Raw genomic sequence first — 57,207 nt, forward strand, 5'->3', positions numbered from 1 at the left:
GAGTCGGCGTGGCGGCCACGATGGCCCCGCTGGTCGTCCTCACCCCGTCGGCGCAGCGGCCGGTACCGGCGCCGCTGCTGGACGTCGCCTGGCTGCCCGCGACCGGGACCGCCGCCGTACTGCTGCTGCTCGCCCTCGCGCTGAGCGGGCTGACCGCCGCCACCATGCGGCAACGGCTGGCCGCGGCCCAGCTGCGGATCGGGGAGGACCGGTGAACGCGGGAACCGTGGAGGGGCAGGACGCTGTGCGGGGTGGATCGGTGCCGAGGCGGTCCGGGGCTCGACTGCCGGGGCCGTTGCGCCGGGCCCGGATCTTCGCCGGCTACCTGGGGCTGCTCGGCGTACTCGGGCTGGTGGCCGCGCTGCTGGTCACCGGGGCGCCCCGGCTGGCGAACGAGTTCGCCGACGACGGGATGCGGCATGACGTACGCGGACTGCCGTACCAGGTCCGCGACCTCACCTACACGGCCAACCAGGACGCGATCCAGAGCCCGGACGCCCACCTGGCCGCCGCCCAACTCGACCGGTACCGGCAGAAGCTGCCCGGGCCGCTGCCGTCACTGGTCGGCCAGCAGTGGTTCGCCGGCCGGATCGGCCCGAAGGACCTGGGCGTGGCGGGCGACGCGCCGTCGCTGCGCGGAAGCTGCCGGCCGGAGCTGCAACTGCGCGGCCAGGCCGACGTCGAACGGGAGCTGCGGGTCGTCGAGGGTCGCTGGCCGGCGTCCCGGGACGGGGTCGAGGCGGCGCTGTCCCGGGAGGCGGCCGGCATCCTCGGGCTGCGGGTCGGCACCACCGTCGTGCTCAGCGGCAAGGGGTTCGCCCAGGGCTCCGTCCCGGTCCGGATCGTCGGGCTGTACGACCCGATCGACCCGGCCGCACCCGCCTGGGACGGGATCCGGATCGCCGAGGTGCCCTGCCCGGACCCGACCGCCGGCACCACCCACCGGGCCGCCCTGCTGACCGACCTGTCCGGGATGACCGCCGCCGGTGGACGGCTCGGGCTCACCTACGAGTGGCGCTACCGGGTCGACGAGGAGCGGATGACCACAGGGGACATTCCGGAGGTGCTGACCGCGATCGCGGCGACCCGGCGTACCCCGCCGGAGCGTGGGCTGGTGCTGGCCACCGGCCTGGACAGCGGCCTGACCCGGTTCGACGGCCAGCTCCGCGCGGTGCAGGCACTGCTCGCCGTGGTGCAGGCCGGCATCCTGGCCACCCTGCTCGGGCTGGTCGCCCTCGCCGCCGGGCTGGCGGTGCAGCGCCGCCGGGAGGAGTTCACCCTGCTCCGGGCCAGAGGGGCGGCGGCGGTGGCGATCGGTGCCCGTACCCTGCGGGAGACCGTCGGCGTGCTGCCGGTCGCGGTACTCGCCGGCTGGCTGCTCGGCCGGCTGGCGCCGGGTCGCCCGGCCGGGGCCGAGCCGCTCGGGGTCGCGCTGGTGGCCGTCGGCACCACCCTGGCGATTCCGCTGCTGGCGATGCTGAGCCAGCGCCGGGCGAGCTTCGTGGGCCGGCGCCGGGACCTGGTGCGCCACCGCCCGTCGGTACGCCGGCTGACCGCCGAACTCTTCGTGCTGCTGCTCGCGGTGCTCGGCGTGGTACTGCTGCAACGGCGCGGGCTGAGCCAGGACAGCGGGGTCGACCCGTACCTGGTCTCGGTGCCGGTGCTGCTGGCCGTGGCCGCCGCTCTGGTGGCGCTGCGGTTGGTGCCGTGGCCGCTGCGCCAGGTGGGCCGGATCGCCGCCCGGGCCCGTACGGTGGTGCCGTTCGTCGGGCTGGCCCGGGCCGGCCGGGGCGCGCCGGTGACCGTCGGGCCGCTGGCCGTGCTCGTCGTCGCGATCGCCACCGGCGTCTTCACCAGCGTGGTGACCAGCACCGTCGCCGAGGCCCGGGACCGGGTCACCGACCAGGAGATCGGCGCCGACGCCCGGGTTATCGGCTCCTACTCCGACCAGGCCACCGCCGACCGGCTCGCCGCGCTGCCCGGAGTGAGTGCGGTCAGCCCGCTGGCGGTCGAGGTGGGCCAGCCGTTGCGCTCACCCACCCCGAACCTGCTCGGCGGCCGCGACCTCGGCCAGACCCAGGTACTGGTGGTGGACGGCCCGTCGCTGGCCCGGGTGCTGGCGGCGAGCGGCGTCGACGTCACCGTGCCGGCCGGGTTGGCCGCGCCGGGGCGGATCGACGGTCCGGTGCCGGCGCTGGTCTCGCCGGAGGTGGCCGAGGCGGTCGGTGCCGGTGCGGTGACCGAGGTGCAGGGCCGGCGGTACGAGTTCCGGGTCGACCGGGTGGCGTCCGGCTTCCCGGGGCTGGCGGCCGACGTCCGCCGGTTCGTCGTACTTCCCTGGCAGGCGCTGCCGGTGCCGCAGTTCCAGCCGATCCGGTCCAACCAGTTCCTGGTGGCCGGCGACGGCTTCGCCACCGCCGAGCTGACCGCGACGGTCGACACCGCCCAGCGGGAGTACCTGGCGAAGGTGCTGGCACAGCCGGTCGAGCAGGTACGCCCGCAGACGCCGGTCAGTGTCGCCACCTGGTCGGCACACCGGCAGGCGTTGGAACGCGGCGGCGTGAACCGGCTGCTCAGCTTCACCTTCGGCACCGGGGTGGCCGGAGCGACCGCGTTGGCGCTGCTGGCGGTCGGTTTCGCCGTACTCGCCGAGGCGCCGGGGCGGGGCCGGATGCTGTCCCGGCTGCGCACCATGGGGCTCTCCGGTCGGCAGGGCCGGGGGCTGCTCGTCTACGAGTTGGTGCCGCTGCTCGGCGTCGCGGTGCTGGCCGGTGGGCTGGTCGGGGTGGCCCTGCCCCGGCTGCTCGGGCCGGCGCTGGGGCTGTCCGGGTTCACCGGCGGCCTGCCGGCCCGGATCCACCTGGATCCGCTGCTGGTGGTCGGCGTACTGCTGCTGGTGGTGGCGGCGCTGGTCGCCGCCCTCGGTGTCGAGAATCTGATCAACCGCCGGATGCGCCTCGGCGAGGTGCTCCGGCTCGGAGAGGAGAACTGATGGCTCGGAGAGGGGACGAGGACTGATGGCGAGTCCGACGACTGCCGCTGCGGTGCCCGATCTCGCCGTACTCCAGCGCAGGGCCGCGGAGCGGGCGGCGGCCCGGGCCGGCGGCGAGGACCGGCTGCGGGGACACATCGTCTGCGACGGGCTGGTCCGGATCTTCAAGACCGAGGGCGTGGAGGTGGTCGCGCTGCAGGGGCTTGACCTGGTGGTCGACCGGGGCGAGCTGCTCGCCATCGTCGGCGCCTCCGGCTCGGGCAAGTCGACGGTGCTCAACATCCTCTCGGGGCTGGACGTGCCGACCGCCGGTATCGCCCGGGTGGCCGACTTCGACCTGCTGACGATGTCGCCGAAGCGCCGGCTGCGGTACCGCCGGCACACCGTCGGCTTCGTCTGGCAGCAGACCGCCCGCAACCTGCTGCCGTACCTGACCGCCCGGGAGAACGTGGAACTGCCGATGCGGCTGGCCCGGGGGCTGCGCGGCCGGGCGGCCCGCGAACGCGCGACCGAGCTGCTGGAGATGGTCGGCGTCGGCTACTGCGCCGACCGGCGGCCGGACCAGATGAGCGGCGGCGAGCAGCAGCGCTGTGCGGTGGCGGTCGCGGTGGCCAACGACCCGGAGGTGCTCTTCGCCGACGAGCCCACCGGTGAGCTGGACGAGGCGACCGCGGCCGACGTCTTCGGCGCGCTGCGCACCATCAACGCCGAACTCGGCGTCACCATCGTGGTGGTCACGCACGACCACGCCGTCTCGTCCCAGGTCCGCCGGACGGTCGCGATCCGCGACGGGCGGACCGCCTCCGAGGTACGCCGCTCCACCCGGCTCGGCGCCGACGGGGTGGAAGAGCTGGTCACCGAGGAGTACGCGCTGCTGGACCGGTCGGGCCGGATGCAGTTGCCGGCCGCCTTCGTGGACGCGCTGAGCCTGCGCGACCGGGTCCGGCTCAACCTGGAGCCGGACCACGTGCAGGTCCGGCCGGGCGGGGACGGTGCGCGGCCGTGACCGGCGCAGTGCAGCGGCACCGGGAAGCGGAAGTGGACGGAGACGGCGGGAGAGGACTCGGGATGGCGGAGGAACTGGTCCGGGTCGAGGGGGTCGGCCGGGACTACGCCGCCGGGGACCGGGTGGTGCACGCGGTCCGGGACGTCTCGTTCAGCGCCGCCCGGGGCGAACTGGTGGCGATCCGGGGCCGGTCCGGCGCGGGCAAGACCACCCTGCTGAACCTGATCGGCGGCTTGGACCGGCCGAGCTACGGGCGGATACACGTCGCCGGGCACGAGATCACCGCCGCCGGGAGCAGCGAACTGCTGGAGCTGCGCCGCTCCACCATCGGCTTCGTCTTCCAGTCCTTCGGGCTGATCCCGATCCTCTCCGCGGCGGAGAACGTCGGGGTGCCGCTACGGCTGGCGAAGCGGCGCCGGGCGGAGCGGGAGGAGCGGGTGACGATGCTGCTCGAACTGGTCGGGCTGGGCGGTCAGGCGGCACAGCGCCCGTACGAGCTCTCCGGCGGCCAGCAGCAGCGGGTCGCGGTGGCCCGGGCACTGGCGAACGATCCGGCGCTGCTGATCGCGGACGAGCCGACCGGCCAGCTCGACTCGGAGACCGGTCGTTCGATCATGGACCTGCTCCGCGCGCTGGTGCACGCCCGAGGGATGACCGCGCTGGTGGCCACGCACGATCCGACCCTGATCGACCTGGCGGACCGGGTCCTGACGCTGCGCGACGGCCGGCTGGTGGACGGGGCGGAGCGGCAAGACGGGGTGCTGACCGGGAGCTGACTCGCCCGGACACGATTCAGGGGTGGGATTCGTACGCTCGTACGAGCCCCACCCCTGTTTCGACGTTCGGTTTCGAGTCTCAGTCGCCCTGCCGCTGCTGGGGGATCTGGCCCTGCAGCAGGGCACGAACCTCCGACTCGCGGTAACGGCGGTGCCCGCCCAGCGTTCTGATCGCGCTGAGCTTCCCCGCCTTAGCCCACCGGGTCACGGTCTTCGGGTCGACACGGAACATCGACGCGACCTCTGCCGGCGTGAGTAGCGGCTCAGGTTCATGCGTACGCGATGCCATCGGTCACTCCTCCACAGGTGCCTATAGACATCGGCCGGGGTCCCGCCGGCCGACGCGTCTCCCATGGTCCGGCTAGTCCCCGATGTCCGACATGGGCCGAACGGCCGAAGGTCCCTGGATGGACGGATGAACAATGACCGATATATGGTCCTTTTTTATGCCAGAAAAAGACTTAACCGGACGGCCGATTGCCCCTCGTGACGTCGATATTACGAGGGGCATTCACCTGTGCGCGCTCCCAATGGGCCCTGAGCCGCATTGTTCGCTAATTGCAACGCTCCAGTAACTGGACCGCCCGCCAGCGCGCCACGAGCTTCTCGTACGCCTCGGTGGCCGCCTCCGCGTCGCCCCGGGACAGCCCGGCCAGCCCGGCCGCGACCAGCTCCGGAGAGTCGTCCGCGGCCAGCGCCTCGTCCGGGAGCAGGTCGACCAGCCCGCCGTAGTCCAGCTCCACCACCGACCGGGGATGGAACTCCTCCAGCCACCGGGCCCCCTCCTCGACGGCCTCGGTGATCGGCGCGTCCCCGACCGACTTGCGCAGCACCGACAGGCCCCGGGAGGCCCGTCGCCGGGCCTTGGAGATCTCGGTGCGGTAGCGCAGCACCCGCCGGTCCGGCCGGGTGGTCAGCTCGCGCTCCTCCGGGTCGACGAAGACGAACCAGCGCAGCGGCACACCCCAGGTGGCGATCTGCTCGTGCAGCCTCGGCACCCCGTGCTCCAGCACCCGGGCCCCGCTGCGCCAGTCCTCCACCACGGCCTTCGCCTGGCCGGCCAACACCGGCGGGACGAACGCGTCGGCCAGCACCGGAGGCACGCCGTCCCGGGCGCTCAGCGCCGCCTCGGCGACCCGCACCCGCAGGTTCCAGGGGCAGACCAGCAGCGTGTCGTCGGCCTCCAGGACGTACGCCTCCTCGGGCAGGTCGGGCAGCCGGGTCCAGCCGGCACCGAGCGCCTCGATCACCGCCGTCCGCTGCCGGACCGGCCCCTCCAAAGGGGCCACCGCCCTGCCCTCCTTGACGTACCGACGCCAGAAGAGCTGCCGGTCCCGATCGAAGGCGGTCAACGGCTCGTACACCCGCAGGTAGGAAGCGAAGAGCGACGGCACGGCGCGATCCTCCCACGAAACGAGAGCGGCGGAGTCTCCAGCATCTCCAATCAGTCTCGGGCGCGCCGGCCGCGATCCACCCTGAGGCCGATCGCGATTAGGCTCGGAGCAGGCCGGCACCATCCCCCGCCGGCATACCGGGAGCCCCCTCCCGCCCGCATCCCACAAGGATGCCCACCTGCGATCAGGAGCCAGACATGGACGTATTCGCCAGTACCGACGGTCCGGAATCCGACGGCCACGAGCAGGTCGTGTTCTGCCAGGACAAGCAGACCGGACTCAAGGCGATCATCGCCATCTACTCGACCGCGCTCGGCCCGGCGCTCGGCGGCACCCGGTTCTACCCGTACGCCACCGAGGCCGAGGCGCTGCACGACGTGCTCGACCTGTCCCGTGGCATGGCGTACAAGAACGCGCTCGCCGGGCTGGACCTGGGCGGCGGCAAGGCGGTCATCTGGGGCGACCCGGAGCGGATCAAGACCGAGCCACTGCTGCGGGCGTACGGCCGCTTCGTGGAGTCGTTGAACGGCCGCTACTACACCGCCTGCGACGTCGGCACCTACGTCGCCGACATGGACCTGGTGGCCCGGGAGACCCGCTTCGTGACCGGCCGCAGCGTCGAGCACGGCGGAGCCGGTGACTCGTCGGTGCTGACCGCCTGGGGCGTCTTCCAGGGGATGCGGGCCGCCGCCGAGCACACCTGGGGCTCGCCGACCCTGGCCGGGCGCCGGGTCGGGGTGTCCGGGCTCGGCAAGGTCGGCAAGCACCTGACCGGCCACCTGATCGACGACGGCGCCTCGGTGGTGGCGACCGACGTGAACGAACAGGCGCTCTCCTGGGTCCGGCAGGCCTACCCGCAGGTCGACGTGGTCGCCGACACCCAGGCCCTGATCACCTCCGACATCGACGTGTACGCCCCGTGCGCCCTCGGCGGCGCCCTGGACGACGACACCGTGCCGGCGCTGCGCGCCTCGGTGGTGGTCGGCGCGGCCAACAACCAGCTCGCGCACCCGGGCATCGAGAAGCTGCTCGCCGACCGGGGCGTGCTGTACGCCCCCGACTACGTGGTGAATGCCGGCGGGGTGATCCAGGTCGCCGACGAGATCGAGGGCTTCAACTTCGAGCGGGCCAAGCTGCGGGCCACCCGGATCTTCGACACCACCCGGGAGATCCTGCGGCTGGCCGACGCCGAGGGAGTGCCGCCGGCGGTCGCCGCGGACCGGCTCGCCGAGCGCCGGATGGCCGAGGTCGGCCGGCTGCGCACCATCCACCTGCGCTGACCGGTCCGCCGTCCGCGAGGGGGTGGGGCCGATGCGGGTACCGGCTCGGTGCCCACCTCCGGACGGACGCCCGGTCGATTGCCGGTTAATCAGGCAGAAAGTACGCTGTACTGGACTGATGGGGCTGGAGGCCCCAAACAAGTCACGGCCAGGCCGGGCCGGCGCTCCTTACTGAGTAGCATGGGACCGCCCGTCGATGTCCCCGCGACGCGCGGGCACGGGCGGTGGTAACCCGAGGTGCCGAACCGGGGCATCCCCATGTACCGTAAGAGCCACGAGAGATGCCTGACGTCATCGGGGCCCGCCTTCGGGCTGCCCCGAATTCTGTGCGAGGGGGTCGAGCCATGGGGCGCGGCCGTGCTAAGGCCAAGCAGACTAAGGTCGCCCGGGAGTTGAAGTACCACTCCCCGAACACCGACCTCGCCGCCTTGCAGCGAGAACTCGGCGGCAGCCGCAAGTCGGACCACGACTTCGACGACGACTACAAAGAGTATGTCGACGACGATGACGAGGATCACGACGCGGACGACGACCCGGGCAACTGGGCGTCAACCCGCTGACCTCCGGTCACATCTGAGCACGCGGTAACACCGCGTGCTCACGCGTGTCCGAGTGCCTGCGGGCCGTACCGCCGATCGGGACGCCAACCGGTAAGGACCTGCCGGGGACGGAGCCTGTCTCCAACCCCTCGGCAGGTCCTTACCGCTGGCCGTGGCCCGTCCTCCCCGACACCGGGAAAGCCCCACCGCCCTCCGCGTACCGTCGTACGCCGCACCACGGGACGTCCGACCCCTCGGCGGACGGAACCGGACGCTCGGGCGGATCGACCGTCCTCGGGCTCAGCGGGGGCGGTTGTTCCAGTTGTAGAACGTCGGGATGTTCTCGAAGTGGTTCCAGGCGCAGACCGCAGCCGCACCGTCCCCGCCGGTCGCCACCTCGGCCCGGAGCCGTCGCGCCTCCGCCGCCTCCCGCAGCAGCGTGGTGAGCCCGGCCCGAGCACCCAGCACCCGGGCGGCCAGCGGATCGTGCGGTCCGGCCTCGACGGGCTCAGGCGGCCGTTGGCTCGTGGTCTCGGGCATGGTCCAACACTCCCTCTAGTAGACGGATCTTGCTGTTGCGGCAGTGGTCGGTCTCCGTACCATCGAAACGCCCGTGCTCGAAGTAGCGGTTGGCGGCGTGCCCACCCCCGCAGAATCCGAAGTACGGGCAGCGGGCGCGGCAGGCCTCCACGCCGGTCAGGAACTCCGTCACCCACGGCGTCTGTGCCGCCGTGGCGAGAATGTCACCCAACGGGGTTTCCAGGACGTTTCCACTGCTGAAGTCGCCGTAGTCCGGGTCGGAGAAGCCGGCCAGCTCCGGGGAGAGCAGCACCACCGAGCCGTCGTACCCGATGGTCGGGATGGGGTCGAGCTGGCGGGGCAGCACGTCGTCCTCGGCCCCGTCGAGGACGGCCGCAGCGTACCGCAGCGACCACTCGATCTCCCGGAGGTGGATCCGGGGATCCCGGCGCCAGGCGGCGACCAGTTCCGCCCAGAAGCCGCTGACCAGTTCGGCCGGATGGGCGTTGCGCCGGGTGTTGACCCCCTCGGTCTCCTCGATGTTGATCCCGAGCACGTCGCAGCCGAGGTCGAGGAAGTAGTCGTACAGCTCGGTGGCGAGCCCCGGCTCAGGCCGGCTCACCACACAGAGCGCCGAGTACGGGATCCCGTGCCGGCGCAGCGCCTCGACGCCCGCCATGATCCGGTCGTACGACGGTTGGCCGCCCCGGCCGACCCGCTCCCGGTTGCGGTCCCGGGGTCCGTCGATGCTGACGCTGACCCGGATCCGGTGCGCGGCGAAGAACTCGCACCAGGCGTCGTCGATCAGCGTCGCGTTGGTCTGCACGTGGTGCTCGACCGAGGAGTCGAAGGGCGCCAGCAGGGCCGCCAGATGCTCCCGTCCGGCGGCGAGCGGCTCACCCCCGTGCCAGACCACCGAGAACCGCCCGTGCCGGGCCCAGTCGTTGACCGGCCCGGCCACCGCGGCCGCCACCGGTACCGTCATCCGGCGGTCCGCCGCCCGCAACGGGAGATAGCAGTACGCACAGTCGAGGTTGCAGAGCGTGGTCGGCTGCATGACCACGTAGCTGGGGACCGCGGCGATCCCCCGCATGCCGGAAAACTCCTGTCCACGGACAGCCATGGCCCTCCTCCCCCGCCTCTGAGGTGCCCCTCAGGCTAGGTGGCGGTAGCCACCCCGGTGAAGTCCTGACCAGGTATGCCGAGAATCACGGGCAAATATCGCGGATGCGGGTTTTGGCGTTTTTGTTGTGCTCGGCCCGGCGTCGTGGCCCGGGTGGCAGGGTCGCGCCCCGGGTGGCCGCCGGCTCGTGCGCCGGGTCAGCCCCGGGTGTGCTGGCCGATCATGTGCACCTCACCGGTGCCCTCGATGATCTCACCCGCCTGCCAGGCCTCGACACCCCGGCCGGTCAGGCAGGCCAGTGCCCGGTCGGCGTCCTCGGCCGACACGATCGCGAACATGCCCACGCCCATGTTGAAGGTGGACTCCATGTCCTGGTCCTCGATCCGGCCCTTGGCCTGGACCAGGTCGAAGATCGGCTGCGGCCGCCAGGTGGCCCGGTTGACCACCGCGTCGACGTTGTCCGGGAGCACCCGGACCAGGTTGCCGGGAATGCCGCCGCCGGTGACGTGCGCCAGGGCGCGTACCTCGGCCTCGGCGATCAGCTTCAGGCAGTCCTGCGCGTAGATCTTGGTCGGGGTCAGCAGCTCCTCACCCAGGGTGCGCTGCCGGCCGAAGTCCTCGATCACGCTGTCCAGCCGCATCCGGCCGGCGCCGAGCAGCACGTGCCGGACCAGGGAGTAGCCGTTGGAGTGCAGGCCGGACGAGCCCATCGCGATCACGACGTCGCCGACCTCGACCCGCTCCGGGCGGAGGATCTCGCTCTCCTCCACCACACCCACGCCGGTGGCCGAGACGTCGTACTCGTCCGGACGGAGCACCCCGGGGTGCTCGGCGGTCTCGCCGCCGAGCAGCGCGCAGCCGGCGTACCGGCAACCGTCGGCGATGCCGGCGCCGATCTCGGCGACCTTGTCCGGGACGACCTCGCCACAGGCGATGTAGTCGAGCAGGAAGAGCGGCTCGGCACCGCAGGCGACCAGGTCGTCCACCACCATCGCCACCAGGTCGATGCCGACCGTGTCGTGGATGTCCATCTGCTGCGCGATGACCAGCTTGGTGCCCACCCCGTCGGTCGACGAGGCGAGGATCGGGTTGCGGTACTTCTGGGTGTCCAGCCGGAACAGGCCGGCGAAACCGCCGATGTCGCCCATCACCTCGGGGCGCCGGGTGCCCTGCACCTTCGGCCGGAGCAGTTCGACCGCGCGCTCACCGGCGTGGATCGAGACGCCGGCGTCCGCGTACGACACGGTGCGCTTGCGGCCGGACCGGCCCATCCCCGCCGTCCAGGGCTGATGGGTGCCGCCCGGGCCGCTTCCTGCACCACTGCGCTCGGTCACGTGCGTCACGGTTCTCCCCTTTGTGGTTCTCGCGGCTGGCCGCGTCGGTAGCGGTCGAGGATCGCTCGACTTTCGTGCTGCCCGGCCGGATGTGTCCGGTCGGGCCGGTCCTGTCGCCGGGCGTCGTGCCCATGAGCCCACCCGGCGTGGTGCCTACGCGTGCGACGACACCTCGCCGCCACTGGAACTGCTCACGAACGGCTGACCGCCCGGACCGCGGGCGGCCCCGTCCGGGACCGCCTCCTCCGCCCCGGCGCCGGCGACCCGGCGGTCAACTCCTTCGAGTACGTGCTTGCCGATCAGGTTCCCCGCCGGCAGCTCGATCGGGTATTCCCCGTCGAAGCAGGCCCGGCAGAGCCGGGTCTTCGGCTGCTCGGTGGACGCGATGAGACCGGCCAGGGAGACGTACCCGAGGCTGTCGGCCCCGATCGACCGCCGGATGCCCTCGTTGTCCAGCCCGTTGGCGAGCAGCTCCGCCCGGGTGGCGAAGTCGATGCCGTAGAAGCAGGGCCAGTTGACCGGCGGCGAGGAGATCCTGACGTGCACCTCCAGGGCACCGGCCTCGCGCAGCATCCGGACGATCGCCCGCTGGGTGTTGCCCCGCACGATCGAGTCGTCCACCACGACCACCCGCTTGCCCCGGACGTTCTCCCGGAGCGGGTTGAGCTTGAGCCGAATGCCGAGCTGACGGAGCGTCTGCGACGGCTGGATGAAGGTGCGCCCGACGTACGGGTTCTTCATCAGGCCGGCGCCGTAGGTGATGCCGGACTCCTCCGCGTAGCCGATCGCGGCCGGAGTGCCGGACTCCGGTACCGGGATCACCAGGTCGGCCTCGACCGGGTGCTCCCGGGCGAGCTGCCGGCCGATGCTGACCCGGGCGGCGTGGATGTTGCGGCCGGCGATCGTGGTGTCCGGCCGGGCGATGTAGACGTATTCGAAGAGACAGCCCTTCGGCTCCGGTGCCGCGAACCGGGCCGACCGCAGGCCGTGCTCGTCGATGGCGATCAGCTCGCCGGGCTCGACCTCGCGGACCACGCTCGCCCCGACGATGTCCAGCGCGGCGGTCTCGCTCGCCACCACCCAGCCGCGCTCCAGCCGGCCGAGCACCAGCGGACGGACCCCGTACGCGTCACGGGCGGCGTAGAGGGTGGTCTCGTCCATGAAGACGAAGCTGAACGCGCCGCGCAGCGTCGGCAGCACCTCCAGCGCGGCGGCCTCGACCGACAGGTCGGGGCGGCTGGCCAGCAGCGTGGTCACCAGGGCGGTGTCGGAGGTCGACCCGTCGGAGTCCATGCCGCGCTCGACCGCGTCCCGGGCGAGCTCGGCGGTGTTGACCAGATTGCCGTTGTGCGCCAACGCGATCGTCGTGCCCGCCGTGTTGGCCCGGATGGTCGGTTGGGCGTTTTCCCAGGTCGACCCGCCGGTCGTGGAGTATCGGGTGTGCCCGATCGCCAGGTGGCCGCGCAGGCTCGCCAGCGTCGGCTCGTCGAAGACCTGGGCGACGAGGCCGAGATCCTTGTAGACCACCACGCCCGACCCGTCGCTGACGGCGATGCCGGCAGCCTCCTGGCCACGGTGCTGGAGTGCGTAGAGACCGAAGTAGGTGAGCTTCGCCACCTCTTCGCCCGGAGCCCAGACTCCGAAAACGCCGCACGCGTCCTGTGGGCCGGGTCGTTGGGGGTCGAGGTCATGGCTCAACCGGCCGTCGCCTCGGGGCACCTGCCGCTCCCTCTTGCTGATCTGCTCGGACTCGCCTGTCACCCGGGTGATTTCGGGTTCCGTCGACTCAGACAGTGTACGCGAACCGCAGCCGACACAGAGAGCCACGTTATGGCCCCCGTAAGTGACGGATGGTGATGGATAAGCATGGCTAGACAGGAAGGAATGGGGAGATATCAGCACGATTGCCACTCGTCTGCACCAGGCCCTCGGCGACCGCCGCCGACCAGGACATCCGCCCGGTCGCCAGCCGGAGCCAGGTCTCCGGTGCCATCTCCACCACATTGGGCGGCGTGCCACGCGTGTGTCGGGGCCCCGCACAACACTGGATCGCCCCATAGGGTGGCACCCGGACCTCTACCGCCCGGCCCGGCGCAGCCCGGGCCAGGTCGCTCAGCAGGGCACGAACGGCGTCCCGCAACGTCGTCCGGTCCGGCGTACGGCCGGCGTCGAGGTCCGCCAGCGCGGCCGCGACCGCTGCGGACTTATTGTGCGGAGAGGACACGTCGGGACGATACGACCCGGCTTCGTGGCATTTTTCGCCGCCCCTGGGTCGCGCTCATCCGGTCAGACAAGGCATAGTTGCCGACGGTGTAGTCGTATGGGTTGATCCCCGGCCGACGACGGGTCGGCGGTGGAGCCCCGGAAGGCGGTGGACGTGACAGCACACCGACGAGCCTGGATCTCCCGGGCCGGTGTGGTCGTAGCGCTGGCAGCCAGCGCTGTATTCGCTCTACCCACCACACCAGCATTGGCTGACCCAGACCTCAGAACCGTTACCGCCTCGCCTAGCTCTGTCGATGTCAACGGCACCACGACGGTCAGGTTCACGCTCGCCTTCAACGGCAGTGGTGACAACGCCGACATCCAGGTTAGTTCCGACAACTCGCGGCTGACTTGCACGGATGGATGCTCCGTGCAAGATGCCGAGGCTGGCAGCTACACGGCCGTCTTCAAACGGACGTCGGCAACGCTTGACTCTAACCAGAGTGCGACGATCACTGTCCGCGCCACGGAGGACGCCCTTATCGGCAACGGCCCCACTGATACAGCCACCGCCCGAGTAACTCTGGTCGGTCGACCCGCGCCGCCGCCGGTGCAGACGGTCGCCGAGGTGTCGGGGCGGGTCACCAACGAGACCACCGGAGACGGGGTTCCCAACGCCAGCGTCCGGCTGACCGACGGGCAGGGTCGTACCCACACGACCAACACGAGCAACAGCGGCAGCTACCGGTTCACTGGTTCGCGGGAACGGCCGATCGCGCCGGGGCGGCTCCAGATCCGGGCCACCAAGGACGGCATCACCGACACCAAGGACGTGAACGGGGCCGCTGGCGCCCGGGTCAACAACCAGGGCATCCAACTCGCCCTGGCCGGTGCGCCGAGCGCGACACCGGAGACCTCGGCGGAGCCGACCGAGGACGCCGCCGAGGAGGAGCCGACCGAGGACGCCGCCGCGGAGGAGAGCCAGGATGCCGGCGCGGCGGACCAGGCCGCCAACGAGGAGTCCGGCGGCGGGCTCGGCTCGTGGGTACTGATCCTGGCCGGCGGCCTGCTGGTCGCGCTCGGTGTCGGCGCGATCGTGCTGCTGCTGATGCGCCGCAAGGAAGACGGCGGCGATGACGACGAGGACGGGCCGGGCGGGCCGGGGCCGCGCTCGGGCGCGGGGGCCGGCCGGGGCGGCTACGACGACGCCACCCGGGTCACCAACCGGGCCGGTGCCGACCCGACGATGGTCAACCGGGGCGGCAACCTGGCCGACGCACCGACCATGATGCACAGTGCCCCACTGGTCGACGAGGAGTTCCCGGATCCGTACGGTGCGCCGCTGCCCGGGCCGCAGACGCCGGGCTACGGCGCCGGACAGCCGGGCTGGGGCGGCAACGCCAACGGCTACGGTGACCGCCCCGGCTCGGGTGCCGGCGCGTACGGCAACGCACCTGGCTCGGGTGCCGGCTACGGCGCTCCCGCCTCCGGGGCCGGCTACGGCAACGCTCCCGGCTCGGGTGCCGGCTACGGTGCGCCCGTCTCCGGCGGTGGATACTCCGCCAACGGTGCCGGTGGCTACGACGACGGGTACGACGAGCCGACCGGGCGCTACACCGGTGGCCGCGGTGGTGCTGACGAGTACGGCCCGGCGGCCGACCCGTACGAGACCAACGCCTACCGCCCGTCCTCGGGTGCCGGCCACGGTGGCTACGAGCCCACCCAGCAGTACGGCCGGGACGACGACGGCTACGACGCCGGGGGCTACGGCGCGGGCCAGGGCGGCTACGGCGACGAGCCGCGTACCGGTGCCGGGTACGACCGCGCCGACGACGGTTACGGCCAGCAGGGCTACGACAACCGGGCCGGCTACGACCAGCAGGGTTACGACGCCGACCGGGCCGGCTACGACCAGCCGACCACCGGTGGCGGCTACGACCAGCCGCGTGGTGGCTACGACGACCAGAACGGTTACGACGACCGGGGTGGCTACGACCAGCAGCAGGCTGGCGGCGGCTACTACGACGATGCGCCACGGGCCGGGCACAGCCGGTCCGCCGCACCGCAGCAGTCGAGCCGTTCGGAGCGCCGGTCGCTCGACTGGTTGGACGACTGACCGAGGCGGCACGCACGAGATAACCCGCAGGGGCCCGGTTCGCGACGGCGAGCCGGGCCCCTGCCGGTTCTCACCACCGCATGGGTCCGTTACCCGGGACGGCGACGGGGAAGATCTGGGTCAGGCCGGCGAGTAGACCCCGTTGCGGAGTACCGGCACCACGTCGGAGACGCCGACCTGGACCGCGATCTCGACGTCCTGGCCGAATCCCCGGGTGACGAGTTCCCGCCCCGACACGCTGCCCCGGACCGCCGCCGATATGTCGGGGAGACTGTTCAGCGCGGCCAGCGCCAGCGCCGCCTCGACGGAGAGCCCGCCGGACACTGTGGAGAGTGCGTCCAGTACGGCAGCCGCGCCGAGGTGGTCCTCGACGGCCGGCCGGAGACTGTCGTCCGGCCAGCGTTCCCCCGCCGCGACGACACCGATCGGTGCCGTGGTCGAGCCGTACCCCTGGGCGAGGAGCCAGCGCCCGACGGCGGTGGCGTTACGCAGGCAGGCCGCCACCACTGGCAGCCCGGTGGCGCTGGCGGCGGCACTGATCGCCGAGCCGTTCGGGGACGGCAGCACCAGGTCCGGTATGACCGGAGCGGTGTACAGGGCCGCCGGGGAGAGCGACCAGGGATGCTCCGGCGTCACCGCGCGTCGGCCGACGGCGGCTACCGCGCCGACCCGGGTGGCGTACTCGGCGGCCTGGGCGCCCCAGGGGAACGGATGCACCCGCATCCCCCGCGCGACCGCCACCTCGACCGACGTGGTGAAGGAGAGCACGTCGACCACCACCAGCACCGCGCAGACCCGGCTCAACTCGGCCGCGCCGGCCAGCCCCCAGTCCAGCCTGGCGCCGGTACCGGGCTGGGCGTAGACCGACTCCGCCGGTCCTGCTGGTTCCGTCACGATGCGGTTCCCTCGCCACCGGAAGATCCGACCGCCGCGCGGTCGGATCAATCCGTCGGGCGATCTCCGGCGTCGGTCCGGGCCGCCGCCTCCTGGTGCCCGTCGGCGGTGCTCGGAGCGGCGTCCACCGGAGCCGAAGCCGCTGGAGCGGCGTCACCGGCAGCGGCGGTGTCGTCCGGAGCGGCAACGGTGGCGGGACCTGCGGCGGCCTCCGGACCGGCGGCCGGCGCCGACGCGGTAGCGCCGGAGTCCACCGGCTCGGTCCCGTCGGCCCCGTCGGCGGCGTCCGGCTCGGCCGGGTCGGTGTCGACGAGCGGCTCGGCGGCGCCCCGGTCGGAGCCGGCTGGCCCGGGGTCCGGGGTGCTCGTGCCGGTCGCGACGGCTTCGGCCAGCGTCGCCGAGCCCTCGCCGAACAGGCTCGGCAGGGTCGCGCTGTGCGCCGCGCGCAGCTCCGGCAGGCCGATCGTGAACTGGTCCCGGATCTCCAGCTCGTTTCCGGCGGTGTCGGTGACCCCGATCAGGGTCCACGGCACGCCCCGCTCGACACAGAGCGCGGTGAACGCCTTCTCGTGCCCGCGCGGCACCGCCACCATCGCCCTGCCAGCCGACTCGCTGAACAGGAAGACGAACGGCATCGAGCCGGCGGTGAAGCCCTCCGGCAGGGCGATCCTGGCGCCGACGCCGTACCGGAGGCTCGACTCGACCAGCGCTTGGGCGAGGCCGCCGTCGGAGAGGTCGTGCGCGGAGCGCAGGTGCCCGACCCGGGCCGCCTCGGCGATCAGCTCGGCGAGCGCCCGCTCGGCCGCCAGGTCGACCTTCGGCGGTACCCCGCCGAGGTGCTCGTGGGTGACCCAGGCCCACTCGGAGCCGGAGAGTTCCAGCCGGGTCTCGCCGAGCACGAAGATCAGGTCGTGGTCGGCCCCGGTGGTCCGGGCGAAGCCCATCGGCACCCGCTGCGCGACGTCGTCCAGCACGCCCAGCACCCCGACGACCGGGGTGGGGTGGATCGCCGCCGCACCCGTCTGGTTGTAGAAGCTGACGTTGCCTCCGGTGACCGGGATGCCCAGCTCGGCGCAGCCGTCGGCGAGCCCGCGTACGGCCTCGGCGAACTGCCACATCACGCCCGGGTCCTCCGGCGAGCCGAAGTTCAGGCAGTCGGTCACCGCGACCGGCTTCGCACCGGTCACCGCCACGTTCCGGTACGCCTCGGCAAGCGCCAGCTTCGCACCGTGGTACGGGTCGAGCCGGGCGTACCGGCCGTTGCCGTCGACCGAGATGGCGACGCCCAGCCCGGACCGCTCGTCGATCCGGATGATCCCGGCGTCCTCCGGCTGCGCCAGCACGGTGTTGCCGAGCACGTACCGGTCGTACTGCTCGGTGACCCAGGTCTTGTCACAGAGGTTCGGCGAGGCGATCATCCGGAGCAGGGTCTCCCGGAGCGCCTCGGCGGTGGCCGGCCGGGGCAGCGTCTCGGCCCGGTCCGCCTGGAGCAGGATCAGGTCGGCCGGCTCCCGCATCGGGCGGGCGTAGACCGGACCGTCGTCCACCAGCGACCCCGGCGGTACGTCGACCACGGTGTGCCCCTGCCAGGTGACCAGCAGCCGGCCCGGACCGGAGCCCTCCGGGGCACCGGTCACCTCACCGATCGCGCTGGCCGGTACGCCCCACTTCTCGGCGATCCGGAGCACCGCGTCGAGCTTCTCCGGGGCGACGATCAGCAGCATCCGCTCCTGCGACTCGCTGGCCAGGATCTCGTGCGGCTGCATGGACGCCTCGCGCAGCGGTACCCGCTCCAGGAAGACCCGCATGCCGGTGCCGGCCGCGGCGGCGGTCTCGGTGAGCGCGCAGGTCAGCCCGGCGCCGCCGAGATCCTGGATGCCGACGACGAGTCCGGCGTCGTACAGCTCCAGGCACGCCTCGATCAGCAGCTTCTCCATGAACGGGTCGCCGACCTGCACCGACGGGCGGCGCTGGGCGCTGCCGTCGTCGAAGGTGGCGCTGGCCAGCACGGAGACCCCGCCGATGCCGTCCCGCCCGGTCTTGGCGCCGAGCAGCACCACGACGTTGCCGGGGCCGGCGGCGGCCTTGTTCTGCAACCGCTGCACGGGTAGCACGCCGAGGCAGAGCGCGTTGACCAGCGGGTTGCCCTGGTAGCAGGCGTCGAAGACGACCTCGCCGCCGATGTTGGGCAGGCCGAGCGAGTTGCCGTAGGTGCCGATCCCGGCGACCACGCCGGGGAGTACCCGGGCGGTGTCGGGGTGGTCGGCGGCACCGAACCGCAGCGGGTCCATCACCGCGACCGGCCGGGCACCCATCGCCAGGATGTCCCGGACGATCCCGCCGACCCCCGTCGCCGCGCCCTGGTGCGGCTCGACGAAGCTCGGGTGGTTGTGCGACTCGACCTTGAAGGTCACCGCGAGCTGGTCGGAGATCTGGATCACTCCGGCGTTCTCGCCGATGCCGGCGAGCAGCCGGTCGCTCGGCGGGGCCTTCTCGCCGAACTGCCGCAGGTGCACCTTGCTCGACTTGTAGGAGCAGTGCTCGCTCCACATGATCGAGTACATCGCCAGTTCGGACTGGGTGGGGCGGCGGCCGAGGATCTGCCGGATCCGGTCGTACTCGTCGTCGCGCAGGCCCAGCTCGGCGTAGGGCTGGAGGTCGCCGGGGGTGGCCGCCGCGTTCGAGACGGTGTCCACGCCGCCGGGGTAGCCGTTCACCGGCAGCTCCGCGGCGACGCTCGCCGGCACCGCCTGGCCCGGCACGGGCTGCTCCGCCGGAGCCGGCTGACCCACCGGGTCGACGGCCGGGCCGGGCCGCGCGGCGGGGCCGGATGCCGAGGGGTGGTCGGCGAGGGCGGGCTCTGGCTGGCCCATGACCTCACTCCGTTCGATCATGCGGGTGCTCCCGCGAGGTGCTTGAGGACCGACGTGAAGAAGCCGAGCCCGTCGAGGGATGGGCCGGTCAGCGCCTCCACGGCGTGCTCCGGATGCGGCATCAGCCCGACCACGTTGCCGGCCTCGTTGCGGATGCCGGCGATGTCCCGCAGCGACCCGTTCGGGTTGCCGCCCAGGTAGCGGGCCACCACCCGGCCGGTCGCCTCCAGCTCGTCGAGGGTGCGCTCGTCGGCGACGTAGCAGCCCTCGCCGTTCTTCACCGGGATCAGGATCTCCTGCCCGGGCTGGAACGCGTTGGTCCAGGCGGTGCCCGCCGACTCGATCCGCAGCACCTGGTCGCGGTTGCGGAAGTGCAGGTGCTGGTTGCGGGTGAGCGCGCCGGGCAGCAGGTGTGCCTCGCAGAGGATCTGGAACCCGTTGCAGATGCCGAGTACCGGCAGGCCGTCCCGGGCTCCGGCGGCGATGGTCTCCATCACCGGGGCGAACCGGGCGATGGCGCCGCACCGCAGGTAGTCGCCGTAGGAGAAGCCGCCGGGCAGCACCACGGCGTCGACGCCGTGCAGGTCGGGGTCGTCGTGCCAGAGCGACACCACCTCGGCGCCGGCGATCCGGGCGGCCCGGGCCGCGTCGCGGTCGTCCAGCGAGCCGGGGAACGTCACCACGCCGATCCGGGCGGTCATGGATTGCTCTCCTCGGCATCCCCGGCCTCGGCCACCCGGACCGCGAAGTCCTCGATCACCGGGTTGGCCAGCAACTTGTCCGCGATCTCCCGAGCCCGGTCCAGGTCCGGCTGGCCGGTGAACTCGATCTCGATCCGCCGACCGATGCGCACGGAGGACACGTCCGTGACTCCGAGCCTCGGCAGCGCATTCGCGACGGCCTGGCCCTGGGGATCGAGAATCTCCGGCTTGAGCATGACGTCGACGACGACGCGAGGCACTGGGCACTCCTGACTGTGTACGCAGTTGGGTGCCGGCCCACGAAAGGGGCGAGCGGAGCCAGCGTACCCGGCCGACCAGCGAGTTGACGCACGGGCCGGCGCGTCGATGCCCCGACGGACCCGGGGTGCCCGCCGGGCGCCTCCGGTGGACCCGGTCACCCGCCGGAGAGGGTCGGAAACCGACCGCAGAGGTTCACCCTTGTGAATAGGTGACGAACGGCTTAGCGTGTGGCGTCAAACGTCCGGTTACCTACACCGAACGTTGAGTGTCCAGACCCGTATGGCGGACATCCTCCCGCCTACGGCGGCTCGAACCGACCCGGTGACCCCGGGTAAACCCCCCGGAAGGAGCCCCCCGTGCGTCTTCGCCGAACCCTGGTGATGCTCGCCACCGCCCTGGCCGGCGCGCTCGTCGCGCCGTCCGTCGCCTCAGCCGCCCCGGTCAGCCCGTTCATCATCGGCGGCGGCACCGTCTCGTCGGCCCCGTGGGCCGCGGCCGTGTTCAGCAACGGCTCGTTCACCTGCTCCGGCACCATCATCGCGGCCCGCTGGGTGCTCACCGCCCGGCACTGCGTCAGCGGCACGATGTCGGTGCGGGTCGGCAGCGTCAACCGGTCCTCCGGCGGCACCACCAGCGGGGTGACCGCCAGCTACGGCCGGTACGACCTGGCGTTGCTCAACCTGTCCACCTCGATCAACACCAGCTACATGCCCCTGTCCAGCGCGTACCCGCCGGTCAACTCCACCAACTCGATCTACGGGTGGGGGATGACCTGCTACAGCGGCTGCTCGGCGTCCACCACCCTGAAGACCGCCACGGTCCGGGTGACCAGCACGAACGTCACCGACGCGTACGGCGGCCGGGCGATCCGCAGCACCCGGATCAACGGCAACGCCTGGCGCGGTGACTCCGGCGGCCCGCAGGTCTACAACGGCGCCCAGGTGGGTGTCGCGTCCACCGCCGACGGGCAGAGCATCCAGAACTACGGCAGCGTCGCCTACAACCGTTCCTGGATCACCTCCGTCTCCGGCGTCTAGGCACCACTCCACACCCTCCTCAGGGGTATGGCGCGGACGTTCCAGCTGCGTTGGGACGTCCGCGCCGCGCCGTTTCCGTCAACTCCGGACCGTTTGACGGCGTGGGGGCAGGTGTCGGGCTCCCGGCGCCCTTTCGCGGCAGCCGCGCCGTTTCGCAAACTGGAGCGATGTGAACAGCCCTCGCAAAGCGGGCGGGCCCGGCTCTGCCAGCATCAAGGTGTGCTGGTCGTGACGACGGATCATCTACCGGGGTACGAGATCCGCGCAGTACTCGGCGAGGTCGTATCTTCCCAAGCCCGAACCCGGAACCCGTACCGGGAAGGCGTGAAGAACCTCCGTGGTGGCGCCTACGACCCCAAGGCGCCCGAGAACCTCACCCGCTGGCGTACCGACGCCGTGCAGAAGTTGGGTGAGGAGGCGACCCGGCTCGGCGCGAACGCCGTGATCGGGATGCGGTTCGACCACCGCGAGGTCGGCGAGATGTGGATGGAGCTGTGCGCGTACGGCACGGCGGTGGTGGCGGTCCGGCAGCCACCGGAGAATCCACCCAGCGACCAGCCGAAGGTGGCGGCTGAGACGGCGCACCTGGCGGAGCCGCTGGACTCCGGTGCGATCGCCGAAGCGCCGAGCGCACCGGACCTGGGCAGCGCCGCCGGCACCCCGACTCCGCGGAACTGACGCTGCGGAAGGTGCCACGCAGGTAGGCGTCATCCGGGTACGCAGCGGAGCAGGATCTGCCGCATCGAGCCCATGCCGTACCGGTCGACGTCGCTGGAGAGGTCCGCCACCTCGCGGAGTACCGGCCCGAGCGCCACCCCGGCCGCCCTCGCCTCCCGGCACAGCTCGGTGAGTGTCAGCAGCTCGTCCCGGGTGTCGAGGCCCTGGTCGCGGGCGGAGAGCAGCAGCAGTTGGCGCCGGAACCGCTCCGCCGTGTCGGCCGGGAACGACATCCCGACCCCCCACTGGAACGACCGGTGCTTCCGGAACAGCCCCCGGATCGCCGTACGCGTCGAGTCGTCCCCTTCGGCGTACAGGGTGAGGAGCGCGGCCAGGACGACGGCCGCCTCGTCGGCCACACCGGCCTGCTCGACTGCGGGCGGCGCCGCCCGCAGCCGGTCCGCCCACTCCGGGTCGGCCAGGTCGACGGGGCGGTTGGCGATCGGCGCGATCGCACGGTCCAGCCGGGACACCCGGTCGGCGAGGTCGTCGAGCATGGCCCCAGTGTGCGGCCCGGCCGCCACCGGGTACACGTGTCGACGGCTGGGCCCGCTCGGCGGGTCGACGGCTGGGCCCGCTCGGCGGGCGCCCGGCGTGTCGGCGCTCAGGGCCGGCGGCTCAGAGGATCGGCGCCGGGTCGTACGCGGCGGCCTCGGGGTGCGCCGCGACCACTGCGGCGATCCGGTCGACCACGGCCCGGACCTGCGCGGACGCCGCCCCGGTGAAGCCGGCGCGGTCGGCGACCAGCTCGTCGATCTCGGGCCGGGTCAGCCCGAGCCGGCCGTCGGCGGCGAGCCGGTCGAAGAGGTCGTTCTCGGCGGCACCCTTCTCCCGCATCGCCAGCGCCACCGCGACCGCGTGCTCCTTGATCACCTCGTGCGCGGTCTCCCGACCGACCCCGCGCCGCACCGCCGCCACTAGGAGCTTGGTGGTGGCCAGGAACGGCAGGTAGCGGTCGAGTTCCCGGGCGATCACCGCCGGGTACGCGCCGAACTCGTCCAACACGGTCAGGAAGGTCTGGAACAGCCCGTCGGTGGCGAAGAACGCGTCCGGCAGCGCGACCCGGCGTACCACCGAGCAGGAGACGTCGCCCTCGTTCCACTGGTCGCCGGCCAGCTCGCCGACCATCGACAGGTAGCCCCGGATGATCACCGCGAAGCCGTTGACCCGTTCGCTGGACCGGGTGTTCATCTTGTGCGGCATCGCGCTGGAGCCGACCTGACCCGGGCGGAAGCCCTCGGTGGCCAGCTCCTGGCCGACCATAAGCCGGATCGTGGTGGCCAGGCTGCTCGGCGCGGCGGCGGCCTGGGCCAGCGCGGAGATCACGTCGAAGTCCAGCGAACGCGGATAGACCTGGCCGACGCTGTCCAGCACGCGGCGGAACCCGAGGTGTTCGGCGACCCGGCGCTCCAGCTCGGCCACCTTCGCCGCGTCCCCGTCGAAGAGGTCGAGCTGGTCGGCGGCGGTGCCGACCGGACCCTTGACGCCGCGCAGCGGATAGCGTCCGATCACGTCGGTCAGCCGCTCGTACCCGATCAGCAGTTCCTCGGCCGCGCTGGCGAACCGCTTGCCCAGCGTGGTCGCCTGGGCGGCGACGTTGTGCGAGCGGCCGGTCATCACCAGGTCGGCGTGCTCGACGGCGAGCCGGGCCAGCCGGGCCAGGGTGGCGACCACCCGGTCCCGGACCAGTTCCAGCGAGGCGCGGATCTGGAGCTGCTCGACGTTCTCGGTCAGGTCCCGGGAAGTCATCCCCTTGTGCACCTGCTCGTGCCCGGCCAGCGCGCTGAACTCCTCGATCCGCGCCTTCACGTCGTGCCGGGTCACCCGCTCCCGGGCCGCGATCGAGGCCAGGTCAACCTGGTCCAGCACCCGCTCGTACGCCTCGACCGCCCCGTCCGGCACCGGCACGCCGAGATCGCGCTGCGCCCGGAGTACGGCCAGCCAGAGCCGGCGCTCCATCCGGATCTTCTCCTCCGGGGACCAGAGGGCGGCCAGCTCGGCCGAGGCGTAGCGGTTGGCGAGGACGTTGGGGATGCTGGTCACCCCGCCATTCTCGACCATCCCGCGACCGACCGGCCTACCGGCCACCGGCCGAGCGGAACCGTCTCGCCCGGGGCCGGTGTCCCAGCCCGCCGCGCGGTGCCCTCAGCCCTCGGTGCCGCGCCCTCAACCCTCCGTGCGGTGCCGGAAGTCGGTGAGGTGCCGGAAGAGCACCTGGGTGGCGGGGATGTCGTCGGGGAGGTCCTGACACCACAGCCGGGCGGTGGCCAGCCCGATCCGGGCCAGCCCACGGGAGAGCACCACCGTACGGTGCGCCAGCTCGGCCGAGGCGGTGGTCGGCACGACGTATCCGCCGGGCCAGAGCCGGATGATCGGCTCGCCGTCGGGAAAACTGGCCCGGAACCGGGTGGCGACCCGGGCCCGGAGCACGGACTCCTCGGCGATCGCCAGGTCTTCCCCGCACTCCGTCGGTGGGATGGCAGGTCCGGCCGCCGGTGGCGGGACGGTACCGGCCGCCGAGGGCGGGACGGCGAGGTCGGCGACCAGCAGCACGTGCCGGTTGCCGAGCGGGACGCCGGCCCGGCAGGCGCGCCGGACGATCTCCTTCAGCACCGCCCGGAGCTGGCCGACGCTGCCGAGCCGGGGCAGCGCGCCGACACAGGCCGCCGCGTGGTCCGGGACGAGGGTCGCGGCGGTCCACGAGTCGCAGACTGTCCGCACCAGGTGGGCGGGGGGTTCGCCGGCCGGGAGCTGGCGGTACAGCGCGGTGAGGTCGGCGAGGGTGTCGTCGACGCCCATCCCGGCGGCGGCCCTGGCCCGGCCCAGCCGGGTACAGGCCGGCCGTGGATCGCGCGTCTCCGCGATGGCTCTGGTCAGGCTGTCGACCGCAGGCGTCCACCACGCGCCGGTCCGCTCCGGGCAGCGGTGCAGCGCCGCCGCCCGCCACGCCTCACGCAGGACGACCGCCTCGGTGCGGAAGCGGGTGATGGCGCGTGCACGGCGGTGCGCCGCCGTCGGTGTCAGTCGGCGTTCGTCGTCCATCCGGGTTGGTACTCCATTCGTCGCGGCAGTTCCTCTCGTCTAGACGGAGATTGCGGAGGACCGTGACGGCGCCAGGAATAAAAGCAGCAAAACGAATAAATGGTGCAGGCAGCTCAACAACACTCCCTCACCTTCTGCCTCTGGCCACTTGCTGTTGGTAGTTTGGTCCCGCCCGCACTGCCCACGACGGATTGACCACACCTCAGGACTTGGCAGGACATGGCGGACGACCACGACAGCGCTGCCGTTGACGTGCGGAGCGACCTACAACTGATCCGGGCCGTTCGAGCCGGTGACACCGACGCATACGCCACCCTCTACAGCCGGCACGAGGCGGCGGCCCGGCGGCTGGCCCGTACGCTGGATCATCGGCCCTCCGAAGTGGACGAGCTGGTGGCGGAGGCCTTCACCCGGGTCCTCGCCGTACTGCGGGACGGGCTCGGACCCAGTGCCGCCTTCCGCACCTACCTGCTCACCACCGTGCGCAACGTCTTCTACGACGAGGCCCGCCGCGCCCGCCGGATCGAACTCGTCGACGACGTGGCTCGCCACGATGCCGGCGAACCGTTCACCGACCCCGCCGTGCGGAACCTGGAACAGGCGATGGTCGCCCGGGCGTTCGCCGCACTGCCCGAACGGTGGCGACTGGTGCTCTGGCACACCGAGGTGGAGGGCGATCCGCCGTCGACGGTCGCGCGCCTGCTCGGCGTCCGCCCCAACACGATCTCGGCGCTCGCCTACCGCGCCCGGGAGCGCCTACGCCAGAACTATCTGCGTGAGCATGCCGCCGCTCGTACCGACGACACCTGCCGCTGGGTCGCCGAGCGGCTCGGCGCGTACGTCCGGAGCGGACTGTCCCGGCGGGAGACAGCCGACGTCGAGAGCCACCTCGCCGGATGCCGGGCCTGCCATCTGCTTTTCGTCGAACTCGGCGACATCAACGCCGGCCTCGGTGCCGTGCTGGCTCCCGCCGTGGTCGGCACGACCGCAGCCGGCGGCTACCTGAGCGCCGGTACGGCGGCTCCGGGCGCCGTGTGGAACCGGGTCCGGCGGGTGGCCCGCCGCCGGGTCACCCAACTCGTCGCGGCCGGCCTGGTCCTCGCCGCCGTGGCGGCGGTCGCGCTGACCCTCACCGGCAACCCGGGGCCGGTCGCCGGACCGGAACAACCGGCCCCGGTACCCCCGACCGGACCACAGGATCCGGGACAGACCTCCGAGCCCACTCCCGGTCCGCCGGGCCCCACCGAGCCCGGCACCGTCGGCGGTCAGCCGCCGGGCGGGTCGGGTGTGGCGGGCGCGGCGGACGGGGGCCCGCCCGGCGCCGCCGGCCCGGCCAGGCCCGGAGCGCTGGCCGTCGCGCTGGCGCCGGTCGGCACGCTGGTCCGGGGCCGGTCCGCGGTGCTCGCCATGACCGTCACCAACCAGGCCGGGGCGAACGGCGGCGGGGGGCGGCTACCCGGGACGTTCCGGGCCGGACTCGCCGCCGCGACGGGTCCGCTCAGCACCCGGTTGACGCTGCCGAGCGGGATCCGGCTGCGCGCCGGCGCTGCCGGGGACGGCTGGACCTGCACCGCCGGGACCTCGGGCACCTGTCGGCGTGGGCCGCTGGGCCCGGCGTCGTCGAGTACGGCGTACCTGCCGGTCACAGTCGCGGGCACCGCCCGGGGCGGCGCCGTGCGGATCACCCTCGACACGCCCGGCCTGCCGACCCACACCGCGTCGGCCCAACTCACGGTCGCCGGCACCGGTCTCTCCGCGGTCTTCGCCGGTACGGTGCCGGCCCGGCTCACCACCGCCGGCAACTCGCTGCTGTCCTGCCCCGACCTCGACCTCACCTGCCGGGCGGCCCGGTCGGGTCGCCCCGCCCTCGGTCGCGTCGACAACGGCCACTACCTGATGACCCGGTACTCGGCGCCGGGTGCACCGGCCGGCGCGCCCGGCGGAGGAATGGTCAGCGCCGCCACCGTGAGACTGACCGGCCGGGTCCTCTGGGCCGGCCTCTACTGGGCCGGCACCGGGCACTCGCCGGCCAGCCCGACGGCGTACGTCCGGGCACCGGGCGGCACCCGCTACACCCCCGTCCGGGCTTCCCGGGTCGACGACTTCCCGACCACCCTTGAGGGGCGGCGCGGCTACCAGGCGTTCGCCGACGTGACCCGGCTCGCCCGTAGCGCCGGGTCCGGCACCTGGTGGGTCGGGCTGCACCGTGGTGCCTTCCTCGGCGGGATCGGCGCGTTCGGCGGCTGGAGCCTGGTCGCCGTGGTCGCCGACGGGGGCCCAGCCCGGGCCGTCGCGGTGCTCGACGGCGCCCTGGCGCTCCAGCGCAGCGGCTCGGTGGCCGTTCCGTTGCCGGGTGCTCCCGGCGCCGACGCCCAGATCGGGTTCGTCGGCTGGGAGACCGACCGGGCGAGCGTCGGCGACCGGCTCGACATCAACGCCAGCCCGGTCGACCGGAAAAACCCGAACAACACCGCCGCCAGCCGGGCCGACGGTACGGCCGCCGGTTGGAACACCTTCGGTACGGACGCACGGGTACTCCAGACCCGCCTGCCCAGCGACCGACCCGCCGTCGTCACCGCGCGGACCGGTCGCGACGCCTGGCTGCTCGGCGCGCTCGCGATCAGCGCCAAGGCGCCGGCCGGCTAGCCGCGAACGCAGCGGGACCCTTCACCTGTAGGCCAAAGGCGGTCACCGGGCATGGGTAGCGCCTTCCACGTCCAGGTCACCCTCTGGGCAACACGGGTAGGCAATCGGGCGCGGCGCTACTCCGCCTTCCCCGTCGACGGCGGCTCAGTCTGTGCGGCCCAGGGCGACTGGGATGACTGGGGCGAGTACGGCGACGGCGGCACTCCGTACGACGGCGCCGGGTACGGCTGGGTCGGGGCAGCGTACGGCTGTGCGGGCACCGGCTGGCCGGCGAACCCGACGTGCGGCGGCGGCGGACCGGGCTGCTGCGGCGGCGGACCGGGCTGCTGCGCCGGCTCGGCGGCTGACCGGCCCACCCGGATCGCCAGCCGGTCCAGGTAACCGATCTGGAGCCCGGCGAACGCCAGTAGGAACAACACGAGCAACGGCAGCGGCAGGACCAGGCCCAGGAAGCCGGTGCCCCGGTTGCCGAACTCGGCCATCAGCATCTCGGCCAGCAACGGGGCCGACGCGTTCTCCGGGTCGGACGTGACCAGGCGGGCCCACAACGGCTGCTCGGCGCTGAACAGCCAGGTCAGCAGGAGCGCGACGGCCAGCATCGGCAGTGCCGGCAGCAGCAGGGTACGGACGCCGTCCCCGCCGGCCCGCCACTTCGGCTGCTGTCCCCGGAACAGCAGGGTGAAGACGAACAGCGCCGGTACGCTGAGCCAGACCGGCGGGATCATCCCGAGGAACGTGTTGACCTGGCCGTTTTCGCTGACCCGCTTGAACCCGGCGACGGCCAGTGGACCGATGCCGACGAAGAGCCACGGCGCGAACGGCAGGAGGAGCAACTCGCTCCACCGGCCGAGCGGGCGCAGCGCCCCGATGCCGAACCCGGCCACCGCCGCCAGCCCGACCGACACCAGCGCCGAGACGAACGGTGGCAGCCAGGTGTTGACGAGTACGCCCGCCGTGCTGACCCCGCCGGGCAGGTCGGCCCCGGTGAAGGCATGCCGCAGCCAGGGCGCGGAGGCCCAGCCGAAGACCCCGAGCACGACGACCAGCGCCGCGATGACGATTCCGAGGTGGACAGCGGAGGGGCCGCGCGCCGGAGCCGGCGGGCCGCCGGGCCGGTCCCGCCAACCGTCGAACTCGATCCGGGTACGGCTGGCCAGCAGCAACCCGGTCGCGGCGAGCCCGAGCCCGCCGAGTACGACCAGCAGCAGCGTGGCGGTGGCCGCACCCAGGCCGAGCCGGAAGGTGGTGAAGCTCGTCTGCATCGTCCCGAGGACCGGTGTCATGGTCGAACGCGCCGGCCCGCCGTTGGTGAGCAGCGCCGGTGCGGTGAAGATCTGGAGTGACAGGGCGAGCACGGCCAAGCCGACCAGCCCACCGACGGTGAGCAGGGCCGGAGTCGGCCAGCGGCCCGGTTCCCGCTGCCGCAGCGCACTCAGGAATGCCGTCGCGGCGACCGCCACCACCAGCCCGAACGAGGTCGCCGCGAGTACCCAGGTCAGCTCGAACCGCGCGCCGTCGGCGAGCGAGCCCGACTCGGCCAGCCGCAGCCGCCAGCCGAGGAACACCGCGACCGGGGCGTACCCGGCGATCGGCACGGCCAGCACCGCCCGGGTGAGCAGCCGACCCAGCCGGCCGGCCCGGTCGGCGACCAGCGCCAGCAGCGGCGCGACCAGCAACGCGAACGCGAGCGGCAGCAGACCGAGCAGCAGCGCCAACCCGAGCTGGCCCAGGAACCCGTCTTCGAAGACCGCCTGATAGTTCTCGATCCCGGCCGATCGGGGCTCGCTGAAGAGGTTCTCGTGCCGGAAGCTGGTCAGCACGGTGGAGGCGGTCGGTACGACGTACGACCAGATCAGCGCGATCAGCGCCGGCAGCAGCAGCGCCAGGCCGAGCAGCGCACGCCCCGCCGAGCCCGCTCCAGCCTGCGGAGCCGGATACTGCCCGGCCGGCGGAACCGGCACCGTCCCGGATGATTGCCCTGGATAGCCCATCACATATGCCCCCGCCGCTCGCCTGTCCGGCCACCGCGACCGTACCGGCCGCCAGCAACAAGTACGAAGAACGCCGCACCATCTACCCAGGAGTCGCCGATTCCGGCAATCCCGTTCCGGCACTTCCGGGTCAGTCGCCCTTCCCGCCCGCCGCTGCCGCTCCCGCTGCCACCGCCGGCGCCGCTCCGGGTACCGGGCTGTCACCGGGAGCCGCAGCCGCGCCGGCAGGTGGAAGGTCGGCGGGGAGCCGGCGTACGCCGGGATCGGCCAGCATCCCGAGCACCGCAACGAGCACGATGCCGGCGGCGACCAGCAGGGTCGGGTTGGTGCCGATGGCCTCCGCCACCGGACCGATCGCCATCTGGCCGAGTGGGATCGCCAGGAACGAGCCGAGCGCGTCGTACGAGTAGACCCGGGCGAGCTTGTCGGCGGGGATGTTCTGCTGCATCGAGGTCTCCCAGGCGACCGAGAACTGCTCGACGGCCAACCCGGCCACGAAGGCGGCGGCGACCAGTACGGCCACGGACGGCGCCCAGGCCAGCCCGAGCAGCAGCAGTACGTCGGCGAACATGCAGAGCACGCCGAGCAGGAGCAGCCGGCGTACCCGGAATCCGGAGCGCGACCAGCGCCCCGGCCACCATGCCGGCGGTCTGGGCGGCGAGCACCACGCCCCAGGCGGGTCGGCCGATCGTCTCGTCCGCCACGGCGGGGCCGAGGACGTTGACCGAGCTGGCGTAGGCAAAGTTGATCAGCAGGAAGCCGAGTACCACCACCCAGACCCAGGAGCGGGCGACGAACTCGGTCCAGCCCTCGCGCAGTTCGCGGACCGGGTTGGCGCGCTCGGTGCGTGGGGCGGTGACCGCGCGGACGCGTACCCGGGCGAATGCCAGCCCGGCCAGCGCGAAGGTCGCCGCGTCCACCAGCAGGCCCCAGCCCGGTCCGACGCCGGCCACCAGCGCGCCGCCGAGCGACGCGCCGCCGATCATGGCGGCGTTTACGCCGAGCCGGTTGAGCGCGTTGGCCGGCTGGAGCAGCTCGGCCGGCACGGTCTGCGGGACCAGCGCGGCGGCGGCCGGCCAGGCGAAGGCGGCCACCACGCCGTTCACGGCGGCGAGCGCGACCAGCGCCGGGATCGTCGCGGTGCCGGTCAGCACCAGCACCGCGACCGCGCCCTGGGTGAGCCCGGCGAGCGTGCAGGAGACCACCATCACCGCCTGCCGGGGCAGCCGGTCGGCGAGCACGCCGCCGAAGAGCAGGAACACCACGTGGGTCAGCGACCGCGCGCCGACCACCAGGCCGAGGTCGCGCACGCTGCCGGTGAGATCGAGTACGGCGAACGCCAGCGCGATCGGTGCGACCGCGTTGCCGAGCATGGTGGCGGACCGACCGATCGCCAGGTAGCGGAAGGGCCGGTGCCGCAGCGGCGCCAGTGCGCTGTCCCGGGTGCCCACGATCACTCCTCCATCCGGAACAGCGCGACGGTGGCGCTCACCCGGTGAGTGCCGGGGGTACGTGCGGGCCGGGCGGCGTGGTGCAGCCGGGCGGACGCCTCGGCGATGGTGTTCCGGATCTCGTCCCAGGTCTCGGGGTCGACCCAGAATTCGGCGTCGGTGAGGAAGTTGCTCGGGCCGGGCCGCAGGTGGTGGGCGCGGCGGCGCAGTTCGGCGGCGAGCGCGTCGTAGAGCAGCCGGTGCTCGGGAGTGGCCCGCCCGCCGGCCGGCGTCGAGGCGGGTAGCGTGGGCTCGCTCGCCGGGTCGTAGCGGTAGCGCTTTGCGGCGCCGCCCCGGATGCGTTCCTCGCCGGCCACCTCGATCAGGCCGGCGGCCAGCAGGTGCCGCAGGTGGTAGCTGGCGTTGGCGTGGGTGAGGTCCAGTTCGCGGGCGATCTCGGCGGCGGTCAGCGCCGAGGCGGTGAGCAGGGAGAGGATCCGCATCCGTACCGGATGGGCCAGCGCCCGGAGCCGGGCGGTCGGATCCGGCGCGTCGTCGGCGCCCGGCTCGTCTTCTGGATCGTGCTCTGGCTCGTCAACTCCCAAAGACATGTTTGGGAGCGTAGGAGACGTCAGCTCAACTATCAAACAGTTGTTTGGGAGTGGTGCCCGGCGAGCGCTGGACGCGCCTTGCCGCGACGCGGGGTGGCGGGCGGCGGGCGATACCCGCCGCAGAGACTGTCGAGCTGCCCCGCTTCTGCTCCCACCACAGCCACGGCAACCCCCGCCACCGCTGCCGCCGCCGCCTCGCCATGCCGACGACCACGACCTGGACGCCAGAGGCGTTATCCGGACGGTTAGCGCATCTGGCGTCCAGGTCACCGATCCCGATGGTCAGTTCTCCGGCGGGATGGCCTGGCGGTACCGGAGTTCGTGCAGGTGGCCGCCCTTGATCAGGATCGACACCTCGACCGGACGGCCGGACTCGTCGCGGATGACGCGAAACTGACGGATGACCGGCACGTATGGCGGCAGTGCCAATGCCTCGACCTCTTCGGTGGTGGGCATCCTCGCCGAGATGCGGTCGTGCAGATCGCGCTGCCGGTGGCCGTTGTCCGCCAGCACGCGAGCGGCGCCACCGGCGATCTTCCGGCGCCCGGTCAGCTCCGTACCCCTGGCGATCGCGGCCGGGTAGTACGACCAGGAAAGCTCGACCGGCTCGTTGCCTTGCAACAGCAGCCGGTGCCGCACGACAGTCAAGTCGTCGCCCGAGTCGAGTGCCTGCGCGACCTCGGTGGGAGGCACGACCTCGGCAACGTCGATGAGACGGTACTCGTAGCCGCCCTGGGTAGGCGCGATGTAGGCGACGGCCGCCACCACGAGCGGCTGCCGATCCCGCACGTACACGCCCCGGCCTGTTTCGCTGTAGACGGAGCCCTCTGCCTTCAACGCTCCGAGAGCGCGTTGAACGGTCGCAGTCGCCGCCTGATATGTCGTCACCAGTGTCGGGATGGACGGCAACTGCGTGCCGGCTGGGAACTCACCCGCCATGATCTGGGCACGAATGTCAGCGGCTATCTGCTCGTGACGAGGCCGTCCGTCACCCCCGCTGGCCACGACGGCCCTCCGTTCATCGTCGGTCGATCGACAACTCATAACGTAGCCGGCGGCCCCAGGGAACCATCGTCATCACACTTGCTTCGACCGACCGTCCATCAGCCGTCTTCGACACCCGGCTCAGTCCCAGTATCCACTCATGATCGCCCAACCCGAGCGTCGCGCGTTCCCACTCGCTCGGCTGCCGGGTGTACACGTCCTCCCGTACCTTCACGGGAAGATAGCCCAGTTGGCCGAGGAGCGTAATCGCACCACCCTTGATCTTGCGAGGCTCGGCGAGCGCGGTTCCCTGCGCAATGGACAACGGATAGTAGGAGTCCGTCAGTTCGACGGGCTGATCGTTGAACAACATCAAACGACGACGCACGACAGCCCGAGACCCAGGATCGATCTCCAGGGCCTCCGCTATCTCTGACCCGGGCACGATCTCGCTCACTCCCAGCAGACGCTGACTGCCGACACCGCCCTTCGCCTCAGCCTCCGCACCCCAGGCCTCCGAATCCCCGCTCGACCGCGGCGTCAGGTACGGGGTCGAGATGCTGACCCACTCCGAACTCTCCATGATCGACTCCTGTGGTGGTTCCACCTGGCGGCAGCCCAGACTCGCACCCGTCACAGACTAGGCCCACTCCCAACTCTCCGGCCCATTCAGTGCAAGTGATCCTTGCTACCTTATTTGAAATGCAGTAAGGTTGCCGAAATGGGCCGCCCGCGAGCTGACCCGACAGCCAGGCCGGCCTTCCGAGTAGGCGTGCGGCGCCCGAACAGTGAGCCACCGCCATTCGGGCCGTACGGCAATACGGCTCTCCGCGCCGCGATCCGGTCCGGCTCGGCTAGGCGCCGTACGTCCACGTCGAGGCGACGAGAGGCGACTCGATGACCGTCTACCTGTCCAGCAGCCTTGCCGAGCGGGACACGGCCGATGCACAGGCCGCGTACGACATGCTCGACGCACACGTACTCGACCGGGAGACCGGGCTCTGCCTGGTCTGCCTGACGCCCGGACCCTGCCGACCGGCCAACGCGGCGGCGAACCGCCTCGTGGAGTTGGGTCGGCAGGTTCTCACTCCCGAACCTGCGAAGCACCGATCGCACGGAAATCATCGATCGGGCGGCTGGCATGGCTGGCTCAGCACAGTCCGGCGATCCCTGCCGCGCACCGCGCCACTGCTTACCGCCGCCTGGCGACGCCCCCTAGGCACGACGGCCACCACAGCCAAGACGTGAGTGCCCGGCTGCCCGACATCCGGGCCGGCGACATCCTGGAGGTCGCCGAAGGCTACTACTGCTTCGGCCTCGGCAGACTCATCCTGGAAGTCATCGAGTTGGGGCGCCGGGAACGGCACACTGACGGCCTCTGGCTCCACCTGCGCGGAGTCGAACTGCAACCTCCCGACGGGATACGACTACGCCAGCGACGTGTACTGGTCCGGCTGGACGCCGTGGCCGTCCGACCCGGTCCACTGTCGCGCCGACATCCACCCGAACGACGGGTCGACCAGCGACAACCAGAGTCCTTCGACGGGACGACGAGCCCCCGTCGGGCGCACCTTCCGAGGCGTCCCGACTGGACCTGTGCCGGCTGCGGCGAGGACTGGCCGTGCCCGACCAGCGGGCGCGATTCCTGAGCCGTTACCGGCACAACCGGCTGGCGCTGCTCAGCCACCTCGGCCGGTACGTGGCACTCGCGGCCACAGACCTGCCCGACCTGTCGCCCGAGGAGCGGCGTACCCGCTTTCTCGACTGGTCCGGCTTTCTCGACTGGTCCGGAGGATCGGGTTGACCCACGGCAACGAGACCTCGCCGAGACGGCGCCCGCTCAGCGTTCCAGGATCGCCACCACGCCCTGACCGCCGGCCGCGCAGATCGAGATCAGCCCGCGCCCCGAGCCGCGCTCGGCGAGCAGCTTGGCCAGGGTGGCCACGATCCGGCCGCCGGTCGCGGCGAACGGGTGGCCGGCGGCCAGCGACGAGCCGTTGACGTTCAGCTTCGCGGGGTCGATCGATCCCAGCGGGGCGTCCAGGCCGAGCCGGTCCGTGCAGAACTCCGGCGATTCCCAGGCGGCCAGGGTGGCCAGCACCTGCGAGGCGAACGCCTCGTGGATCTCGATGTAGTCGAAGTCGGCCAGGGTCAGCCCGGCCCGGGCGAGCAGCCGGGGCACGGCGTACGCGGGGGCCATCAGCAGCCCCTCGTCACCGTGTACGAAGTCGACCGCGGCGGTCGCCGACGGGCCGAACCAGGCCAGTACCGGCAGGTTGTGTGCCTTGGCCCACTCCTCGGAGGCGAGCAGCACCGTCGACGCCCCGTCGGTGAGCGGGGAGGAGTTGCCGGCGGTCATGCTGGCGTGCTCGGCGTCCGGTCCCCGGGTACCGAAGACCGGCTTGAGCCTGCCGAGCTTCTCCACGCTGGTGTCGGGTCGGAGGTTCTGGTCCCGGGTCAGCCCGAGGTACGGCGTGACCAGGTCGTCGAAGAACCCGCGGTCGTACGCGGCGGCGAGCCGCTGGTGCGAGCGGACCGCCAACTCGTCCTGGGCCTGCCGGTCGACGTTCCACCGCCGGGCGGTGATCGCCGCGTGCTCCCCCATCGACAGCCCGGTACGCGGCTCCGCGTTGCGCGGGATCTCCGGCCGGAACGGTTGGCCGGGGCGCAACCGGGTGGCGGCCTTCAGGCGCCCGCCCAGGGTACGGGCGGCGTTGATCTCCAGCAGGGTACGCCGCAGATCCTCGTTGACCGCCAGCGGCGCGTCCGAGGTGGTGTCCACGCCACCGGCGACCCCGACCTCAAGCTGGCCGAGCGCGATCTTGTTGGCGACCAGGATCGCCGCCTCCAGGCCGGTGCCGCAGGCCTGCTGGAGGTCGTACGCCGGGGTGCGCGGGTCGAGCCGGGAGCCGAGCACCACCTCCCGGGTGAGGTTGAAGTCCTTCGAGTGCTTGAGTACCGCACCGGCGGCCACCTCGCCGAGCCGCTCGCCGGCCAGGCCGAACCGGGCGATCAACCCGTCCAGGGCGGCGGTCAGCATGTCCTGGTTGGACGCCTTGGCATACCGCCCGCCTGAGCGGGCGAACGGGATCCGGTTGCCTCCGAGGACCGCGACGCGACGTACGGCTTCCATGGTGACGCCTCCAGAACGCAGGGTTGTTCCTACCTTACCCGCGAGTAGGCTACGGTCATGAGCGACAGGTACGCGAGCTTCGCCCACACCGGTCCCGGCCGGGCGCTGGTCAAGCGCCTCGGCCTGCCCGACCCGCCCAAGCTGCGCCGCTACCACCCCGGCGACCCGCTGACGCACGGCCCGGTACGCCTCGACGCCGCCTCCGGCGGCCGCCTGGTCGAACCGCTGGCCAAGCTGCTCACCTCGGCCGGCGTCGAGATCACCGACCCGGCGGCCACCGCGACCGGCCCGACCGCGACCGCCACCCCGGGCGCCACCGCGACGGAGCCGGGCGACGGTGCGGGCCGGGTGCCGCCACAGGCCGCCCTGCTCTACGACGCCACCGGCATCACCGACTCGTCGGGGCTGCGCGCGCTCTTCGACTTCTTCCACCCGCTGGCCCGGGCGCTGCGCCCGTCCGGCCGGGTGGTCGTCTTCGGCACTCCGCCGGAGTCCTGCGGCACGCCCCGGGAGGCGACCGCGCAGCGCGCCCTCGAAGGGCTGACCCGGAGCATCGGCAAGGAGTTCGGCCGGGGTACGACCGCACAGCTCGTCTACGTCGCGCCGGGTGCCGAACGGGCCGTCGAGTCGACCCTGCGCTTCCTGCTCTCCGGCCGCTCGGCGTACGTCTCCGGGCAGGTGGTCCGGATCGGCCCGGCCGAGGTGCCGGAGGTCGACTGGGCCCGCCCGTTGGAGGGCCGGATCGCGCTGGTCACCGGGGCCGCCCGGGGGATCGGGGCGAAGGTCGCCGAGGTACTGGCGGCCGACGGTGCCCAGGTGGTGGCGCTGGACGTACCGGCGGCCGGTGACGCGCTCGCCGAGGTCGCCAACGCCGTCGGCGGTACGGCGGTACAGCTCGACCTGACCGCACCCGACGCGCCGCTGCGGCTCGCCGACCACCTGGCCGACCGGCACGGCCGGGTGGACGTGCTGGTGCACAACGCCGGGATCACCCGGGACAAGACGCTGGGCCGGATGAGCCCGGACTGGTGGGACTCGGTGCTGGAGGTCAACCTCACCAGCCAGGAGCGGATCAACGACGTACTGCTGGACCGCGAGTTGATCCCGCGCGGCGGGCGTCTGATCGGGGTCTCCTCGATCGCCGGGATCGCCGGCAACCGGGGCCAGACCAACTACGCGACCTCGAAGGCCGGGGTGATCGGCCTGGTGCACTCGATGGCTCCGGTGCTCGCCGAGCGCGGCATCACCGTCAACGCGGTCGCACCGGGCTTCATCGAGACCCGGCTGACCGCCCGGATCCCGCTGGTGCTCCGCGAGGCCGGCCGGCGGATGAACAGCATGGCGCAGGGCGGCCTGCCGGTCGACGTCGCACAGGCCATCGCCTGGTTCGCCTCGCCCGGCTCGGCCGGCGTCACCGGCAACGTGGTGCGGGTCTGCGGCCAGAGCCTGCTGGGGGCCTGATGTCCGAGCTGCCGAACGCCACCGAGGGGCCGCACGGCGAGCCCGGGAGAGCGCCGGAGAAGTCCGGGGTCGAGTTGGCGGCGCTGCCGGCCGCCGGGCCGCTCTACCGGCGGGCGGCGATCGGGCTGGCCCCGCGGTTCGGTCCGGCCCGGCGCGCCGACCGGCTCCCCGAGACCGAACTGCTGGTCCGGGAAGTCGCGGTCGACCGGGAGCACCTGGCGGCGTACGACCGGGTGTGCGGGTTCCGGCTCGCCGACGCGCTGCCGCCGACCTATCCGCACGTACTCGCCTTCCCGCTGGCCCTGCGCCTGATGAGCGCGCCGGAGTTTCCGCTGCCCCTCGTCGGTCTGGTGCACGTGGCGAACCGGATCACCACGTACCGCCGGGTGGACGCGGCGGAGCCGCTGGACCTCGCGGTACGCGCCGTCGACCTGCGCCCGCACGACCGGGGCCGGCAGTTCGACGTGGTCTGCACCGCCTCGGCCGGCGGGGAGGTGGTGTGGCGCGGCGTGTCGACGTACCTGCGGCGGGAGCGTACGGCGGCCGACGGCGGCCGACGCGACGGCACGGAGCGACCGGCCCCGCCGGCCCCGACCGCGCTGTGGCGGGTGGACTCCCGGGTGGGCCGGGACTACGCCCGGGTCTCCGGCGACCACAACCCGATCCACACCTCGCGGATCGCCGCCCGGCTGTTCGGCTTCCCCCGGCCGATCGCGCACGGCATGTGGAGCAAGGCCCGGTGCCTGGCCGCGCTGGAGGGACGGCTGCCCGACGCGTACACCGTGGACGTGGCGTTCAAGCTGCCCGTGCCGCTGCCCGGGACGGTCGCGTTCTCCGCGACCCCGGGCTGGAGCTTCGGGCTGCACGATCCGTCGCGCGGCCGTCCCTACCTGCTCGGCGAGGTGGCCGCGCCCCGGGACTGATCCGGACGGGCCCCAGGACTGGTCCGGGGTCGCCGCGACCCAGGACTGATGCGGGTGATCCGGACTGATCACTCTCTCGGGCCAAGCCCGACAGGACGGAACAAACATCGAGATTTGTCGTTGACACGACTGATGCACATCGATAGTCTTCGCTTGATGCTGGAAAGCGCTTTCCAGCTCCCGTCCCCAGTGCGGTCCGGACCCGCCGGCCGCACCGTCCACTCACCGCTGGCGGCGTCCGCGTCCCACCCGCGACCCGGCCGCCGGGGTGGACCACTTCCGCTCGGAGGTTTCCTGTGTCCAGCACCGAATCCACCACCCGCCGTACCCGGCGGCTCTCCCGGCTCCCGCTGCTCGCTGCGGCCACCGCCGCCACGCTCGTGGGCAGTTCCCTGGTCGCCATGCCCAGCGCGTCGGCCGCCTCGTTCAACATGCAGGGTTGGGCGACCCAGTGCGGCGGCACCACCGGCGGCGGCAACGCCTCCCCGGTGACGGTCACCAGCGGCAGCCAACTGGTCAGCGAGATGCAGGCCAGCGGCGCGCGCGTGATCCGAGTCTCCGGCAGCCTGTCGATCAGCGGCATGCAGAAGGTCGCCGCCAACAAGACCATCATCGGTGTGGGCAGCGGTGCTGCCATCACCGGTGGCGGGCTCAACGTCGCCAGCGTCAGCAACGTCATCATCCGGAACATCAACTTCCGGAACTGGAGCGACGACGCGATCAACGTGCAGTACTCGACCCGGGTCTGGATCGACCACAACAGCTTCACCAACGGCAACGACGGCGCGGTCGACATCAAGCGCGCTTCGGACTGCGCCACCGTCTCCTGGAACCGGGTCTACGGCCACGACAAGTCGTTCCTGCTCGGCCACTCCGACGACAACGCGGGCGAGGACTCCGGCAAGCTGCGCGTGACGTACCACCACAACTGGTTCGACGGCTCCAACCAGCGCCACCCCCGGGTCCGGTTCGGCAACCCGGTGCACGTCTTCAACAACTACTACAACAACGTCGGCGGCTACGGTGTCGCCTCGACCGAAGGCGCCGGCGTGCTCGTCGAGGGCAACTACTTCGAGAACACCGACGACCCGTACCACCTCGGCGAGGCCAGCTCCGGCCCCGGCACCCTGGTCGCCCGGAACAACCACTTCGTGAACTCGGGTAGCGGCCAGGCCGGCGGCAGTGTCCGGAGCCTTCCGTACAGCGTCAGCGTCGACCCGGCCGCCAACGTCAAGTCCATCGTCACCGGCGGCGCCGGCACCGGCCGGATCTGACCGTCGGCACGGCGTCGGCCGATCCGACCCGCGCCACCGGCGACGTGACGGGTGCTCCGGTCCCACCGGACCGGAGCACCCGTACCCCCGTTTCCGCCGTCGGTGCGCTCCCCGCAAGCGCGGCCGGTCAGCCGACCGCCTCGTAGCGCGGCCGCTCGGCCGGCACCCGGGACCGGCCGGTCAGAGCGACGGCCGCGACGCCGACCCGGGCGAGGGTCAGCAGGCCGGCCAGCACCGCCACCGCCACCGTCGCGTCAGCGACGTCCGGGGCGAAGAGCCGGACCTGGGCCGGGCCGGCGCCGTCCCAGGCCGCCGGGACCGCCCAGGTCACCGCGGCGGCCAGCGCGGCGCAGCCGGCGACCCAGCCGAGCGTTCCGGCGACGGTCCGCCGGCCCGACCGCGCCGGCCCGACCGGCCGGCGGACTGACCGGACCACCGACCAGACCAGCAGGCCGAGCAGGAGTACGGCGACCGCGACCAGCCCGCCGAGCAGTCGGGTGAAGGTGGGATCCCTCGCCGCCCCGACCTCCGGCTCGCCGCCGGCCAGGATCCGGGCGACGTTGAAGGCGGCCGCGACCAGCGGGCCGTCCATCATCAGGCTGTAGATGTTGGCCAGCACCACCACGGCCAGGTCCGATCCGGGTACCAGCAGGATGTGGCCGAACGAGTTGGCCGTCGCCCCGGCGTGCCAGACGATCCGCTCGGCCGGATCGCCGAGCGTGCCGTCCCGCCAACCCATGGCGTACCGGCCGCCACCGGCTGGGACCTGGCCGGCGTGCAACCGGGCGACGCCCTGCGGCGACAGGATCGCGCGGCCGGCGTACCGGCCGTCGGCGAGCTGGGCCGTGGCGTAGTGGGTCAGGTCGGTCAGGCTCGCCGCCAGGAAACCGTACGACACCCCCGAGCCGTCGAAGGGCGGGGCGAAGCGCTGCGGGCGGCCGAAATAGTAGCGGTGCCCGGGCGGCACGCCGACCGCCGCCGCCTCGGCCGCGGTGGCGGCGGAGTCCACCATCCCGAGCGGATCGAGTACCTGCCGGCGGAGGTATCCGCCGTAGGTCTCCCCGGTCACCTCCTCGACCAGTACGCCCAGGATCATGTAGTTGGCGTCGCTGTACTGGTGCACCGTGCCCGGCTCGGCGGTCGGCCGGACCGCCGCCAGGTCCCGTACCGAGCGGGCCAGGGCGCCGGGCGTGTTGTCGTACCGGTCGGTGAGCCCCATCGCCACCACCTGCGGCAGCCCGGTGGTCTGGATCAGCAGTTGCCGTACGGTGATCCGGGCCGCGACCGAGTCGTCGGCCAGTCGCAGCCACGGGACGTACCGGCGGACCGGTGCGTCCAGCTCGACCCGACCGGCCTCGACGAGTTGCATCACCGCCAGCGCGGTGAACGACTTCGTCACCGAGCCGAGCACGAACGGCGTACGCGGGGTGATCCGTTCTCCGTCCCCGTCGACGCCCCAGGCGCCCTGCCCGACGACCTGCTCGCCACGCACCACCGCGTACGCCAGCCCGGGCGTCCGTACCTCGGACATGTACTCCCGCAGGTAGCTCTCCACCCGGACCATCTCCTCCGGCGGCGGCGCCCCGGCCGCCGGACCGATCCCGGTAGCCACCGCCGTCGGCAGGGCGACCAATGCCGCCAGCACCCGCAGGACGGCGTCTCGCAGCCTGTCGCTCATTTCGGTTTCCTCCCCCGTGGAAAGTGCCGCCGGCCGGTGCTCAGCCGATCTGACTGAGCAGCCGTTCCAGCTCGGCCAGGCGCTGCTTGACCTCGGTCATCTCGTCGCGGGTGCCGCGCAGTTCGGCACGCAGCCCGGTCAGTTCCTCGGCGGTCGCCGCGGTGGCCTCCGCCGTCCGGCTCTCCGCCTCGACGATCCGCTCGACCAGGACGCGGTACGCCGCCTCCCCGGCCGTGCTGCGCCGGGCCCGGTAGAAGCCCAGGCCGACGAAGCCGACGACGGCGGCCAGCGCCACCGCCAGCGCGGCCGACGCGATCGTGGCGGTCTGCGCGATGTCCAGGTCGGCTGCCAACAGTGTGGTCACGTGCTCGTGTCCTCTCCCGATCCGCCCGCTGCCGGGCCCTTCTGCCCTGTCCCGCCCGCTCCCGGCTCCGCCGCCCCCAGCGTCGCGACGGCGTCGGCGAGCAACTGCGGGGTGAGCGTCAGCGCGAACGGCACCACCTCGAAGTACTTCACCGAGCTGCCATCCCGGGCCGTCTCCAGTTCGCCGACGACCAACCCGGCCGCCTCCAACCGCTGGAGGTGCATGTAGAGCAGCGGCCGGTTCATCCCCAGCCGGCGGGCGAGCTGGCTGACGTAGCTGCGGCCCTCGACGAGGGCCGCCACGATCCGCAGCCGGTGCGGGCTGGCCAGCGCGGTGAGCATCCGCAGCAACTGCTCCCCCGAGGGCGGGGCCTGATCCATGCGTCCGGTTCCCTTTCCGGGTGTCAGATGAGACTGACACCCCCTGTCAGATGAGACTGACACCCTGGACCGCAGACGTCAAGCAGCGGATTCACGACAGCGTCGCGCCCGCCCAGGAGGCGGAAGGGATGGCGGTCAGTCCGTCGGGGCGGCCGGTGGCCAGTCCGTCGGAACGGACAGCGGTCAGTCCGTCGGGGCGGACGGTGGTCGCCAGAGGCGGCCGGCGAGCAGGTTGCCGGCGCCGGTCCAGGCGAAGGCCATCATCCGGCCCGCCATCGCGTCCGGGTCGGCCTCGGGGTGGTCGGCCAACCAGTCCGCGACCGACTCTGCGGCACCGACCAGGGCGTACGCCATGACCTCCAGCTCGGGTGCGCGGACCTCGCGGCCGTCGGCGGCCAGGCCCCGGGCGAGCATCCCGGCGACCACCTCGATGATCCGGCTCCGCATCGCGGTCAGTTCGCCGGCAAACGGCCGCTCGCCCCGGGCCTGCCGGTAGAGGACGGCCCAACCGTCCCGGTGCGCCCCGACGAACCGGAAGAACGCCCGCAGGCCGCGCCAGAGCCGCTCCTCGAACGGCACGTCCGGTACGACCGCGCCGACGATCGCCTCCAGCAGCCGGGTCCCCTCCCGGTGCAGGCAGGCGGTGAAAAGCTCCTCCTTCGACCCGAGATAGGCGTAGACCATCGGTTTGGAGATGCCCGCCTCGTCGGCGACCTCGTCCATGCTCGCCGCGTGGAAGCCGCGCCGGGAGAAGACCTTGACCGCGGCGTCGAGCATCTGCTGCTCCCGTACGGCCCGGGGCAGCCGCCGGAAGGCGGGCGGAGTCGACACCTTGCGAGCTTACCTACTCGTGCGTAAGGTTACGCGCGAGTAACCAATAATGTTGACCGGAAAGCGACCATCACCAGCAGCCCGGAGGGCCTTCGCATGACCGACTTCGACCCGGCGAACTTCGCCTCGCTCGAGCCCAAGCAGTTCGCCCAGATCGTCAAGTCCACCCCGGACGACAAGCTGGCCGAGGTGATGAGCGGCGACCTGCGCGGCAACGTGCTCGACGCGGTGTTCGGCCGGATGCCGACGCTGTTCCGGGCCGACCGGGCCGGCAACACCAACACGGTCCTGCACTGGACCATCACCGGCCGGCCCGACGGCGGCTCCGACACCTACGAGATCGTCATCGAGAACGGGGCCTGCCAGGTCTCGGAGACCCCGCAGCGGGACCCGAAGCTCACCCTCACGATGGGCCCGGTCGAGTTCCTCAAGATCGTTTCCGGTGGCGCCAACCCGGTGATGATGTTCATGACCGGCAAGCTGAAGGCAAAGGGTGACCTCGGGCTGGCGGCCAACATCGCCAACCTGTTCGACATCCCGAAGGCCTGACCCCGACACCGGGCCGGCCGAGCCGGCACCGGGGACCGACCCGACGACCGACGACGAGGGGACGGCGTGACCGAGTTCTCGCTCGACCTGAACGAAGAGCAGCGGGACCTGCGCGACTGGGTGCACGGCTTCGCCGCCGAGATCGTCCGCCCGGCCGCCGCCGAGTGGGACGCCCGCGAGGAGACCCCCTGGCCGGTGATCCAGGAGGCGGCGAAGGTCGGACTGTACGGCTTCGAGTTCATCGCGAACTGCTGGGCCGACCCGACCGGTCTCTCCCTGCCGCTCGCCAACGAGGAACTCTTCTGGGGCGACGCCGGGATCGGCATGGCGCTGTTCGGCACCACCCTCGCGGTCGCCGCGATCTACGGCTCCGGCACCCCCGAGCAACTGGTCGAATGGGTGCCGCAGTGCTACGGCGACACCGACCGGCCGGCGGTGGCGGCGTTCTGCACCACCGAGCCGGAGGCCGGCTCGGACGTCTCCGCCATGCGTACCCGGGCCCGCTACGACGAGGCCACCGACGAGTGGGTGCTGACCGGGCAGAAGGCGTACGCCACCAACGGCGGGATCGCCGCCGTGCACGTGGTGACCGCCTCGGTGGAGCCGGAACTCGGCTCCCGCGGGCAGGCCGCGTTCGTGGTGCCGCCCGGTACCGAGGGACTGACCGCGACCAAGAAGCTGCGCAAGCTCGGCCTGCGCGCCTCGCACACCGCCGACGTCTTTTTGGACGAGGTACGCGTGCCGGGCCGCTGCCTGCTCGGCGGGCGCGAGGCACTGCGCGAACGGCTCGACCGGGCCCGCTCCGGCCAGCGTGGCAACAGCCAGGCGGCGATGCGTACCTTCGAACTCTCCCGGCCCACCGTCGGCGCCCAGGCGATCGGGGTGGCCCGGGCGGCGTACGAATACTCCCTGGCGTACGCCCAGGAGCGGGTCCAGTTCGGTCGGCCGATCATCGAGAACCAGGCGATCGCGTTCCAGCTCGCGGACATGCGGATGGAGATCGACGCCGCCCGGCTGCTGGTCTGGCGGGCCGCCTGGATGGGGCGCAACAACCGCCCGTTCAGCGCGGGTGAGGGCTCGATGTCCAAGCTCAAGGCCGGCGAGGTGGCGGTCTCGGTGACCGAGAAGGCGGTGCAGATCCTCGGCGGCGCCGGCTACCTGCGCGAGCACCCGGTCGAGCGCTGGTACCGGGACGCCAAGATCTACACCATCTTCGAGGGGACCTCGGAGATCCAGCGGCTGGTCATCTCCCGGGCCATCTCCGGGCGCCAGATCCGCTGACCAGCCCGGTCGCGGCGGCGGCCAAGCCAGCCCGGCGGCGGCCGAGCCAAGCCGGTGCCGCCGAGCCAAGCCGGTGCCGCCCCGACCGGCGGGCACCTTCCCCGAAGTAGAACGACAACCAGCGGAGCCGCTCCTTGCCCTCGGACCTCGCGTTTCTCGTCACCACGCTGACCCGGCGCGGGCTGCTCAAGCCCGGCTCGCCCCGGCGGGTCGCGGCGCAGCTCGGCGCGCTGCGGAACTGGGGGTTCAGCCTGGCCGGCGAACTGCGCCAGGCGGCGGCCCGGGATCCGGACCGGGTCGCGCTGATCGACGAGGAGCGCGGCGAGATCAGCTACCGGGAGCTGCTGGACCGGGCCGAACGGCTGGCCCGGTCGCTGCGGGCCCGTTACGGCGTCGCGGAGGGCGACCGGATCGGGGTGCTCTGCCGCAACCACGCCGGGCTGGTGGAGACCGCCCTCGCCGGCGGGCTGCTCGGCGCCGACATCGTACTGGTGAACACCGGGCTCTCCGGGGCGCAGCTCGCGACCGTCGCCGAGGAACAACGGATCCGGCTGCTGGTGCACGACGCCGAGTTCCTCGACCGGGTGGTCGGGTTGCCGGCGGAGGTGGAGCGGATCGACGACCGGGAGTACCCGGAGCTGGTCGCCGGGGCACCGCTGGGCGAGCTGCGCCCGCCGGGCCGGGACGGCCGGACCATCGTGCTCACCTCCGGCACCACCGGTACGCCGAAGGGTGCCCGCCGGCCCACCCCGAGCGGCCTCGGCCCACTCGTCGCGATCATCGGCCGGATCCCGCTGCGCAGCGGCGTCCGGATGATGATCGCCGCCCCGCTCTTCCACACCTGGGGGTACGCCGCGCTCCAGATGGCCTTCGCGCTGCGCGGCACCGTCGTGCTGCACCGCAGGTTCGAGCCGCTGGCCGCGCTGGCGGCGGTGCAACGGCACTCCTGCACGGCGCTGTTCGCCGTACCGGTGATGGTGCAGCGGCTGCTGGAGGTGCCGCCGCCGGCCACCCGACCGCCGCTGGAGGTGGTCGCGGTGAGCGGTTCGGCGCTGCCCGGCGGGCTGGCCACCCGGTTCATGGACCGCTACGGCGACGTGCTCTACAACCTGTACGGCTCCACCGAGGTCTCCTGGGCCGCCATCGCCACCCCGGCCGAGCTGCGCCGGGCGCCGACCACCGCCGGCCGGCCGCCGCACGGCACCCGGCTGGTGATCGTCGACCGGCGCGGCGAGCCGACCCCGACCGGCCAGGTCGGCCGGATCCTGGTCGGCAACGAGCTGCTCTTCGAGGGGTACACGACGGGTGGCCGGGAACAGGACGGTCCGGTCGATGGGCGGCTGCTGGACACCGGCGACCTCGGCCACCTGGACGCCGACGGACTGCTCTATGTGGACGGCCGTGCCGACGACATGATCGTCTCCGGTGGCGAGAACGTCTATCCGTCCGAGGTGGAGAACCTGCTCGCCGAGCTGCCCCAGGTACGCGAGGTGGCGGTGATCGGCGTTCCGGACCGGACGTACGGGCAGCGGCTGGCGGCGTACCTGGTGCTGCATCCGGGCGAGACGCTCGACCCGGACGCGGTACGCGAGTACGTCCGCCGCTACCGCGCCCGGTTCTCGGTGCCCCGGGACGTGCTCTTCGTACCGGCCCTGCCGCGCAACGCGACCGGCAAGGTGCTGACCCGGGAACTGCGCCGCTACCACCGGGCCTGATTAGACCATCGGGATCTCGTGCACCAGTGCCGAGGCGGTCAGGGTCTTCGACCGCACCTCGCCGCCGCCGACGGTCCGGAGCTGGTAGGTGTGCTTGACGTGCTCGCCGGGAATGCCCGCGCACGGGAAGTCGATGGTCGCGGTGCCGACCGCCGGATAGGTGTCGTAGATCCCGGGCCCGTCGACGGAGAGGGTCACCTTGTCGGTGCCGGTCACCTTCCATTCCAGGATCACCGGTACCCCGGGGATGCGGTTGACGTTCGTGCCCTGGTCGCACTGCGGCTTCTGCTTGATCCGGTAGTAGACGATGGTCGGGCCGTTCGGCTTCTTGCCCGTCGTACCGCTGTTGTTGTTGCCACCGCTGCCGGTGTTGCCGCCACCGCCGGTGTTGCCGCCACCGGTGTTGCCGCCACCGCCGGGCTGGCCGCCGTGCCCCGCCGGGCTGCCGGTCGGTGCCGGCGTCGCGGCCGTCTCGTCCGGCGGGGCGCTGCCCAGGCCCGCGTCGCCGGTGGCCGGCGCCGAACTGGCCGGTGCGGACCCACCGGTCTCGATCGTCACGCAACCGGTCGCCGCGACCGCGATCGCGCCGCCGAGGGCGACCAGGGCCGCCCGGGTCAGGTACCTGTGCATGGTCGCTCCTCCGCCGCTGGGATCCCCCGAGACCGACGGCCGGGGGTGATCTCACGGTAGGAAACCCGGTGCGATCGGCGAATCACGGTTTCGTGCCAGCACGCGCGGGGCGGGTGCTGGGGCGGGCCGCACCCGCGGGCGGGTGCTGGAGGGGCTCAGCCGGCCGAGGGCTCCATCCGGTCGGGGGCGGCGAGCCGGCCCGCCGCGGCGAGCGCCGCGATGTCGGTCCGGTGGTGCGCTCCCGGCAGGCCGATCCCGGAGATCAGCTCGTAGGCGGCCAGCCGGGCGGCATCGAGGTCGGCACCGAGGCCGGTACCGGAGAGGACCCGGCCCCCGGCGGAGACCAGCGCGCCGTCCGAGGCGCGGCGCGCGGTACCGGCGTGCACGATCCCGGCCCGCTCGGCACCGGTGATCACGGCACCGGTCCTGGGGGTGTCCGGATAGCCTTCCGAGGCGAGCACGACGGTGACCGCCGCACCGGACCGCCAGCGCAGTGGCGGATGCGCGGCCAGCGTACCGGTGGCCGCCGCGTGCAGCAGGCCGGCGAGCGGCGTCTCCAGCAGCGCGAGTACGACCTGCGTCTCCGGGTCGCCGAACCGCGCGTTGAACTCGATCACCCGTGGCCCGTGCCGGGTGATGGCCAGCCCGACGTAGAGCAGCCCGCCGAACGGCGTGCCCCGGCGTCGCATCTCCACCAGGGTCGGCTCGACCACCGTGGCCATCACCTCGTCGACGGTGCCCGGGGGCAACCACGGCAGTGGCGCGTACGCCCCCATGCCGCCGGTGTTCGGGCCGGTGTCGCCGTCGCCGACCCGCTTGAAGTCCTGGGCCGGCAGCAGCGGCCGCGCGGTCTCGCCGTCGGTGACCACGAAGAGCGAGACCTCGGGCCCGGCCAGATATTCCTCGACGACGACCCGGCCGCATGCGGCGGCGTGGTCGAGCGCGGCCGACCGGTCCCCGGTGACCACCACGCCCTTGCCGGCGGCGAGTCCGTCGTCCTTGACCACGTACGGCGGGCCGAACTCGTCGAGCGCCTGCGCCACCAGGGCGGACCCGACGCCGGTACCGGGGTTGTCGACCGTCCGGGCCCGGGCGGTCGGCACACCGGCCGCCGCCATCACGTCCTTGGCGAACGCCTTGGAGCCCTCGATCCGGGCCGCCGCGCCGGACGGGCCGAAGCAGGCGATCCCCTTGGCGCGTACCGCGTCGGCGACCCCGGCGACCAGCGGCGCCTCCGGACCGACCACGACCAGGTCGGCCTGGACCTCGACGGCGAGCGCCGCGACCGACGCCGGATCGGTGGCCTGCACCGGACGCAGTTCCGCGACCGACGCGATGCCGGGGTTGCCCGGTGCGGCGATCAACTGGTCGACGGCCGGGTCGGCGGCCAGGCCGAGCGCCAGAGCATGCTCCCGCCCGCCGCCACCGATGAGTAGTACGCGCACGACCACCGATCCTACGGGTCCGGCCCGGAGCCGCTCGCTCCCGGCCACGCTCGGCCGGCTCCCGCCACGCTCGGCCGGCTCCCGCCACGCTCGGCCGGGTCCGGCGCGGGATCACCGGGTTCCGGACGGGATCAACTGGGTCCCGAGCGGGATTCGCTCAGCTTCTGGCCGGGATCAGCTCGTGCCGGACAATGTTCTCCTCCCGGCCGGGGCCGACGCCGACCACGCTGACCCGGGTCCGGCACAGCTCCTCGATCCGGGCCAGATAGCGACGGGCGTTCTCCGGCAGTTCGGCCTCGGACCGCGCCTTGGAGATGTCCTCCCACCAGCCGTCCAGCTCCTCGTAGATCGGCTTGGCGTGGTGGATCGCGGTCTGCGTCATCGGCATGTCGTCGTACCGCTTGCCGTCGATCTCGTAGCCGACGCAGATCGGCACCTTCTCCATCCCGGAGAGGACGTCGAGCTTGGTGACGACCAGGTCGGTGATGCCGTTGAGCCGGACGGCGTACCGGCCGATCACCGCGTCGAACCAGCCGCACCGGCGCTCCCGGCCGGTGGTGGTGCCGTACTCGGCGCCGACCTTGCGCAGATGCGCGCCGTTGTCGTCGAAGAGCTCGGTCGGGAACGGCCCCGAACCGACCCGGGTGGTGTACGCCTTCGTCACCCCGATCACCTGGTTGATCGCCATCGGCGGGATGCCGGCCCCGACACAGGCCCCGCCGACCGTCGGGTTGGACGAGGTGACGAAGGGGTACGTGCCGTGGTCCATGTCGAGCATGGTGGCCTGGGCACCCTCCAGCAGCACCGTCTCGCCCCGGTCCAGGGCGTCCCAGAGGATCACCCGGGTCTCCGCGATGTACGGCCGCAGCCGCTCCGCGTAGCCGAGGTATTCCTCGGTCACCGCGTCCACGTCCAGCGCCTTGCGGTTGTAGACCTTGAACAGGATCTGGTTCTTCTCCCGCAGCGCGAGTTCCAGCTTCTTGCGCAGGATGCCCGGGTCGAGCAGGTCCTGCACCCGGATGCCCATCCGGGCCACCTTGTCGCCGTACGCCGGGCCGATGCCCCGGCCGGTGGTGCCGATCCGGGACGAGCCGAGGTAGCGCTCGACCACCCGGTCCAGCGCCCGGTGGTGCGGCATGATCAGGTGCGCGTCGCCGGAGATCCGCAGCCGGGAGACGTCCACGCCCCGCTCGGCCAGCCCGTCGATCTCGGAGATCAGCACCTTCGGGTCGACGACCACTCCATTGCCGATCACGATCATCGCGCTCGGCGAGAGCGCGCCCGACGGCATCAGGTGCAGCGCGTATTTCTGCCCGTCCGGGGTCACCACCGTGTGCCCGGCGTTGTTGCCGCCCGAGTAACGGACGACGTAGTCGACCCGGTCACCCAGCAGGTCGGTAACCTTGCCCTTGCCCTCGTCGCCCCACTGCGCCCCGATGAGCACGATCGCCGGCATCTCTAAACCCGCCTCCAGGGGGCTCGGGTGCCAGGTGGCGACCGCGTGGCGAGCCCGAGGTGTCAGGCTAACAAAAAGTGACGACCCGGCCGGCAGAGGCCGGCTGGCGGCAGGAGGCGACTCCCGGTGTACGACGTGGTACTGCTCACCCTCGCCCCGGGTGAGGACGACCCGGCGGGCTGCGGCGCGGGCGGCGACTGCTGTTCGTCCGGTGCGGCACCCGACCGGGCGGACTGCGCGGACACTCCACGAGTACCCGTACTGGCCTGCGCGGACGCGATCACCGAGCGCGGCGCCCGGGTCGAGACGGTGACCGCCCACTCGGATCGGGAGATCGACTCGGTGCTGGCCCGGCTGGACGGTCCGCCCCGGCCGGACGGACTCGACTGGCCCGATCCGGACGGCAAGACCCGACTCGTGGTCGCTACAGCGAGTGACGCACAGTTACGCGCCGTCATGCGCCGGCTGGTCCGCCGGTACGCCCCGCCGCCCAGCCGCCGTCCGGCCGACCTCGCCGACAACCGGACCGTGCCGGACCTGCCGGCGATCGGCGTACTGCCGCTGGACCCGAGCCGGTCGACGGCGTCCGGCCCGCCCCGGGACCTCGCCGGGCAACTCGGCCTGCCCCGCGAACCGGCGGCGGTCGCCGCGGCCGTACTCGACGGTCGGGTACGCCGCCTCGACCTGCTCCGCAACGACGGCGGCTCGGTCACCCTGGACGGCGCGCTGCTCGGTGCCGCCAACGACGCCGGCACCCCGTTGGCCTGGCGCGGCCGGGTGGAGGTCGACGACACCGTACTGTCGGCCGGCGACGATCCGCTGTTCGCCTGTGCGATCGGCAACGCGGGCGGCTACGCCGAACTCGGCGGGGTACGCCTGCTGTCCACGGCGGACCCGGCCGACGGCGCGGTCGAGGTCGCGGTGGCCGTACCGGTGGCCGCCCGGACCCGCTGGGGCCGCCGGACGGTACGCCTCGAGGTGCGCCGGGCCCGGGGCCGTGCGGTCGCGGTCACGCCCCGGGATCCGGAGGTTCCGTTCCTGGACGACGGGGTAACGGGCACCCTGACCCGCAAGCGATCGTGGTGGATCGAGCCGGGGGCATGGGCGGTGTACGACCACTGATCTGTTGTGGAAGGCTGTACGTGGGGACCTCCGTGCCCGGCCCGAGGCCGATCGGCGGGCATATCCTCGGGTGTGGGAGGGAGGTAGCTAGGCCGTGGTGAACAATCATGGAGACCGGGTGTACGTGCCGGGCCAAGTGCCGGTGGCGCCGCAGGAGGCCGAGCCGCTGTGGCCGCCGGACGAGATCGTCGCCGAGCCCCGCGACGAGTCCAATCCGATCAGTTGGGCGCCGACGCCACCGCCTCCGGACGCGACCCCGCCGGGCCCGATGGCCGGGGTGCCGCAGCCTGTCGCGCACCAGCCCTACCAGGGCACTCCGCCACCTGCGGTTCCCGCTCCGCCACCCGCGATCCCGATACCGCCGGTCCCGGCCGTGCCGCCCACCTTCTCCCCGGTGCCTATCCCACCTGGGCCACCCGTTCCGCAGCCGCCGCCGGTCCCGCCGGTGACCGCCGTACCGGTGCATCCGCCGGCACCGCCCGTGCCGGCGCCACCGCCCGGTCCGGTCCCGAGCACCGGCCCGGCGGAGAATCCGGTGCACTCACCGACCCGGGTCTGGCCCACGGTCTCCCCGGGCAACCAGGGCCGGGCCTCGGTGGGTACCGGTGACATCCGGCGCCCCGACACCGCCGGCCGGCCGGAGAACACCGGTGATCCGGAGGCGGCCGGCCTGGCCCGGCCGGGATCCCCGGCCCGGTCGGCGACCGGCGAGGAGCGCACCGGCGGCACCGGTACGGCCGAGCCTCGGGCCGCCGGCAAGGCGAGCGTCAGCCCCACCGCCGGCAAGGCGACGGTCAGCCCGGTGAGCACGACCGCTGGCAAGGCGTCCGTCGCTCCGGCCGCCGGCAAGGCGACGGTGAGCCCGGCCGCGGGCAAGGCGACGGTCGGGCCGGCGACCGGGGCGAACCCGGCCGTTCCGCCCAGCGGCGTCGCCCCGGCCAGCGGGGCGGGCTCGACCAGCGGCGCCGTTTTGACGAACGGGTCCGCGCCGACCAGCAGCGCGACCCCGACCAGCGGCACGACCCCGACCAGCGGCACGACCCCGATCAGCGGCGCGGTTCCGGTCAGCGGGGCGGCGGGCGGAGGTTCCGGGCAGGCTACCGGGGCGGCCCAATCCTCGTCCGGTCCGGAGCAGAGCCAGCCGGCGACCAGCCAGGGCCCCGGAGACGGCGCGGCCGAGGCCGGCGTGGCGCAGCCGGAGGCCGAGCCGGCCGAGCAGCGGGAATCCGCCCGGGCCGCCGAGCCGGCCCGGGGCCGGGCAACACTGCCGGCCACCAGCCGGCCCCAGCCGGACAGCGGCCCGGGCCGGCCGCCCGCCGAGTCACCGTGGGCGCAGCCGCCGCAGCGGCCACTCGGCCCGCCGCAGGGCAGCGCGGCACCGGTGGCTCCGCAGCCGGTCCCGCCACCGCCGGTGGCTCCGCAGCCGGTCCCGGTACAGCCGGTGGCTCCGCAGCCGGTCCCGGTACAGCCGGTGGCTCCGCAGCCGGTCCCGGTACAGCCGGTGGCTCCGCAGCCGGTCCCGGTACAGCCGGTCTCCGGCCCCGGTCCCGGTGCCGATCCGGCAACCGGATCGGCCCCGCCGGTCGGTCCCTATCCGCCCACCATCACGCCGGGGCCGTATTCGGCGGCGGCGCGTCCGGTGTCGGCCTATCCGCCGCCGCCACAACCGGGCCCGCCGCAGCCGCCGCCTCCGGGGCACCCGGCGTACCCGCCGCAGCCGGCGGACCAGCCCGGTCCGCCGGGTTATCCGAGCCAGCCCGGCTATCCGAGCTATCCGCCCCCGCCGGTACCCGGGCCGCAGTCCGGCTGGGCACCCCCGCCGGTGCCTCCGGTGCCGCCGCACCCCGGGGTGACCGAGGTGCCGCAGCAGCCGTACGCCGAGTCGGCCGGGGTGCAACGGGTGCCGCCACAACCGGCGAACGCCTACCCCGACCCGCTCTGGACGCCGGACTCCGGCACGCCCACCGCCGAGGACTTCGCCCGGCGCCGCGCGGTACGTCCCGCCGACCCCGTCGCGCAGATGGGGGTACGCGCCGCGGTCAACAAGACCACCCTGGGGCTGGTGAAGCTCGCTCCGGGGCGGCACGAGCAGGAAATCAAGCAGGACATCGAGATGATCCGCCGGAACTTCGGCGGGCTCCGGCAGGTGACGGTCGTCAACCCCAAGGGCGGTGCCGGCAAGACGGTGGCGATCCTGCTGCTGGCGATGACCTTCGGGCAGAAGCGCGGCGGGTACGTGCTGGCCTGGGACAACAACGAGACCCAGGGCACCCTGGGAATGCGGGCCCAGCAGGACTTCCACTCCCGCACGGTGCGGGACATGCTGCGCGACCTCTACCAGTTCAAGGGGGCGCACGGCCGGGTCGGCGACCTGTCGCAGTACGTGCGGTCGCAGAGCGAGGGCATGTTCGACGTCCTCGCCTCGGACGAGTCGGCGACCGGCGGCGAGATGCTCACCGCCGCCGCCTTCGCGGAGATCCGCGAGGTGGTCAGCCGGTTCTACAAGCTGATCTTCGTGGACACCGGCAACAACGTCCGGGCGCAGAACTGGCAGGCGGCGATCGACGCCACCGACCAGCTCGTGGTGACCATGTCGGCCCGGAACGACTCCGCCGAGACGGCCGCCCGGATGCTCGACCACCTGGAGCAGAGCGGCCGGCAGCGGCTGGTCCGCCAGGCGGTGACGGTGGTCTCCATGCCACCGTCCCGCAAGGAGATCGACCTGCCGGCGATCCAGCGGCACTTCGCCGCCCGCACCAGGGCGGTGCTGCTGGCCCCGTACGAGCGGTTGATCGACACCGGCGAGCCGATCCGGTACGCCCAGCTCTCGTCCGCGACCCGGGACGCCTGGCTCAAGATCGCAGCGTCGGTAGCCGAAGGGCTCTGACCAGCCTGGACGCCAACAGGATCAGCGGGCGGCGGTGCCCGTACCCGAGCACGGGTCGGCCGTCGAACCGGGCCGGCAGGTTCCAGGCGACCCGGTTCACCCGATCCGGTTGGACGAGCGGAGCCGGGCCGGGTGCCTCGACACGAGCCGCGTCGACGGCTTCGGTCGGAGCCGCGCCGGGAGCGTAACCGCCCCGCTGGTTCGGGTACGCCGTCGCCGGCCCGAGCACGTCGACCACCCGCACGTCGTGGCCGCGGCGAGCCGCTCGGATTGGCCGGGTCCGCACGCCTACCGTCGACGGATGGCGACACCGACTCATCCGGTCGACGTACTGCTCATCCTCACCCACGGCGATCATGTGCTGCTCGCGCTGCGCGACGGGACCGGGTACGCGGACGGGCAGTGGAACCTGCCCAGCGGCAAGTTGGAGGCCGGCGAGGACGCCCGCAGTGCGGTCATCCGGGAGGCGCGGGAGGAGATCGGGGTGCACCTCGATCCGGCAGAGGTGCGGCTGGCGGTGACCGTGCACCACCGCAGCCCCGGCGGACAGGGCCGGATCGGTCTTGTCTTCGCCGCCGCGTACGACCCCGAACGGCACGACGAGCCGGTCAACGCCGAACCGCACAAGTGCGCCAAGATCCAATGGACGCCGGCAGAGCTGCTGCCGAGCAACACCTACAGCCACAGCCGCACGGCGGTGGCCGCCCATCGGGCCGGTGACGCCTTCCGGCTCGACGGCTGGTCGTAGCCGCTCCGGAGCGCCCACCGTCCGGGCTAGCCGGTCGGAAGCCCCTCAGCGGTGGGACGGCAAGGGCGCATGTGACCAGCGCCGGGCGGGGCAATGATCCGGTTGGCGGGTCGCCGAACCAGGCTCGGCGTCAGGTGCCGGAGAGGGCGTCGCCGGCCGCCGGGTCGCAGTCGCGGAGGAACTGCGCGCAGCGGGCCGCCTCGTCGGACTCGCCGATCTCGCCGGCCGCCCGGGACAGCACGTGCAGGCAGCGCAGGAAGCCCTGGTTCGGCACGTGGCTCCACGGCACCGGACCGTGACCCTTCCAGCCGTTGCGGCGGAGCTGGTCCAGGCCCCGGTGGTAGCCGGTGCGCGCGTACGCGTAGGCAGCGACGACCTGGCCGGTGCCGAGCGCCCGCGCGGCCAGGGCCGCCCAGGCGGCGCTGAACGTCGGGTGCTGCGCGGCGGCCGAGGCGTACGCCTCGTCGGTGTCCGCCGCCCGCGCGGCGTCGAGTGCCGCCTCGGCGGCGTCGTCTGCGGGAAGCAGGGTGGCCGGCGGTTCGGGCAAGAGGTTCTGCATCGGACCATTCAACCCGGCCGTCACCGGCTTCGGCGAGCGGGGTGTGTCACGTGGGATGACTGAACGGCTGAGGGATCCGTCACGCGTGCGGCCGGTGCGGTTCGGGCGGCACTGGACTACAAATAGAGATCCGGAGCCTCCCCAGGACCCGGTAACAGAGAGCCCGGCGACCTGGTGTCGCCGGGCTCTCGCCGGTTTCCTGCCGCCCTGTGCCCGGCTTACCGTTTCGGCCGCCATGAGCCCGCCATAAGCTCACCTTGGGTCCGGCGTGGGCCGGTTGCCGGGTCGGGGCAAGATGGCAGGGTGCCCACCCCGCCCCCCGCCGACGTGCTCGAACCGCACGACGACACCGCCGACGAGATCGAGTCACGCGCGGAACTTGATCTCCACCTCCGGACCGGCAGCCTCGCCGAGCTGACCGTGCAGGGTCTCCGGCTGGATCTCGATCCGGTGCCGGACCTGACCGCGGTCGACCTGACCGGCACCCTCTTCGCGGGGTGCCGGTTCGTCTCCCGGGAGGTGGAGGCGGAGCTGGTCCGGCGCGGCGCGACCGTGGTACCCGACTTCGCGGCGCTGCCGTACCCGACGCACCCGTCCCGGCTCTACACCCCGGACGAGCTGGCCGCCGGGTTCGACACCGGCGGCTTCGCCGGGATGTACGACACCGTGGTCTACGAGCACTTCCGCGGCCATGGCGGTGCGCTGCCGGAGCTGCGGGAGGCACTGGCCCAGCGGCTGCACGACCACGCCGTCGACAACGCGCTGGCCGACGCCACCCGCGCCTGGCTGGCCCGGCACGGCCCGGGTTCCGTGGTCGGGGTGATGGGCGGGCACGCGGTGCCGCGCGGCACCTCGGCGTACCGGCTGGCCGCGACGCTCGGCTGGGAACTCGCCCGGGCCGGCCGGCTGGTGGTGACCGGCGGCGGCCCGGGGGTGATGGAGGCGGCGAACCTGGGCGCCTACCTCTCCGAACGCCCGGCGGCCGACCTCAGCTCGGCGATCGACCTGCTGGCCACCGCGCCGGACTTCACCGACCACGACCCCTACACGGCCGCCGCACTCCAGGTGCGGGCCCGGTTCGCGCCGGCGGTACCGCAGCCCCGCAACGGCAACGGCAACCGGGGCGCCGATCCGGACGGCTGGGCCCGGCGCGGTGGGCTCGCCATCCCCACCTGGCTGTACGGGCACGAGCCGGCGAACCTCTTCGCCGGCCGGATCGCCAAGTATTTCTCCAACGCGATCCGGGAGGACACCATCCTCCGGCTGGCCCGGGGCGGGATCGTCTTCGCCGCCGGTCGGGCCGGCACCGTGCAGGAGGTGTTCCAGGCGGCCACCAAGACGTTCTACGGCACCGACGGCGACAGCGGGCCGTACGTCTTCCTGGACAGCGCGTTCTGGACCCGGACCCTGCCGATCGAGGCGCTGCTGCGCCCGCTGCTGGCCCTCGCGCCCGCCGGTGACCTGGCCCGCTCGGTGCACATCACCGACGACGTGCACGAGGCGGTCCGGCTGCTCACCGCCACGCCGTAACGGGGGCGACCCGCCCGGGGCGGGTGGGCCTGCCCGGTGCCGGGATCGGCGACCGTGGGCCCACCCGCCGCCGGGGTGGACTGCCGGAACTACTTGGCCAGCGTCGTACCGGTCGAGCGCAGGTGCTCGCACGCCTCGACGACCCGCTGCGCCATGCCCGCCTCGGCCGCCTTGCCCCAGACCCGCGGGTCGTACATCTTCTTGTTGCCGACCTCGCCGTCGACCTTGAGTACGCCGTCGTAGTTGCGGAACATGTGGTCCGCCACCGGCCGGGTGAAGGTGTACTGCGTGTCGGTGTCGATGTTCATCTTCACCACGCCGTAGTCGAGCGCCTCGCGGATCTCCTCCAGCAGCGAGCCGGAGCCGCCGTGGAAGACCAGGCTGAGCGGCTTGTCGCCCTTGTTGTACTTGGCGCCGACCGCCTGCTGGATCTCGTTGAGGATCTCCGGGCGGAGCTTGACGTTGCCGGGCTTGTAGACGCCGTGCACGTTGCCGAAGGTCAGCGCCGCCATGTAGCGGCCCTTCTCGCCGAGGCCGAGCGCGTCGACCATGGCGATGCCGTCCTCGACGGTGGTGTAGAGCTTCTCGTTGATCGCGTTCTCGACGCCGTCCTCCTCGCCGCCGACCACGCCGACCTCGATCTCCAGCACGATGTGCCCGGCCGCCGCCTCGTCGAGCAACTGCGCCGCGATCTCCAGGTTCTCCCCGACCGGTACGGCGGAGCCGTCCCACATGTGCGACTGGAACAGCGGCTCCTCGCCCCGGGCCAC

General features: G+C 72.7%; 52 protein-coding genes (2 of these 52 running past the window's edge). 23 read left to right on the top strand and 29 right to left on the bottom strand.

Annotation, left to right across the window (positions count from 1 at the left end):
- The 4 genes from ACSMXO_RS41620 to ACSMXO_RS41635 all read left to right on the top strand — a co-directional run.
- Positions 1-215, top strand: partial view of an FtsX-like permease family protein gene (locus tag ACSMXO_RS41620; protein WP_455416124.1) — the 3' end only. Its footprint begins 2,995 nt before the window's first position; the window shows 215 of its 3,210 coding nt (coding positions 2,996-3,210); the start codon falls outside the window, past its left edge; the stop codon is at positions 213-215.
- Positions 212-2,992, top strand: coding sequence for an FtsX-like permease family protein (locus tag ACSMXO_RS41625; protein WP_455416125.1), 2,781 nt, complete (start codon positions 212-214; stop codon positions 2,990-2,992). Before ACSMXO_RS41620 ends, ACSMXO_RS41625 begins: the two co-directional genes overlap by 4 nt.
- Before the next feature lie 25 nt (positions 2,993-3,017).
- Positions 3,018-3,998, top strand: coding sequence for an ATP-binding cassette domain-containing protein (locus ACSMXO_RS41630; protein ID WP_346258024.1), 981 nt, complete (start codon positions 3,018-3,020; stop codon positions 3,996-3,998).
- A gap of 62 nt (positions 3,999-4,060) precedes the next feature.
- Positions 4,061-4,774, top strand: coding sequence for an ABC transporter ATP-binding protein (locus ACSMXO_RS41635; RefSeq protein ID WP_346258025.1), 714 nt, complete (start codon positions 4,061-4,063; stop codon positions 4,772-4,774).
- 79 nt (positions 4,775-4,853) lie between these two features.
- On the opposite strand, the gene ACSMXO_RS41640 is transcribed toward ACSMXO_RS41635, so the two are convergent.
- On the bottom strand, positions 4,854-5,063 hold the full coding sequence (locus tag ACSMXO_RS41640; protein WP_007073996.1) for a BldC family transcriptional regulator: 210 nt from the start codon (positions 5,061-5,063) through the stop codon (positions 4,854-4,856).
- A 265-nt stretch (positions 5,064-5,328) separates the two neighbouring features.
- A complete protein-coding gene (locus ACSMXO_RS41645; RefSeq protein ID WP_101368644.1) occupies positions 5,329-6,168 on the bottom strand; it encodes a hypothetical protein in 840 nt (279 codons plus the stop codon).
- 197 nt (positions 6,169-6,365) lie between these two features.
- On the opposite strand from ACSMXO_RS41645, the gene ACSMXO_RS41650 reads away from it, so the two are divergent.
- Positions 6,366-7,448 carry a Glu/Leu/Phe/Val family dehydrogenase gene (locus tag ACSMXO_RS41650; RefSeq protein WP_455416126.1) on the top strand — a complete coding sequence of 361 codons (1,083 nt, stop codon included), beginning with the start codon at positions 6,366-6,368 and terminating at the stop codon, positions 7,446-7,448.
- Between the two features lie 344 nt (positions 7,449-7,792).
- Positions 7,793-8,008: a DUF3073 domain-containing protein gene (locus tag ACSMXO_RS41655; protein WP_203867382.1), complete on the top strand. Its 216-nt coding sequence runs from the start codon at positions 7,793-7,795 to the stop codon at positions 8,006-8,008.
- Positions 8,009-8,287: 279 nt separating this feature from the next.
- Here ACSMXO_RS41655 and amcA read toward each other — a convergent pair whose 3' ends face one another.
- From amcA to ACSMXO_RS41680, 5 genes are all read right to left on the bottom strand, one after another.
- Positions 8,288-8,527, bottom strand: coding sequence for a multiple cyclophane-containing RiPP AmcA (gene amcA, locus ACSMXO_RS41660; protein WP_318399007.1), 240 nt, complete (start codon positions 8,525-8,527; stop codon positions 8,288-8,290).
- Complete coding sequence (amcB, locus tag ACSMXO_RS41665) at positions 8,496-9,599, bottom strand: cyclophane-forming radical SAM peptide maturase AmcB (RefSeq protein ID WP_455419433.1); 1,104 nt, start codon at positions 9,597-9,599, stop codon at positions 8,496-8,498. Before amcB ends, amcA begins: the two co-directional genes overlap by 32 nt.
- A gap of 227 nt (positions 9,600-9,826) precedes the next feature.
- Positions 9,827-10,972, bottom strand: coding sequence for a phosphoribosylformylglycinamidine cyclo-ligase (gene purM / locus ACSMXO_RS41670; protein ID WP_318399006.1), 1,146 nt, complete (start codon positions 10,970-10,972; stop codon positions 9,827-9,829).
- Between the two features lie 144 nt (positions 10,973-11,116).
- A complete protein-coding gene (gene purF / locus ACSMXO_RS41675; RefSeq protein ID WP_318399091.1) occupies positions 11,117-12,682 on the bottom strand; it encodes an amidophosphoribosyltransferase in 1,566 nt (521 codons plus the stop codon).
- A gap of 151 nt (positions 12,683-12,833) precedes the next feature.
- Positions 12,834-13,187, bottom strand: a complete 354-nt coding sequence (locus ACSMXO_RS41680) for a sterol carrier family protein (RefSeq protein ID WP_346258027.1) — start codon at positions 13,185-13,187, stop codon at positions 12,834-12,836.
- A 609-nt stretch (positions 13,188-13,796) separates the two neighbouring features.
- Here ACSMXO_RS41680 and ACSMXO_RS41685 point away from each other — a divergent pair.
- Entirely contained in the window at positions 13,797-15,284 is a 1,488-nt protein-coding gene (locus tag ACSMXO_RS41685; protein ID WP_455416127.1) for a carboxypeptidase-like regulatory domain-containing protein, read from the top strand.
- Between the two features lie 120 nt (positions 15,285-15,404).
- On the opposite strand, the gene ACSMXO_RS41690 is transcribed toward ACSMXO_RS41685, so the two are convergent.
- The 4 genes from ACSMXO_RS41690 to purS are packed head-to-tail and all read right to left on the bottom strand — an operon-like array spanning position 15,405 to position 20,012.
- Positions 15,405-16,178: a 2-phosphosulfolactate phosphatase gene (locus tag ACSMXO_RS41690; protein WP_455416128.1), complete on the bottom strand. Its 774-nt coding sequence runs from the start codon at positions 16,176-16,178 to the stop codon at positions 15,405-15,407.
- A 47-nt stretch (positions 16,179-16,225) separates the two neighbouring features.
- On the bottom strand, positions 16,226-19,051 hold the full coding sequence (gene purL, locus ACSMXO_RS41695; RefSeq protein ID WP_455416129.1) for a phosphoribosylformylglycinamidine synthase subunit PurL: 2,826 nt from the start codon (positions 19,049-19,051) through the stop codon (positions 16,226-16,228).
- 17 nt (positions 19,052-19,068) lie between these two features.
- Entirely contained in the window at positions 19,069-19,752 is a 684-nt protein-coding gene (purQ, locus tag ACSMXO_RS41700; RefSeq protein ID WP_455416130.1) for a phosphoribosylformylglycinamidine synthase subunit PurQ, read from the bottom strand.
- Entirely contained in the window at positions 19,749-20,012 is a 264-nt protein-coding gene (gene purS / locus ACSMXO_RS41705) for a phosphoribosylformylglycinamidine synthase subunit PurS (protein WP_346258031.1), read from the bottom strand. The genes purQ and purS overlap by 4 nt, the downstream gene beginning before the upstream one ends.
- A gap of 357 nt (positions 20,013-20,369) precedes the next feature.
- On the opposite strand from purS, the gene ACSMXO_RS41710 reads away from it, so the two are divergent.
- Both ACSMXO_RS41710 and ACSMXO_RS41715 read left to right on the top strand, forming a co-directional pair.
- Positions 20,370-21,050 (top strand): DUF1986 domain-containing protein, encoded by a 681-nt coding sequence (locus tag ACSMXO_RS41710; RefSeq protein ID WP_432875502.1) that lies wholly within the window; start codon positions 20,370-20,372, stop codon positions 21,048-21,050.
- Positions 21,051-21,269: 219 nt separating this feature from the next.
- Entirely contained in the window at positions 21,270-21,728 is a 459-nt protein-coding gene (locus ACSMXO_RS41715) for a YbjQ family protein (RefSeq protein ID WP_318398999.1), read from the top strand.
- 29 nt (positions 21,729-21,757) lie between these two features.
- On the opposite strand, the gene ACSMXO_RS41720 is transcribed toward ACSMXO_RS41715, so the two are convergent.
- The 3 genes from ACSMXO_RS41720 to ACSMXO_RS41730 form a co-directional block, all read right to left on the bottom strand.
- A complete protein-coding gene (locus tag ACSMXO_RS41720) occupies positions 21,758-22,264 on the bottom strand; it encodes a hypothetical protein (protein WP_346258033.1) in 507 nt (168 codons plus the stop codon).
- A gap of 121 nt (positions 22,265-22,385) precedes the next feature.
- Positions 22,386-23,810, bottom strand: coding sequence for an adenylosuccinate lyase (gene purB, locus ACSMXO_RS41725; protein WP_455416131.1), 1,425 nt, complete (start codon positions 23,808-23,810; stop codon positions 22,386-22,388).
- 123 nt (positions 23,811-23,933) lie between these two features.
- Positions 23,934-24,809 (bottom strand): hypothetical protein, encoded by an 876-nt coding sequence (locus ACSMXO_RS41730; RefSeq protein ID WP_455416132.1) that lies wholly within the window; start codon positions 24,807-24,809, stop codon positions 23,934-23,936.
- 219 nt (positions 24,810-25,028) lie between these two features.
- Between ACSMXO_RS41730 and ACSMXO_RS41735 the strand changes: the two genes are divergently transcribed.
- Positions 25,029-27,455 (top strand): sigma-70 family RNA polymerase sigma factor, encoded by a 2,427-nt coding sequence (locus ACSMXO_RS41735; RefSeq protein WP_455416133.1) that lies wholly within the window; start codon positions 25,029-25,031, stop codon positions 27,453-27,455.
- Positions 27,456-27,571: 116 nt separating this feature from the next.
- On the opposite strand, the gene ACSMXO_RS41740 is transcribed toward ACSMXO_RS41735, so the two are convergent.
- The 5 genes from ACSMXO_RS41740 to ACSMXO_RS41760 all read right to left on the bottom strand — a co-directional run bounded on the left by ACSMXO_RS41740 (position 27,572) and on the right by ACSMXO_RS41760 (position 33,054).
- A complete protein-coding gene (locus ACSMXO_RS41740) occupies positions 27,572-29,416 on the bottom strand; it encodes a sugar ABC transporter permease (protein ID WP_455416134.1) in 1,845 nt (614 codons plus the stop codon).
- Positions 29,417-29,646: 230 nt separating this feature from the next.
- Positions 29,647-30,897 carry an MFS transporter gene (locus tag ACSMXO_RS41745; protein ID WP_455416135.1) on the bottom strand — a complete coding sequence of 417 codons (1,251 nt, stop codon included), beginning with the start codon at positions 30,895-30,897 and terminating at the stop codon, positions 29,647-29,649.
- A 2-nt stretch (positions 30,898-30,899) separates the two neighbouring features.
- Complete coding sequence (locus tag ACSMXO_RS41750; RefSeq protein WP_455416136.1) at positions 30,900-31,487, bottom strand: ArsR/SmtB family transcription factor; 588 nt, start codon at positions 31,485-31,487, stop codon at positions 30,900-30,902.
- Positions 31,488-31,769: 282 nt separating this feature from the next.
- The gene (locus ACSMXO_RS41755) at positions 31,770-32,492 is read right to left on the bottom strand and encodes a GntR family transcriptional regulator (RefSeq protein WP_455416137.1); all 723 of its coding nucleotides are present in this window, start codon (positions 32,490-32,492) and stop codon (positions 31,770-31,772) included.
- Positions 32,493-32,505: 13 nt separating this feature from the next.
- Positions 32,506-33,054: a UTRA domain-containing protein gene (locus ACSMXO_RS41760; protein WP_455416138.1), complete on the bottom strand. Its 549-nt coding sequence runs from the start codon at positions 33,052-33,054 to the stop codon at positions 32,506-32,508.
- A gap of 314 nt (positions 33,055-33,368) precedes the next feature.
- On the opposite strand from ACSMXO_RS41760, the gene ACSMXO_RS41765 reads away from it, so the two are divergent.
- From ACSMXO_RS41765 to ACSMXO_RS41775, 3 genes are read left to right on the top strand one after another with little or no spacing between them, the layout of a single operon-like run.
- Entirely contained in the window at positions 33,369-33,719 is a 351-nt protein-coding gene (locus ACSMXO_RS41765) for a hypothetical protein (RefSeq protein WP_455416139.1), read from the top strand.
- Positions 33,716-34,120 carry a hypothetical protein gene (locus ACSMXO_RS41770; protein WP_455416140.1) on the top strand — a complete coding sequence of 135 codons (405 nt, stop codon included), beginning with the start codon at positions 33,716-33,718 and terminating at the stop codon, positions 34,118-34,120. Before ACSMXO_RS41765 ends, ACSMXO_RS41770 begins: the two co-directional genes overlap by 4 nt.
- On the top strand, positions 34,093-34,275 hold the full coding sequence (locus ACSMXO_RS41775; RefSeq protein WP_455416141.1) for a hypothetical protein: 183 nt from the start codon (positions 34,093-34,095) through the stop codon (positions 34,273-34,275). The genes ACSMXO_RS41770 and ACSMXO_RS41775 overlap by 28 nt, the downstream gene beginning before the upstream one ends.
- A 36-nt stretch (positions 34,276-34,311) precedes the next feature.
- On the opposite strand, the gene ACSMXO_RS41780 is transcribed toward ACSMXO_RS41775, so the two are convergent.
- A complete protein-coding gene (locus ACSMXO_RS41780) occupies positions 34,312-35,604 on the bottom strand; it encodes an acetyl-CoA C-acetyltransferase (RefSeq protein WP_455416142.1) in 1,293 nt (430 codons plus the stop codon).
- 57 nt (positions 35,605-35,661) lie between these two features.
- On the opposite strand from ACSMXO_RS41780, the gene ACSMXO_RS41785 reads away from it, so the two are divergent.
- From ACSMXO_RS41785 to ACSMXO_RS41795, 3 genes are all read left to right on the top strand, one after another.
- On the top strand, positions 35,662-37,065 hold the full coding sequence (locus ACSMXO_RS41785; protein ID WP_455416143.1) for a 3-oxoacyl-ACP reductase: 1,404 nt from the start codon (positions 35,662-35,664) through the stop codon (positions 37,063-37,065).
- Positions 37,065-37,988: a MaoC/PaaZ C-terminal domain-containing protein gene (locus tag ACSMXO_RS41790; protein WP_455416144.1), complete on the top strand. Its 924-nt coding sequence runs from the start codon at positions 37,065-37,067 to the stop codon at positions 37,986-37,988. Before ACSMXO_RS41785 ends, ACSMXO_RS41790 begins: the two co-directional genes overlap by 1 nt.
- Before the next feature lie 401 nt (positions 37,989-38,389).
- Positions 38,390-39,262 (top strand): pectate lyase family protein, encoded by an 873-nt coding sequence (locus ACSMXO_RS41795; RefSeq protein WP_455419434.1) that lies wholly within the window; start codon positions 38,390-38,392, stop codon positions 39,260-39,262.
- 127 nt (positions 39,263-39,389) lie between these two features.
- Here ACSMXO_RS41795 and ACSMXO_RS41800 read toward each other — a convergent pair whose 3' ends face one another.
- The 4 genes from ACSMXO_RS41800 to ACSMXO_RS41815 all read right to left on the bottom strand — a co-directional run bounded on the left by ACSMXO_RS41800 (position 39,390) and on the right by ACSMXO_RS41815 (position 42,515).
- Positions 39,390-40,940, bottom strand: coding sequence for a serine hydrolase domain-containing protein (locus ACSMXO_RS41800; protein ID WP_455416145.1), 1,551 nt, complete (start codon positions 40,938-40,940; stop codon positions 39,390-39,392).
- 40 nt (positions 40,941-40,980) lie between these two features.
- The gene (locus ACSMXO_RS41805; RefSeq protein WP_455416146.1) at positions 40,981-41,304 is read right to left on the bottom strand and encodes a hypothetical protein; all 324 of its coding nucleotides are present in this window, start codon (positions 41,302-41,304) and stop codon (positions 40,981-40,983) included.
- Positions 41,301-41,684: an ArsR/SmtB family transcription factor gene (locus ACSMXO_RS41810; RefSeq protein ID WP_346258044.1), complete on the bottom strand. Its 384-nt coding sequence runs from the start codon at positions 41,682-41,684 to the stop codon at positions 41,301-41,303. Before ACSMXO_RS41810 ends, ACSMXO_RS41805 begins: the two co-directional genes overlap by 4 nt.
- A 183-nt stretch (positions 41,685-41,867) precedes the next feature.
- Positions 41,868-42,515 carry a TetR/AcrR family transcriptional regulator gene (locus ACSMXO_RS41815; protein ID WP_455416147.1) on the bottom strand — a complete coding sequence of 216 codons (648 nt, stop codon included), beginning with the start codon at positions 42,513-42,515 and terminating at the stop codon, positions 41,868-41,870.
- Between the two features lie 96 nt (positions 42,516-42,611).
- Here ACSMXO_RS41815 and ACSMXO_RS41820 point away from each other — a divergent pair, with 96 nt between their 5' ends.
- The 3 genes from ACSMXO_RS41820 to ACSMXO_RS41830 all read left to right on the top strand — a co-directional run bounded on the left by ACSMXO_RS41820 (position 42,612) and on the right by ACSMXO_RS41830 (position 46,060).
- Positions 42,612-43,064, top strand: a complete 453-nt coding sequence (locus ACSMXO_RS41820; protein WP_346258046.1) for an SCP2 sterol-binding domain-containing protein — start codon at positions 42,612-42,614, stop codon at positions 43,062-43,064.
- A gap of 66 nt (positions 43,065-43,130) precedes the next feature.
- Positions 43,131-44,345 carry an acyl-CoA dehydrogenase family protein gene (locus ACSMXO_RS41825; protein WP_346258047.1) on the top strand — a complete coding sequence of 405 codons (1,215 nt, stop codon included), beginning with the start codon at positions 43,131-43,133 and terminating at the stop codon, positions 44,343-44,345.
- A 134-nt stretch (positions 44,346-44,479) separates the two neighbouring features.
- Positions 44,480-46,060: an AMP-binding protein gene (locus ACSMXO_RS41830; protein ID WP_455416148.1), complete on the top strand. Its 1,581-nt coding sequence runs from the start codon at positions 44,480-44,482 to the stop codon at positions 46,058-46,060.
- Here the strand turns inward: ACSMXO_RS41830 and ACSMXO_RS41835 are convergent, their stop codons facing one another.
- The 3 genes from ACSMXO_RS41835 to ACSMXO_RS41845 all read right to left on the bottom strand — a co-directional run bounded on the left by ACSMXO_RS41835 (position 46,061) and on the right by ACSMXO_RS41845 (position 49,591).
- Positions 46,061-46,690 (bottom strand): hypothetical protein, encoded by a 630-nt coding sequence (locus ACSMXO_RS41835; protein ID WP_346258049.1) that lies wholly within the window; start codon positions 46,688-46,690, stop codon positions 46,061-46,063.
- A gap of 155 nt (positions 46,691-46,845) precedes the next feature.
- Entirely contained in the window at positions 46,846-48,135 is a 1,290-nt protein-coding gene (gene purD / locus ACSMXO_RS41840; RefSeq protein WP_455416149.1) for a phosphoribosylamine--glycine ligase, read from the bottom strand.
- A 157-nt stretch (positions 48,136-48,292) separates the two neighbouring features.
- A complete protein-coding gene (locus ACSMXO_RS41845; RefSeq protein ID WP_346258051.1) occupies positions 48,293-49,591 on the bottom strand; it encodes an adenylosuccinate synthase in 1,299 nt (432 codons plus the stop codon).
- Positions 49,592-49,717: 126 nt separating this feature from the next.
- Between ACSMXO_RS41845 and ACSMXO_RS41850 the strand changes: the two genes are divergently transcribed.
- The 3 genes from ACSMXO_RS41850 to ACSMXO_RS41860 all read left to right on the top strand — a co-directional run bounded on the left by ACSMXO_RS41850 (position 49,718) and on the right by ACSMXO_RS41860 (position 54,348).
- Complete coding sequence (locus ACSMXO_RS41850) at positions 49,718-50,713, top strand: diacylglycerol kinase family protein (RefSeq protein WP_346258052.1); 996 nt, start codon at positions 49,718-49,720, stop codon at positions 50,711-50,713.
- Positions 50,714-51,569: 856 nt separating this feature from the next.
- Positions 51,570-53,600, top strand: coding sequence for a chromosome partitioning protein (locus ACSMXO_RS41855; protein ID WP_455419435.1), 2,031 nt, complete (start codon positions 51,570-51,572; stop codon positions 53,598-53,600).
- Positions 53,601-53,901: 301 nt separating this feature from the next.
- Entirely contained in the window at positions 53,902-54,348 is a 447-nt protein-coding gene (locus ACSMXO_RS41860) for an NUDIX domain-containing protein (protein ID WP_455416150.1), read from the top strand.
- Positions 54,349-54,478: 130 nt separating this feature from the next.
- Here ACSMXO_RS41860 and ACSMXO_RS41865 read toward each other — a convergent pair whose 3' ends face one another.
- Positions 54,479-54,907 carry a DUF3151 domain-containing protein gene (locus ACSMXO_RS41865; protein WP_346258057.1) on the bottom strand — a complete coding sequence of 143 codons (429 nt, stop codon included), beginning with the start codon at positions 54,905-54,907 and terminating at the stop codon, positions 54,479-54,481.
- 303 nt (positions 54,908-55,210) lie between these two features.
- On the opposite strand from ACSMXO_RS41865, the gene ACSMXO_RS41870 reads away from it, so the two are divergent.
- Entirely contained in the window at positions 55,211-56,437 is a 1,227-nt protein-coding gene (locus ACSMXO_RS41870) for an SLOG cluster 4 domain-containing protein (protein WP_455416151.1), read from the top strand.
- Between the two features lie 89 nt (positions 56,438-56,526).
- Here ACSMXO_RS41870 and fbaA read toward each other — a convergent pair whose 3' ends face one another.
- Positions 56,527-57,207: the 3' portion of a class II fructose-bisphosphate aldolase gene (gene fbaA / locus ACSMXO_RS41875; RefSeq protein WP_346258059.1), read on the bottom strand. 348 nt of this gene lie beyond the right edge of the window; only the last 681 of its 1,029 coding nucleotides appear in the window; the start codon falls outside the window, past its right edge — the gene reads right to left on this strand; it ends in the stop codon at positions 56,527-56,529.

The sequence above is a fragment of the Plantactinospora sp. DSM 117369 genome, from assembly GCF_053764795.1.

Bases quoted from the DNA above. Each gene is read 5' to 3' on its own strand.
- ACSMXO_RS41630 (WP_346258024.1), top strand. From the start codon at position 3,018: ATGGCGAGTCCGACGACTGCCGCTGCGGTGCCCGATCTCGCCGTACTC.
- ACSMXO_RS41835 (WP_346258049.1), bottom strand. From the start codon at position 46,690: ATGCACAGGTACCTGACCCGGGCGGCCCTGGTCGCCCTCGGCGGCGCG.
- ACSMXO_RS41860 (WP_455416150.1), top strand. From the start codon at position 53,902: ATGGCGACACCGACTCATCCGGTCGACGTACTGCTCATCCTCACCCAC.
- ACSMXO_RS41785 (WP_455416143.1), top strand. From the start codon at position 35,662: ATGAGCGACAGGTACGCGAGCTTCGCCCACACCGGTCCCGGCCGGGCG.
- ACSMXO_RS41845 (WP_346258051.1), bottom strand. From the start codon at position 49,591: ATGCCGGCGATCGTGCTCATCGGGGCGCAGTGGGGCGACGAGGGCAAG.
- ACSMXO_RS41800 (WP_455416145.1), bottom strand. From the start codon at position 40,940: ATGAGCGACAGGCTGCGAGACGCCGTCCTGCGGGTGCTGGCGGCATTG.
- ACSMXO_RS41820 (WP_346258046.1), top strand. From the start codon at position 42,612: ATGACCGACTTCGACCCGGCGAACTTCGCCTCGCTCGAGCCCAAGCAG.
- ACSMXO_RS41780 (WP_455416142.1), bottom strand. From the start codon at position 35,604: ATGGAAGCCGTACGTCGCGTCGCGGTCCTCGGAGGCAACCGGATCCCG.
- ACSMXO_RS41760 (WP_455416138.1), bottom strand. From the start codon at position 33,054: ATGGAGAGTTCGGAGTGGGTCAGCATCTCGACCCCGTACCTGACGCCG.
- ACSMXO_RS41655 (WP_203867382.1), top strand. From the start codon at position 7,793: ATGGGGCGCGGCCGTGCTAAGGCCAAGCAGACTAAGGTCGCCCGGGAG.
- ACSMXO_RS41790 (WP_455416144.1), top strand. From the start codon at position 37,065: ATGTCCGAGCTGCCGAACGCCACCGAGGGGCCGCACGGCGAGCCCGGG.
- amcA (WP_318399007.1), bottom strand. From the start codon at position 8,527: ATGCCCGAGACCACGAGCCAACGGCCGCCTGAGCCCGTCGAGGCCGGA.
- ACSMXO_RS41635 (WP_346258025.1), top strand. From the start codon at position 4,061: ATGGCGGAGGAACTGGTCCGGGTCGAGGGGGTCGGCCGGGACTACGCC.
- ACSMXO_RS41865 (WP_346258057.1), bottom strand. From the start codon at position 54,907: ATGCAGAACCTCTTGCCCGAACCGCCGGCCACCCTGCTTCCCGCAGAC.
- purQ (WP_455416130.1), bottom strand. From the start codon at position 19,752: ATGACCGCCCGGATCGGCGTGGTGACGTTCCCCGGCTCGCTGGACGAC.
- ACSMXO_RS41720 (WP_346258033.1), bottom strand. From the start codon at position 22,264: ATGCTCGACGACCTCGCCGACCGGGTGTCCCGGCTGGACCGTGCGATC.
- ACSMXO_RS41795 (WP_455419434.1), top strand. From the start codon at position 38,390: ATGCCCAGCGCGTCGGCCGCCTCGTTCAACATGCAGGGTTGGGCGACC.
- ACSMXO_RS41730 (WP_455416132.1), bottom strand. From the start codon at position 24,809: ATGGACGACGAACGCCGACTGACACCGACGGCGGCGCACCGCCGTGCA.
- amcB (WP_455419433.1), bottom strand. From the start codon at position 9,599: ATGCGGGGGATCGCCGCGGTCCCCAGCTACGTGGTCATGCAGCCGACC.
- ACSMXO_RS41735 (WP_455416133.1), top strand. From the start codon at position 25,029: ATGGCGGACGACCACGACAGCGCTGCCGTTGACGTGCGGAGCGACCTA.
- ACSMXO_RS41640 (WP_007073996.1), bottom strand. From the start codon at position 5,063: ATGGCATCGCGTACGCATGAACCTGAGCCGCTACTCACGCCGGCAGAG.
- ACSMXO_RS41765 (WP_455416139.1), top strand. From the start codon at position 33,369: ATGACCGTCTACCTGTCCAGCAGCCTTGCCGAGCGGGACACGGCCGAT.
- ACSMXO_RS41650 (WP_455416126.1), top strand. From the start codon at position 6,366: ATGGACGTATTCGCCAGTACCGACGGTCCGGAATCCGACGGCCACGAG.
- purL (WP_455416129.1), bottom strand. From the start codon at position 19,051: ATGGGCCAGCCAGAGCCCGCCCTCGCCGACCACCCCTCGGCATCCGGC.
- ACSMXO_RS41750 (WP_455416136.1), bottom strand. From the start codon at position 31,487: ATGTCTTTGGGAGTTGACGAGCCAGAGCACGATCCAGAAGACGAGCCG.
- ACSMXO_RS41810 (WP_346258044.1), bottom strand. From the start codon at position 41,684: ATGGATCAGGCCCCGCCCTCGGGGGAGCAGTTGCTGCGGATGCTCACC.